The 57671-nt window shown below is 68.6% G+C and carries 44 protein-coding genes (2 of these 44 cut by a window edge); 22 read left to right on the top strand and 22 right to left on the bottom strand.

The features are described from left to right. The 4 genes from metG to KEG38_RS26750 form a co-directional block, all read right to left on the bottom strand. On the bottom strand, positions 1-134 hold the 5' portion of the coding sequence (metG, locus tag KEG38_RS26765; protein WP_272422753.1) for a methionine--tRNA ligase. 1936 nt of this gene lie to the left of the window's left edge; 134 of the gene's 2070 nt are visible here — the first part of the coding sequence; the start codon lies at positions 132-134; the stop codon falls past the left edge of the window. Positions 135-218: 84 nt separating this feature from the next. Then, a complete protein-coding gene (locus tag KEG38_RS26760; RefSeq protein ID WP_272422752.1) occupies positions 219-1055 on the bottom strand; it encodes a lysophospholipid acyltransferase family protein in 837 nt (278 codons plus the stop codon). A 21-nt stretch (positions 1056-1076) separates the two neighbouring features. Beyond that, entirely contained in the window at positions 1077-2288 is a 1212-nt protein-coding gene (locus KEG38_RS26755) for an acetyltransferase domain-containing protein (protein ID WP_272422751.1), read from the bottom strand. A gap of 36 nt (positions 2289-2324) precedes the next feature. After that, complete coding sequence (locus tag KEG38_RS26750; RefSeq protein ID WP_272422750.1) at positions 2325-2897, bottom strand: hypothetical protein; 573 nt, start codon at positions 2895-2897, stop codon at positions 2325-2327. A gap of 332 nt (positions 2898-3229) precedes the next feature. Between KEG38_RS26750 and KEG38_RS26745 the strand changes: the two genes are divergently transcribed. Together KEG38_RS26745 and KEG38_RS26740 are read left to right on the top strand one after the other, a co-directional pair. After that, a complete protein-coding gene (locus KEG38_RS26745) occupies positions 3230-3571 on the top strand; it encodes a hypothetical protein (RefSeq protein WP_272422749.1) in 342 nt (113 codons plus the stop codon). 380 nt (positions 3572-3951) lie between these two features. Continuing rightward, positions 3952-4464 carry a hypothetical protein gene (locus KEG38_RS26740; RefSeq protein ID WP_272422748.1) on the top strand — a complete coding sequence of 171 codons (513 nt, stop codon included), beginning with the start codon at positions 3952-3954 and terminating at the stop codon, positions 4462-4464. A gap of 111 nt (positions 4465-4575) precedes the next feature. Here KEG38_RS26740 and KEG38_RS26735 read toward each other — a convergent pair whose 3' ends face one another. The 4 genes from KEG38_RS26735 to KEG38_RS26720 form a co-directional block, all read right to left on the bottom strand. Further along, positions 4576-7104 (bottom strand): DUF2169 family type VI secretion system accessory protein, encoded by a 2529-nt coding sequence (locus tag KEG38_RS26735; RefSeq protein ID WP_272422747.1) that lies wholly within the window; start codon positions 7102-7104, stop codon positions 4576-4578. Positions 7105-7158: 54 nt separating this feature from the next. Beyond that, positions 7159-10308: a serine/threonine-protein kinase gene (locus KEG38_RS26730; protein ID WP_272422746.1), complete on the bottom strand. Its 3150-nt coding sequence runs from the start codon at positions 10306-10308 to the stop codon at positions 7159-7161. Between the two features lie 16 nt (positions 10309-10324). Next, complete coding sequence (locus KEG38_RS26725) at positions 10325-11155, bottom strand: hypothetical protein (protein ID WP_272422744.1); 831 nt, start codon at positions 11153-11155, stop codon at positions 10325-10327. Between the two features lie 345 nt (positions 11156-11500). Further along, on the bottom strand, positions 11501-13156 hold the full coding sequence (locus KEG38_RS26720) for a sigma 54-interacting transcriptional regulator (RefSeq protein WP_272422742.1): 1656 nt from the start codon (positions 13154-13156) through the stop codon (positions 11501-11503). Between the two features lie 298 nt (positions 13157-13454). Here KEG38_RS26720 and KEG38_RS26715 point away from each other — a divergent pair, with 298 nt between their 5' ends. Together KEG38_RS26715 and KEG38_RS26710 are read left to right on the top strand one after the other, a co-directional pair. After that, positions 13455-14072: a hypothetical protein gene (locus KEG38_RS26715; RefSeq protein WP_272422741.1), complete on the top strand. Its 618-nt coding sequence runs from the start codon at positions 13455-13457 to the stop codon at positions 14070-14072. A gap of 81 nt (positions 14073-14153) precedes the next feature. Beyond that, positions 14154-16919 carry an nSTAND1 domain-containing NTPase gene (locus KEG38_RS26710; RefSeq protein ID WP_272422740.1) on the top strand — a complete coding sequence of 922 codons (2766 nt, stop codon included), beginning with the start codon at positions 14154-14156 and terminating at the stop codon, positions 16917-16919. A 25-nt stretch (positions 16920-16944) separates the two neighbouring features. Here KEG38_RS26710 and KEG38_RS26705 read toward each other — a convergent pair whose 3' ends face one another. Next, the gene (locus tag KEG38_RS26705; protein ID WP_272422739.1) at positions 16945-18240 is read right to left on the bottom strand and encodes a PEGA domain-containing protein; all 1296 of its coding nucleotides are present in this window, start codon (positions 18238-18240) and stop codon (positions 16945-16947) included. Beyond that, positions 18237-19637 carry a sigma 54-interacting transcriptional regulator gene (locus KEG38_RS26700; protein WP_272422738.1) on the bottom strand — a complete coding sequence of 467 codons (1401 nt, stop codon included), beginning with the start codon at positions 19635-19637 and terminating at the stop codon, positions 18237-18239. Before KEG38_RS26700 ends, KEG38_RS26705 begins: the two co-directional genes overlap by 4 nt. 425 nt (positions 19638-20062) lie before the next feature. Here KEG38_RS26700 and KEG38_RS26695 point away from each other — a divergent pair, with 425 nt between their 5' ends. From KEG38_RS26695 to KEG38_RS26680, 4 genes are all read left to right on the top strand, one after another. Beyond that, positions 20063-22183, top strand: a complete 2121-nt coding sequence (locus KEG38_RS26695) for an RICIN domain-containing protein (protein WP_272422737.1) — start codon at positions 20063-20065, stop codon at positions 22181-22183. A 169-nt stretch (positions 22184-22352) separates the two neighbouring features. Beyond that, on the top strand, positions 22353-23066 hold the full coding sequence (locus tag KEG38_RS26690) for a hypothetical protein (protein ID WP_272422736.1): 714 nt from the start codon (positions 22353-22355) through the stop codon (positions 23064-23066). Between the two features lie 600 nt (positions 23067-23666). Then, positions 23667-24917, top strand: coding sequence for a hypothetical protein (locus KEG38_RS26685; protein ID WP_272422735.1), 1251 nt, complete (start codon positions 23667-23669; stop codon positions 24915-24917). 107 nt (positions 24918-25024) lie between these two features. Next, the gene (locus tag KEG38_RS26680; protein WP_272422734.1) at positions 25025-25819 is read left to right on the top strand and encodes a hypothetical protein; all 795 of its coding nucleotides are present in this window, start codon (positions 25025-25027) and stop codon (positions 25817-25819) included. Between the two features lie 33 nt (positions 25820-25852). Here the strand turns inward: KEG38_RS26680 and KEG38_RS26675 are convergent, their stop codons facing one another. Genes KEG38_RS26675 through KEG38_RS26660 form a run of 4 tightly spaced genes read right to left on the bottom strand, consistent with a single transcriptional unit; the run spans position 25853 to position 28506 of the window. Then, positions 25853-26278, bottom strand: a complete 426-nt coding sequence (locus KEG38_RS26675) for a DUF1801 domain-containing protein (protein ID WP_272422733.1) — start codon at positions 26276-26278, stop codon at positions 25853-25855. 13 nt (positions 26279-26291) lie between these two features. Beyond that, complete coding sequence (locus KEG38_RS26670; RefSeq protein ID WP_272422732.1) at positions 26292-26924, bottom strand: glutathione S-transferase family protein; 633 nt, start codon at positions 26922-26924, stop codon at positions 26292-26294. An 11-nt stretch (positions 26925-26935) separates the two neighbouring features. After that, a complete protein-coding gene (locus tag KEG38_RS26665; protein WP_272422731.1) occupies positions 26936-27892 on the bottom strand; it encodes a hypothetical protein in 957 nt (318 codons plus the stop codon). Beyond that, positions 27892-28506, bottom strand: coding sequence for a hypothetical protein (locus KEG38_RS26660; RefSeq protein WP_272422730.1), 615 nt, complete (start codon positions 28504-28506; stop codon positions 27892-27894). Before KEG38_RS26660 ends, KEG38_RS26665 begins: the two co-directional genes overlap by 1 nt. A gap of 8 nt (positions 28507-28514) precedes the next feature. On the opposite strand from KEG38_RS26660, the gene tssI reads away from it, so the two are divergent. The 4 genes from tssI to KEG38_RS26640 all read left to right on the top strand — a co-directional run bounded on the left by tssI (position 28515) and on the right by KEG38_RS26640 (position 34747). Beyond that, positions 28515-32339: a type VI secretion system tip protein TssI/VgrG gene (tssI, locus tag KEG38_RS26655; RefSeq protein ID WP_272422729.1), complete on the top strand. Its 3825-nt coding sequence runs from the start codon at positions 28515-28517 to the stop codon at positions 32337-32339. A gap of 16 nt (positions 32340-32355) precedes the next feature. Beyond that, positions 32356-32802 (top strand): DcrB-related protein, encoded by a 447-nt coding sequence (locus tag KEG38_RS26650; protein ID WP_272422728.1) that lies wholly within the window; start codon positions 32356-32358, stop codon positions 32800-32802. Between the two features lie 8 nt (positions 32803-32810). Further along, entirely contained in the window at positions 32811-33887 is a 1077-nt protein-coding gene (locus KEG38_RS26645) for a PAAR domain-containing protein (RefSeq protein WP_272422727.1), read from the top strand. A gap of 68 nt (positions 33888-33955) precedes the next feature. After that, a complete protein-coding gene (locus KEG38_RS26640) occupies positions 33956-34747 on the top strand; it encodes an alpha/beta hydrolase (protein ID WP_372518196.1) in 792 nt (263 codons plus the stop codon). Between the two features lie 9 nt (positions 34748-34756). Here the strand turns inward: KEG38_RS26640 and KEG38_RS26635 are convergent, their stop codons facing one another. Then, positions 34757-35089, bottom strand: a complete 333-nt coding sequence (locus KEG38_RS26635; protein WP_272422725.1) for an ATP-dependent Clp protease adaptor ClpS — start codon at positions 35087-35089, stop codon at positions 34757-34759. 71 nt (positions 35090-35160) lie between these two features. On the opposite strand from KEG38_RS26635, the gene KEG38_RS26630 reads away from it, so the two are divergent. The 3 genes from KEG38_RS26630 to KEG38_RS26620 all read left to right on the top strand — a co-directional run bounded on the left by KEG38_RS26630 (position 35161) and on the right by KEG38_RS26620 (position 40684). Next, on the top strand, positions 35161-36027 hold the full coding sequence (locus KEG38_RS26630; protein WP_308216888.1) for an NAD-dependent protein deacetylase: 867 nt from the start codon (positions 35161-35163) through the stop codon (positions 36025-36027). A gap of 188 nt (positions 36028-36215) precedes the next feature. After that, positions 36216-39536: a vWA domain-containing protein gene (locus KEG38_RS26625; RefSeq protein ID WP_272422724.1), complete on the top strand. Its 3321-nt coding sequence runs from the start codon at positions 36216-36218 to the stop codon at positions 39534-39536. Then, entirely contained in the window at positions 39533-40684 is a 1152-nt protein-coding gene (locus tag KEG38_RS26620; protein WP_272422723.1) for a myxococcus cysteine-rich repeat containing protein, read from the top strand. Before KEG38_RS26625 ends, KEG38_RS26620 begins: the two co-directional genes overlap by 4 nt. Positions 40685-40702: 18 nt before the next feature. Here the strand turns inward: KEG38_RS26620 and KEG38_RS26615 are convergent, their stop codons facing one another. Further along, on the bottom strand, positions 40703-42280 hold the full coding sequence (locus KEG38_RS26615) for a thioredoxin family protein (RefSeq protein WP_272422722.1): 1578 nt from the start codon (positions 42278-42280) through the stop codon (positions 40703-40705). A gap of 101 nt (positions 42281-42381) precedes the next feature. On the opposite strand from KEG38_RS26615, the gene KEG38_RS26610 reads away from it, so the two are divergent. Further along, positions 42382-43452 carry an alpha/beta hydrolase gene (locus KEG38_RS26610; RefSeq protein WP_272422721.1) on the top strand — a complete coding sequence of 357 codons (1071 nt, stop codon included), beginning with the start codon at positions 42382-42384 and terminating at the stop codon, positions 43450-43452. Here KEG38_RS26610 and KEG38_RS26605 read toward each other — a convergent pair. Next, positions 43432-44214: a YkgJ family cysteine cluster protein gene (locus tag KEG38_RS26605; protein WP_272422720.1), complete on the bottom strand. Its 783-nt coding sequence runs from the start codon at positions 44212-44214 to the stop codon at positions 43432-43434. The genes KEG38_RS26610 and KEG38_RS26605 overlap by 21 nt on opposite strands. 109 nt (positions 44215-44323) lie before the next feature. Between KEG38_RS26605 and KEG38_RS26600 the strand changes: the two genes are divergently transcribed. The 4 genes from KEG38_RS26600 (at position 44324) to KEG38_RS26585 (ending at position 48111) form a co-directional block, all read left to right on the top strand. Then, the gene (locus KEG38_RS26600; protein WP_272422719.1) at positions 44324-44662 is read left to right on the top strand and encodes a hypothetical protein; all 339 of its coding nucleotides are present in this window, start codon (positions 44324-44326) and stop codon (positions 44660-44662) included. 62 nt (positions 44663-44724) lie between these two features. After that, positions 44725-45672: a bestrophin family protein gene (locus KEG38_RS26595; RefSeq protein WP_272422718.1), complete on the top strand. Its 948-nt coding sequence runs from the start codon at positions 44725-44727 to the stop codon at positions 45670-45672. A 46-nt stretch (positions 45673-45718) separates the two neighbouring features. Continuing rightward, positions 45719-47095, top strand: coding sequence for an aspartate aminotransferase family protein (locus tag KEG38_RS26590; RefSeq protein WP_272422717.1), 1377 nt, complete (start codon positions 45719-45721; stop codon positions 47093-47095). Then, complete coding sequence (locus KEG38_RS26585; protein ID WP_272422716.1) at positions 47092-48111, top strand: radical SAM/SPASM domain-containing protein; 1020 nt, start codon at positions 47092-47094, stop codon at positions 48109-48111. Before KEG38_RS26590 ends, KEG38_RS26585 begins: the two co-directional genes overlap by 4 nt. Here the strand turns inward: KEG38_RS26585 and KEG38_RS26580 are convergent. Continuing rightward, positions 48092-49222, bottom strand: a complete 1131-nt coding sequence (locus tag KEG38_RS26580) for a sterol desaturase family protein (protein ID WP_272422715.1) — start codon at positions 49220-49222, stop codon at positions 48092-48094. The two genes, KEG38_RS26585 and KEG38_RS26580, sit on opposite strands and share 20 nt — an antisense overlap. 145 nt (positions 49223-49367) lie before the next feature. Here KEG38_RS26580 and KEG38_RS26575 point away from each other — a divergent pair, with 145 nt between their 5' ends. Further along, positions 49368-50573, top strand: coding sequence for a cytochrome P450 family protein (locus tag KEG38_RS26575; RefSeq protein WP_272422714.1), 1206 nt, complete (start codon positions 49368-49370; stop codon positions 50571-50573). A gap of 728 nt (positions 50574-51301) precedes the next feature. Here the strand turns inward: KEG38_RS26575 and KEG38_RS55640 are convergent. Both KEG38_RS55640 and KEG38_RS26565 read right to left on the bottom strand, forming a co-directional pair. Next, positions 51302-53182, bottom strand: coding sequence for a sensor histidine kinase (locus KEG38_RS55640; RefSeq protein WP_272422713.1), 1881 nt, complete (start codon positions 53180-53182; stop codon positions 51302-51304). A gap of 142 nt (positions 53183-53324) precedes the next feature. Continuing rightward, a complete protein-coding gene (locus KEG38_RS26565; RefSeq protein WP_272422712.1) occupies positions 53325-54299 on the bottom strand; it encodes a PAS domain-containing protein in 975 nt (324 codons plus the stop codon). A 112-nt stretch (positions 54300-54411) separates the two neighbouring features. Here KEG38_RS26565 and KEG38_RS26560 point away from each other — a divergent pair, with 112 nt between their 5' ends. Then, positions 54412-55308: a bile acid:sodium symporter family protein gene (locus tag KEG38_RS26560; RefSeq protein ID WP_272422711.1), complete on the top strand. Its 897-nt coding sequence runs from the start codon at positions 54412-54414 to the stop codon at positions 55306-55308. A 10-nt stretch (positions 55309-55318) separates the two neighbouring features. On the opposite strand, the gene KEG38_RS26555 is transcribed toward KEG38_RS26560, so the two are convergent. Then, positions 55319-57451: an ABC transporter permease subunit/CPBP intramembrane protease gene (locus tag KEG38_RS26555; RefSeq protein WP_272422710.1), complete on the bottom strand. Its 2133-nt coding sequence runs from the start codon at positions 57449-57451 to the stop codon at positions 55319-55321. Beyond that, on the bottom strand, positions 57448-57671 hold the final stretch of the coding sequence (locus KEG38_RS26550) for an ABC transporter ATP-binding protein (protein WP_272422709.1). 568 nt of this gene lie beyond the right edge of the window; the window shows 224 of its 792 coding nt (coding positions 569-792); its start codon lies off the right edge, out of view — the gene reads right to left on this strand; it ends in the stop codon at positions 57448-57450. Before KEG38_RS26550 ends, KEG38_RS26555 begins: the two co-directional genes overlap by 4 nt.

Here is a 57671-nt window from a genome sequence, read left to right as displayed (position 1 = left end):
ATGTAGATGGCGCGGCGCCCGGTCATGCGCTGGTACCGCGCGAAGATGTCCGTCTGCGTGTACTCGAGCAGGTGGCCGAGGTGAATGTGGCCGTTGGCGTAAGGGAGCGCGCTGGTGATCAGCAAGGGCTTCATGGCGGGCGCAATGTGCACCATCGCGGCGGCAAATGCCAAGCCCCGACCCGCGAACGTGCGAGTTCGTCCGTCCGCGTCAGAGGTTCAGAGGTACAGGCTCGTGCGCGCGGCTCGCCCCTCGTCGAGTAGCTCCGCGATCCGCGCCTTCACGGCTTCCACCTTCGGGATCACCTCGGCGTCCTCCTCGTTGCCCGTGCCCTCGAACCACATCGGCTCGCCGAACCAGATCGAGCAGCGCGCCGGCAAAGGCAGGGGCAGGACCGTCGGCGTGATCGGGAAGTACGGTATGTTGAGGGCACGAGCGAGCGGCTTGATGTCGAAGAACGCCGGGCACGCTTCCTCGCCGCCGACGAACGCGAACGGCGTGATGGGAGAGCGCGTCTTCATCGCCAGGCGCACGAAGCCCGTGCCGAAGTCGACGAGCTTGTACCGATCCTTCCAGAGCTTGCCGCTGCCACGCACGCCCTCCGGGAAGACCATGATGAGCTCGTCGTCTTCGAGCAGGCGCTCGCAATTCTCGGGCAGGCCTGTGACCTGGCCGGCCCGCGTCAGCCACACGTTCACGAGCGGCAAGCGCTGGAAGACCTTCTCGATCATCGCCTTCACCGCCCGCGGCGGGCGCGCGTCGAGCATCATCGCGGTCGCCACCATCATGCCGTCGTAAGCGAGCTGCGACGAGTGGTTGCCGATGAGCAGGCCCCGTCCCTCGGGCACGTGATCGATTCCGTGGACCTCGACCCGGAAATAATGCCGGTAAAACCAGGCCGCGACGTAGAGCGTGCGCTTCGCCGCCGCCGTGGAGAAGCCCCATTTGTCGTACCCGAGCGCGTTCACGGCAGGCGAGACCGCGTCCACGATCTCCGAAAGCTCCCGGGGAATCCGTCGATCCAGCTCCTCGAACAGGCCATCCAGTGCGGTCATCGTGCGTGCCACCTTCCGACGTCAAAGATAACTGAGAAATGCGAGATCCCGCCGCCTTCGCTTGAGCTCCGCGAACCAGCGGCAGAGCGGGTAGAGCGCCGCCACCACGACGAGCGTGGTTCCGTAGACGAAGGGCAAACCATGCTGGGCCTTCGCGGGCAAACCCATGTGTTGCCAGGTGAAGACCTCGTCGCCGTGGATCGCGTAGTGCAGGATCGCGGCGGAGGCATGGGCCAGGAAGAGGTGGAGGATGTAATAAAACAGCGGCGCCCGGCCGAACACGAGCAGGATCCTCTTGCCCGGGAGCTCGCGGCCCTCGAGCGCGCCGAGCGCGACGAGCGCGGGCCCGAGCGTCATGAGCAGGTACGAGAGCGACGGCGGGTACTTGCGGCAATTGAGGAACGAGAGCGTCGTTGCGAGGGCGCTGCCCTGCGAGGTCCAGGGCAAAGGATCGCCGTAGACGTTGAGCCCCCGGACAACCACGAACGAAAGCGTGAGCGCCGCGCCGAGCTTGTAGAGCCACGCGCGGCGCTCGCCCGGCGCCGCCTCGAAGAGCGCGCCGAGGCCATATCCCGCGGCCATGACGCCGATCCACGGCACGAGCGGGTACGCGATGAACACGTAGTGACCCGGTAAGGGCTCGAAAGGTTTGGACGTGTGGAGGATCGACCAGACGACGTCGAGCGCGCTGCCTTTGGCGAAGGAGACGCCGTCGAGGAGGTTGTGCCCGGCGATCATGGCGACGCCGATCGCCGCGACCACACGCACGGGCAGGTGCACGAGGCCGGCGAGCGCGATCATGCTCCAGCCGATCGCCCAGATCACCTGGAGCGGCGTGACGTGGTAGCCGAGGTCGAAGGTCCAGCCGATCCGGATCACCGTGATTTCCAGGAGAACGAGCCAAGCGCCCCGCGTGAGGAGAAACCAGGAGAGCTCGCTCCGGCTCTTGCCACGCGCGGCCTGCAAGTACGCGCTCGTGCCCGCGAGCAGGACGAAGACGGGGGCACAAAAGTGCGTGATCCACCGCGTGAAGAAGAGCGCAGCGCTGGTCTTCGTGAGGTCGATGCGAAAGTCGACCTGCGGGCCCACGAAGTCCCGCACGTGGTCGATCGCCATCAGGATCATGACGAGGCCCCGGAGGACGTCGACCGCGTCGTTCCGCGCCTTTTCAACGGGTTTTGTGGGGTTTTCGGCCGCGCTCGCGCCGTCTACTTCAAGAGACAGGGACGTCACTGGCGCGAGCTTACCAGGGATCCGCGCGAAGGCGGATCACTGGATGCGGAACCGATCGCCGTGGCGGCCGTTGTCGTCGCGCCGGTCGAACACGGTGAACGGGTTGAACCGATTGCCGATGCGCTCGCTGTAGCGGCCCTCGAGCCGCACCATCACGCCGTTCGTCGCGTCCCTCAGCGTGACGTCGTCGTACGTGACGCGGACGAGCACCGGGAAACGATCACGGCCGCAGAAGACGGCCGGATCCGGGGCCTCGAGGGCGATCGAGCCAGTGATGCGGCCCTCGCGATCCGCGCGGAGCGAGATCCGCTCGGCGACGTTCTCGCGCAGGATGCGTCGGTCGCCCTGGCCCCCCGTGACGACGCCGGCCCGGGTCGCGCAGCGATACACGGCCCGGACCTCGGCCCGGAGGTGAATCTCGACGGCCTCCCTTCGCGCCAGGCCAAACTCGCGAAAATCGACGTCGAGTTCGCCCTTGCGATTGATGTCGACCGTGAGGTTCCGGAACACGGGATTCCGTTCGCGTCGCTGGGCCTCCGCGGGTGATGCCGCGAGGAGCGGCGCGGCCGCGAGCGCGGCGAGCATGACGATTCGAATCGTTCGTCCCATGGCGCATTCCTCCTTGCACGCGCGACTCCCGCGCGGCGGGTCTCGACGGACGAAAGCAGGCACGCGCCCGCTTCGTCGCCCCCTTCCCATGAGACCGCCCGCGCGGGAGCGGAAGCGCTCGCCCGGCACGGAGCTGTTACGTGGAGGACTTTTTCTCCCGTCCCCACGACAGTTCCCGTGTTCATGAGCGAGCGCGAGCGTGCTCCGCTCGACAAGCCATTGGCTTTGCCGAAGGATAACCGTGGTGGTTGTATGTGCTCCAACGTAATCGAGGCGCCTGTACGGAAGGGGCGGAGAAGACCACCACGGAGCGAAAACCCACGGAGGCCAACATGAATCGGATCTCGAAGTTTTTCGCGCTGCTCGGGCTCGCGGCGTCGATCGCGTTTGTCGGGACGGGTTGTGTCGCCGGCATCGAGGATCCCGAGGCCGAGCTGGCGATCGCCGACGAGAGCGCGGATCTCGAGACGCTTGGTGCCGACGACGTGAACGAGGCGACGGCGGAGAACCAAGCGGCGCTTTCGTCGCAATCGACCGGCGGCTTCTTCATGTCCATCCTCGGCGCAAGCAGCGGGCGGGGTTCCGGCCCTTCTCGCCGCGGGGGCAGTTCCGCAAGCTTCGCCGGCGTCAGCGGACGCTTCGACGTCGGCGGCGCGCGCGATGGTCGCCCGTAACGACGCACGTCTTCGCGCCATCGGCCCGAGACGGGTGAGACGATGCGGGGCCGATCGACTCCTGGGAGCCCGATCGCGCCCGTACGCACGGGCAGGCAGAGCGCTCACCGAGCCCTGATCACATTCCCATAAAGAAGCCTCGGAGGACGGCCGCAGTATCCGCCCGGCACGGGGGAGGGCCTGCGACGTGGTCGATTTGCCCCGTCCTTGGCAGAACTTCCAATGTTTATCAGCGAGCGCGTGGCCGCCCCGCTCGACGAGGGGTCGCCCGGGCCAAAGAGAAAGCGCGGTGGTCAGATGTGCTCCGGTGAGCGCGGCTCGCCGTGATTGCCGTTGCGTGGACGACCATCGACGAACGGAACCATTTGGGGAGGCCAACAATGAATCAGTTCTCGAAGTTTTTCGCGCTGCTCGGTCTGTCCGCGTCCGTGGCGCTCGTGGGCGCCGGCTGCGCGGCCGAGGTCGAGGATCCCGCGTCCGAGCTGGCCCTCGCGGACGAGGCGAACGACAGCGCGGAGCTCGCCGTGAGCGCGGACGAGACCACGGCCGAGAGCGAAGACGCGCTTTCGGCGGGGGGTCCCGGCTGCGGCTGGGGCGGGGGCGCCTGCGGCGGCGGCGGCGCCATCGTCGGCCCCTACGGCGGCGGCGCCATCGTCGGCCCGGGCGGCGGTGCCGCCATCGTCGGTCCCTACGGCGGCGGCGCCATCGTCGGCCCGGGCGGCGGCGCCATCGTCGGCGGCCCCGGCGCCTGCGGATACGGGCGCGGATTCGACTGTCTCGTCGGCGGCCGTCACTTCATCCGCGGCCCGTACTACGGGCCTTGCGGCGGCTACGGGCGCGGATACTGCGGCTACGGGCACGCAGGCTGGGCGTACGGCCAAGGCCGGTTCTAGGGATGCACGACCGCGCCCCCTCGATTCGAAGCAAAACGTGAACGTGAGCCCGATCGGCCCCCGGGAGCCGGTCGGGTTCGCTTGTTTGTACGAGCGAAGGAAAAACCCCCGTTATCGCCAGCCGTCGATGGACACCACGCGACCGAGCGCGAGGACACGCAGCGCGTTCGGGTGGGATTCGTATTGATCCTGCTGGGCGTGGGCCTCGGCGAGCAGGCGCGCCTTCATCCTGAGCATGAGCGGCAGCTTCATCGCCAGGGTTTGCGGCAGGTACACGGGGACGGTCGTATTTTCGCCTGCGGGGACGCAGAGCGCCCGGATCTGCTCGTCGCCGAAGACGGTGCGCTTCTGGTATTTGCGTTGTTCGAGGAGCACACGCTCGATGTGGGCGTCGAGCTGGCTCACCGTGACGCTGCGCTTCGATTGGCGGAGCGCGTCGCGGAGCTCGCTCGTGACGGCCTCGACATTGGAAGGCGCCTGGAGCAGGGGCGTTTTGAGCACCTCGTTCGCCGCTTCGAGCGCGTCCTTGAGTTTCTTGTTGTCCTCGGTCACGAGCGGGGTGATCGCGGCGACCGCGGCCTTGAGGTGCTCGACCTCGTCGAACGGAAAGCGGAGCTCGCCCGTGAGCATGACGACGGGCGGCGTGAAGCGGCCGGTCTCGCTGATCGATTCGAGCATCGCCCGCTGAATGCCCCGTCCGTCCGTGGGCGTGGCGCGCGTGAGGACGCCGAAGGTGTCGTGCCGATCGCGCGAGGCATTCGGATCGTCGGTGGGGAGGTCGTGCTTGGGATCGAGCGGCTCGAATTCGAGCTCGTCCACGATGGACGGGAACGCGGCGCGAATGCGGGCGACGCCTTGTGGATCGAACCAGAGGAGATCCACGACCTCGGGGCCGAGCCGACGCGAGGGGCGCGCCGGCGGGACGCGGGGGCGCGTGTCGTCCGGGGCGGCGGTGGTGGTGGTGACGGGCGCCGCGACGGGCGTATGCGTGGGCGCGCCAATGACGTTCGTCGAGGCGGAAGCCGCCCAGGGGCTGGTTTCGCGCGGCGGCGACGCGGGAGGCGTCGCGACGTCGAGGGGTTCGCGGCGAGGAACCTCGGCCGGAGGCACGGGCGTCGTCTGCGGGGCCGTGAAGGCCTGCGCGGCCACGACGGCGGCCGGTGGGACCATCGGAGGCGCGACGGGAGGCGCGACAGGCGGCGCGACGGGAGGCGCGACAGGCGGCGCGACGGGCGGCGCGGGCGCCGCGGGGATCGCCGGCACGGGCGGCATCGGGGGGACGACCGGCGCGGCCGCGGGCGGCTGCGAGCCCGGGAAAGGCAGCGGCGCGCGGGGAGGTTGTGTCGGGACGCGGGGCGCCGCGGAGGCGGGCGCGGGCGCGACCGGGGGCGCGACCGGGGGCGGCGCGGACGCACCGCCGCGGGCTCGGCCACGCGCGAGCCACGCCGGGAGCACGCCCTCGGCGCGCGCGAGCTCCTCGGTGGAGAGGACCTCCGTCTCGACGGACTCTTCCTCGAAGATGTGCTGTTCGGCGGGACGAACCGGCTTCGGCGGCGCGGGCTGCGCGGCCTTCGCGGCGGGAGGCGGCGCGGCGGGCACAGGCGGGGCGGGCTGCGCGGCCGGGGTGGGCGCGGACGTCTTTTGCGGGGCGAGCGCGCGGATCAACATCTGCACGTCGTCCCAGCCGAGCTTCTGCCGGGTGTTGCCCATCGCGACGAGGACGCGCCCGCGCTCGTCACGCGAGAGCATCGGCATCTGGCCGCGCCAGGTCACGGTGCAGAGGGCGCGATCCGTATCGATCCAGAGCGCGTCGCCGACGAGATTGAGCTCCTGCGCCCCGCCGCGCGGGCGTTCGACGAATGCCTGCGGGCGCAGGCCCGGCAGGCGTGTCGTGAGGCGCGGATGATCGGGGTGGAGGTGCTCGAGGACGATCTCGAGATCGGGCGTGATCTCGGGGAGGCGCTGATCGGCGGGCGCGGCGTTGAAGTACTCGATCTCGATGTCGTCGGGCAGCGGCCGCGTGTGCCATTCGGCGTGGGAAAAACTCCCGCGGTGGCGGCGGAGGCGGGTTTCGCGTTGCGGCCACCCGGCCGCGATGGGCCCGAAGCCCACGGGCGAGCCGTCGTCTTTCAGCGTGTGTTGCCGGCGCGCCGGGTGCAGGTTCGGCAGGGGTCCGGGCGCGACGGGGATGCCGACCGGGTTCATGGTCCCGGGCCCGCCCTGCGCGCGCTCGTAGCGCAGCGGCATGTGGGTGAACGCGGGGCCGTCGGTGATCTGCGCCTCGCCGGACCAGGTGCGGTCGGCGTGGACCTCGATGGCCTTGTCGAGCGAGCCCACGACCATGCGGGCGAGGAGCGAGCGGCAAGGCTTGTGATGCGCGGCGAACGCGTGCCCGACGAGCGTGACGTCCGCGCCTTTGCGGAAAGGAACGAGGTCGCTCGGCGAGTAAACGCTGCGCCGGGGATCATCGTCCCAGTGGTTGTCGGCGTCGTTGATCGGCTCCTGGCCCGACGAGAGCCGGAGCTCGCCCGGGACCAGCTCGAACGTGGCCTTGCAGACGACGGTGAGCACCCACTCGCGGCTCTGCCTTTGCCAAGGAAGAGAGGCCACGTAGAACGGGCCGAGCGCGACAACCTCCATCCGGCCGACAGTACCACAACGGACGGAAGGGGTGAGGACGAAGGGCGTGGCCGGTCAACGCGCCGCGTTCGGCTTCGCCTCGGCCTCCGCGAGCGCCGCGCCCCGCTCCCGCGCGAGCAGCGGGTTCTCACGGAGCGCGGATTCGAAGAGGGCCCTGGCCTCGCCCCTTCCATGGGTCGCAGCCTCCTCGTCGCCCGACGCACGCGCCTGCGCGAGCCGGAGCGCGCCTTTTGTCGCGAGCGCCGTCGCCATGCGAGGGTTTCGGGCGAGCGCGGCGTCGCAAAGGGCGATTCCGCTCGCGAGATCTCGATCGGCGGGCTGATTTCGCGCGGCGAGCCAGCCCGCGCGTAGCTCGTGAAGCTCGGCGAGCGTCTGGTAGAGGTGCGGATCGGCGCGCTCTTCTGCGAGGAGGCGCCGGAGTGGCTCGATTGCATCCTCGAATGCAGCCGCGTCTGCCCGGCCCTTCGAGACGGCCCAGCGCAGGTCGAGGCGTTTTACGCGCGCCTCGTTCAGGCGAGCGTCCGCGTCCCAAGGCGCCGCCGCGACCAGCGCGCGAAACGACGCGCGTGCCGTTCCGAGCGCCGCCGTCGGATCTTTCCCTTGCCCGACGAGCCACGACGCCTCCGTCATGGCGAGCAATCCCTGGATCTCGCGACTCGCGGACGGAGGCCCGAGCCGCTCCATTTCCCGGACGAACCCCGCCGCGCGCTCGAGCGAAGGGCGCGGATCCCGGCCCGCGCCTTCGGCGTGCGTCGCCTCGATCCAGAGCGCCCACGCCGAGAGGTTCGCCGAGTCGAGGGCGTTCGTCTCGTGGACGGCGGCCGCCGACGCGAGCGCGCTTGCCACGGCGCTCTCCGGCGAACGGCCTTGCCACGCGAGATATTGTGCGCGCCGGAAAAACGCGAGGGCCTTGTTGATGGCCGGGTACGTGAAGCTCGGATCCCGCGCGATGGCCTCGTCACAACGCGCGACGGCGCGCTCGACCGAGGCGCCCGGATCGACGCCGCGTGAGGCCTCGATCCGGGCCCGCTCCGCATAGGAAGAACAAACCTCGTTGTAGGGCCAGAGGAAGCCCGGATCGAGCCGGATGGCCTCCTCGTACGCGGCGACGGCGCGGCCCATGGCTTCCCGCGCGTCGAGCCCTCGACTCATCAGATAAAGAAACTTCGTCCTGTGGGCAGCGCCCACGAGGTAATGCGCCATGGCGTCGTCCGCCCGGACCCGCGCGGCGTCCTCGGCGCGCGTGATCGCCTCCCGGATGATCGGCTCCGGCTCCGTCGTCTCCGGTCCGTGTACGGTGCGGAATGCAAAGATGCTGTGCAGGAGCGCCATCTCGAGCCGCGCCGACGAACGCTGCGCGTCGGCCGCGATGGCCCGATCGCAGGCACGCCTCGCTTTCTCGAAGCTCGGGCGGAGCAATGCGGGCCGCGCGTCCGACGCGAGGACGACCTGGATCCAGAGCTCGCATTCGGCCTCGTGGATGGCCGGATCACTCCGCGCGATCTCGGCCGCCGCCGCGTACGCCGCCGCCGCCGGCTCGAAGGCCAGCATCATCCTGTCGAGATCAAACGCCGCGTCGCGCCGGAATCGACTGCCCTCCGCGAAGAGCGCGTCCCCTTCGAGCTTCTTTGCCTCGTGCAGCCAAGGTGATTGCCGGAACGCCTCGCGCGCCTTTTCGAGCGCGACGTCGTTTTTGCCCTCGTGGAGCGCGATGAGCCCCTCCACGAATGCCGGCGACTCGAACCGCGCCCCGAGCGACGCGCGCAGGTGCGCGAGCGCAGGTTCCTTGTATTCGGCGGCGAGGGACGCAATCCTCGCATCCCTGCGCTCGTGGTCCTGGATCCTCTTCGTCTCCTCGAGCGCCTTTTGATGCAGCTCCACGAGCGCGAGCCCCATCGCATACCAGAGCGCCGGCTGGGTGTATCCCGCGTCGTACGCGTGGCGCAAATGAGAAAGCGCCTCTTCGGGCTCGTGGAGCGCGAGAAACCCTCGCCCGAGCGCATCATGCCCCGGCCCCTCCGCGGCGGGACCGAGCAAGGTCATTCGCCGCTCGATGCCTCGCAGCCGCTGCCGCACGATGTCCCGCTCGCGCTCGATGTCGTGCAGCGGCATCACCTGCGCGTGCCGCAGGAAGAGCTCCATCTCCTTTACGTCCTCGCCGAGCTCCCGCGCGATCGCGGTCCTTTCGGCCGCGGCGCGCCGCTCCCCGAACCAGAGGACGAGAAGGACCGCGGCCGTCACGACGAGCGCCGCCCCGAGCGCGACGCGCGCCTTGTGCCTCCGCGCGGTCTTCCAGAGGACGTACCCAAGTGACGCCCGGCGCGCCTTCACGGGGACGCCGTCGAGGAAACGCGCGAGATCGTCGCCGAACGCCCGCGCGGATTCGTACCTGCGTCCCGGCTCCCGTTCGAGGCATTTCATCACGACGGCCTCGAGGTCCTCCGGCAGCTCGGGGCGGACCTTCCGGAGCGGCGTGGGTTCGTCGAGGAGCAGGCTTTGCAAGACCTCCATCAAGTTGCCCTCGAAGGGCGGCCGCCCCGCGAGCAAATCGTAGAGCGTGGCGCCGAGCGCATACACGTCCGTCCGCCGATCCAGCGCGTGCGGGTCGCCCTCCGCCTGCTCCGGCGCCATGTATCCGGGCGTCCCGGCGAACGAGCAGGTCGTGGATGGGCTCGCCTCGCGTATGTCCCGCGCGATGCCGAAATCGGTGATGTAAGGCTTGCAGGCCCCGTCTTCGCCCCGCTCGACCATGATGTTGTGGGGCTTCACGTCGCGATGGATGATCCCGAGCCGGTGCGCCACGTGGAGGGCCGCCGACACCTGGAGCATGACGCGGACCTTTTCTTCGAGCGTCATCCGGGCGCTCGCGACATCGAGCGGGTCGCCGTCGATGTATTGCATCACGATGTACGGCCTGTCGCCGAGGGCGGCCGCCTCGTACACCTTGCACGCATTCTCGTGCTCGAGCCTCGCCTGCGACCGCGCCTCGCGGAGGAGCTTTCGGTTCGTCTCCGCGTCCGACGCGTGCAGGAACTTGAGCGCCACGTCGCGCCCGAGCTGTTTGTCCCGCGCGCGATACACCGAGCCCATCCCACCACGGCCGAGGAGCACGAGGCCTTCGAATCGCGAGCGCAGCACGACCGGGACGCTCGGCGGCTCCGCGGGCAAAGTGCACGACGTGAGGACGTCCTCGGTCTCCACCATGGCGTTTCTCGCGGCGTTACAGGGGCAGGTGGAGATCGCAGAGCGCCGCCGCTTCGAGCGTCGTCTGGATCGCCGGTTTGCCATTGCAGGTGAAACGTCCGTCCGCCCCCGCGCAGGCGCTCGCCATGTCGTATCGGACCGTCATGCCGCACGTGTTCAGCAAGGAGCCGCAGAGCCGCGTCATCCAGGAGAGCTGGGTGAAGAGCCCGCAGGTCGAGAGCAGGTTGACGCGAGGCCACGCGTGATAGACGGGGGCCTGGTCAGGGCCGGGAATCCGGACTTGCCAGAGCGCCTCCGCAACGGCGAATCCGAGGTCGCCCGCGTTCTCCGTCCCGGCCACGCTGGGGCCCGAGAGAAAAATGGGCACGGAGAAGCCCAGGGGATTCAGGTGCGCGACGATGCACGTGAGCACGTCCTCCTGCGCCGATGTGTCGAGGCCGGCCGTGAGCCACGTGGAGGTGGTGCTCAGAATGCCCTCGCCCTGATAAACCTCATTTTCACGCGTGATTTTCGTCCCCGCGGGCAGGGCGCAGCGCGTCGCATAACGAAACACGTGCCGTCCGCCCCAGGTATCCAGGAGGCCCGTGGCTTCGATCGCGGGATTCACGGCGAATGGATCGGATGGATCGGCTGCGGGGAATGCGAGGGCGGAAAGGAGCTCCATGACATTGGCGTGATAGGCCGCCGGGCTCGCACCGTTGATGCCGCCCGAGCCCGCGGGGCCGCCCTGCAGTTCGAGCGTGGAGCTTTCCGTGAGCGCATCGACGTCGGGAGCCGCTTCGCCGCAGCCGATCGAGAAAAGGAAAGCGCCCAGGGCAAGTGCCCGCGCTCCTCGAACCAAGGACATGACCCCTCCCCTGCCTGGGCGCTCTTGCTGCCCCGGACGTCATGACAACGCAAATGTCTTCACGTTGATTCGTGTTTGCGGTGGCGGGGCGGCGTCGCCCGGCGCACCGCCACGTTATCGGAGCCTAGCTTCGTGACGGGAGGGGGCGCCATGAGAGATTGGTCCCCATGAGGCGTACGGAGCCCCCTTGCGGTCATCGAGGCGCGGCGGAAGCGCAGCGCTACGATGTGTAAAGAAACGCACAACGACTTATCGCGGGAGCGGAAGCGGAGGCAGAGGCGGCAGCGGGATAAGACAGGGCGCTGATATCGCCTCGTACGAGGTCGAGCGTGGACCGCGACGCCTTCAGGGTCGCGCGAGCCCTAGCTCGCGCAGGCGCCGCGCGAGTCCACGCGCGGAGACCTCGAGCCGCTCGGCCATGCGGCGGAGATCCCCGCCGAGCTCCTCCTGACATCGGACGATCTCGTCCATGTCCAGATCCCCAGCGGTGCGGAAGCCGGGAAACCGCTCGATGAGCAAGTACATCGATGCACGCGGGATCCCGAGCTGCTCCGCCGCCGAGGCCAGATCCCATCGGCTCGCGCGGAGCGCCTCCCGGAGCTCCGTCTCCGTCACGTCCGCCGGTTTGCGCCTTCCGCCCATGCGCCCCGCTGGCGCCGCCTCGTTAACCTCGATCCGCTCTCTTGGAAGCGTCGCGTCCCGCATGCTCGCCGGCGCGCAGAGGTCACTCGGCGACGAGAGTTTTCCGAGCGCGCGCTCGATCGCCGGCGTGATCTCGACGCACGGCCGGCCCCGATTGCCGATGACGAGCTGCCGGACCACGTTGCGGAGCTGCCGCACGTTGCCCGGCCAATCGTACTCGGCGAGCCGCACCACGATATTCGGGGGAAGCCACAACTTCTCCCCCGGCGCGGGCGGCGCGAGGCGCTCCGATTCCCCGATCTCTTCAAGCTCTTCGCGGAGAAAATGGACGAAGAGGCGGCCCACGTCGTCGCGGCGCTCGCGCAGCGGCGGGATGCAGATCTCGTAGGCCGCGAGCCGATTGAGCAGCGCCGCGCGGAACGAGCCCGAGGCCACCTTGCCCTCCAGATCTGCATCCGTCGCGGCGATGATGCGGGCGTCCGACTTGCGACTCTGCGCGGCCCCCACGGTCTGCAGCTCGCCGGTCTCGAGCACGCGCAGGAGTGCCACCTGAAGCTCGACGGGCGCTTCGCCAATCTCGTCGAGAAAAAGCGTACCGCCGCGCGCTTGCTCGAAATACCCGACGCGGCGCCCGACCGATCCCGTATAAGCGCCCCGCTCGGCGCCGAACAGCTCGGCAATCGCGAGGGACGGCGCAATGGCGCCCAGGTTGACCGCGACGAAGGGTTTGTCGCGCCTGCGGCTTGCCTGGTGAATGGCGTGCGCGACGAGCTCCTTGCCGGTGCCCGTCTCGCCCCGGAGCAAGATCGGCAGCTCGAGATCGGCCACGCTGCGGATGTCCCAGAACACCCGACGGAGCCCCTCGCTCTCCCCGACGAGCGCGTGCCGCTCCGGATATGCGCTCGTGCCCGGGATGCCGTCGAGCGAGGCCAGTCGATGCAAGAGGAGCACGACGCGATGACCGAGATCGATCACGACGCCCCGTCGCAGGGAGAGATACACGTTGCCCGAGACCCGCTTGCCTCGCAGGGTGACCGAGGTCGTGCTTTCGCCGAGCTCGATCCGCACGCCCCCTTTCCCCACGGGGACGATACGTACGGGTTTTCGGCTCAAGTGTTCGTCGAAGAGCGGCGCGCCGCTCGCCTGCCCGGGAGGGGCGAACACAGGCTCGACGCGCGACACCGCGAAGGAGCCGCCCTCCCCGGTTTCCTCGAGGATCGCGCGCTCACCGACGCGCTCGAGATTCGGGTGGTAGAGGATCGTGAGCGCGAGCCTCGACCCGTCGGCACCGGACTCGGCCGCGGTGCCTTGACCCACGAGTGTGGTCTTCTCGACAGAACGGCTCGGTCCAAGCTGCATGCTCAAGGAATGGTAGGCCGGCACTCACGACATCCGCAAGTCCGACCTCGCTCCCACGCACGCGCCCTGCGTGCGGGTGCGCCGCGACAATCAAGATGGGTGCCAGCGATCCACGCGCTTCGTGGCCCACGAACACGTGGATTGCCACACCGACGCAGGTCTGTCGTCGTCGGCTGACGTCAGCGCGCCGCGGCTGACGTCAGCGCGCCGTGGCTGACGTCAGCCGCCCGGGGCGGAGGCGCAAGGGAGAACTCCTCGGTCGCGGGCGGATCGGCCGGGAGCGTTCTAAGCTCTCGGCATGCACTTCCGTTGCTACCGGATGCGTGTGATCTGCGAAGAATGCGGCTCGAGCTGCTCCGTCGACCAGCCCGCGCTCGGCGTGCGCTGCGTCGCCTGCGGGAGCGATCAGCGGCTCCCCGTCGACTATCTCCGCGAGCACGTCTTCGGACTCACGCTGAAGCAGGTGCTGCCGCTGGCTCCCGGCGAGGAGCGGCCCCTTCTCATGTTCGGCGCCGGCACCCAGTTCTTCGGCATGCTGAGCCTCCGCTCGCCCACCTGCAATGCGTGTGCGACGCCCACCGATCTCTCGCAGCTGCCTCTCGGTAGCACCGGACAGGCGCCCTGCAGGGGATGTGGGGCCATGATGGCCACCTATCCAGCGCCGGCGTGGCTTCGCTCGCTCGGACCACACGCGGAGCAGGTCTTCATCCCCCTGGTCGCCGAGACGCCCCGGTCCCTCCGACCCATCACGCTGGGTTGCCCCGAATGCGGCGCCAAGCTCAAGGTCGGCCCCGGCGATCGACGCATCTTGACGTGCGGCTATTGCGACACCGATGTCTTCCTGCCCGAGGAGGTATGGCGAACGTTTCATCCGGTGAGGAGACGCGCGTCCTTTTTCGTCTGGTTCGAGGAGTAATTTGCGCGAAATCGTTCGATATTGACGGGATAGCATCGATGATGCCATGCATCGAACGCGCTCCCGTCGAGACCCCTGGTCATGGCGCACCTCTCTCCCGCGATTCAGCACCTCCTCGCCCTTCCCGATGCCGAGCGCCGCCTCGGGCCCTTCTTGCTCGTCGAGCAGCTCGGGCGGGGCGGCTTCGCGCCGGTGTGGCTGGCGCGGGAGATCTACGGCGCGACCGAGCTACGCACGGCCGCGGTGAAGCTGTTCGCAATCGGCACCCGCTCGGACGCGAGCGCCTCCGCGGCCGCGCTTCGCCGGCAGATCCTCGAGGAGGCGCGCTCCCTCTGCCAGGTCGAGCACCCGAGCGTCGTGCGCTTCTATTCGCTGCCCATCGACGAAACGCGCGGCGTCATGGGCCTCGCGATGGAGTACGTCGCAGGGTCGCCTCTCGCGCAGCGGATCGCAGCCGAAGGGCGCTTGCCGGTGCCGGAGGTCATCGCCATCGGGATCGCCCTCGCCTCGGCCCTCGCCGCGGTCCACCGCGCCGGGCTGGTCCACCGCGACGTGAAGCCCGCGAACGTGATCGAAGCGGCCGGCGTCCACAAGCTCATCGATTTCGGGATTGCCGCAACCGATGAGCGGAGCGCGCCGCGGACTCGATTCGAGTCGGGTCCCGCAGAGCTCCCCAGCCTGCCGCCGGAGACCACGCGCCTTCGAGGCTCGGCTGAGGACATCACCCGCCCGCTCGAGCTCGGCGATGGCGCGCCCCTCGGCGCGCTCGAGCGATACGGAACGATCGGGTACATCGATCCGGTGGTCTTCGCGACCGGCGCGGGAGCGACGGCGGCGAGTGATCTGTACGCGCTCGGGGCGACGCTCTTCGAGTGCCTCACCGGGCGCCTTCCGGCACGTTCACCGGGTGGCCACGGCTTCTCGGACGCGGTGCTCGACGGCCGCCACCCCGCGCCGCCCGTCGGCGAGCTCGCGCCCGAGGTACCGGAGCCGCTCGCCCGCCTCGTCGACACCCTGCTCGCCCCGGAGCGGGCGGCGCGGCCTCGCTCGGCCGAGCAGACCGCGATCGAGCTTTTGCGGATCCAGGCCGAGCTCGCCGGCCCTTCGCGCGCGCTGCCCCCGGAGGACATCGGCCCGTTCCGCGGCCTCGGGCGCTTCGGAGAGAAGGACCGCGACGTCTATTTCGGCCGATCGAGTGAGATCGCCGCGACGATCGAATCCGTGCGCACGCGCGGACTCGTCGCGCTCGTGGGCCCCTCGGGCAGCGGGAAGAGCAGCCTCGCGCGAGCCGGGGTGCTGCCCCGGGTGGCCGAAGGCGCGCTCGGAGGCTGGCCGCGCGCATGGGACACCGTGATCACCGAGCCTGGCCACGATCCACGCGCGGCGATCGCCGCCGCGCTCAGCAGTTTCGTGCCATGCGCGGGCGCGCTCACGCCCGAGGCGCTCTCTCGGGCGCTCGTCACACGCGCTCGCGAGGCGGAGCGGGGCATCGTGCTCCTCGTCGATCAGCTCGACGAGCTCGTGACGCTCGCCGGAGGCCCGAGCCGAGCGTGGGCGATCGAGCTCCTCGGCCAGCTCGCCGAGCCGGCGCTGCCCGGGGTGCGGGTGATCGTCACCCTGCGGCGCGATTTGCTCGATCCGCTCCTCGCGCTCGCGGGGCTGGGCAAGGCGCTGATCCGCGGCTCGGTCCTGCTCGAACCGATGACGGAGAGTGCCTGGGCAGCGGTGATCGATCAGGGGCTTGGAGCGTACGGCTACGCGCTCGAGGACGAGGCGCTCCGGGAGGAGATCCTCGCCGACGTCCGCCGGATGAGCAGCGCGATGCCGCTCGTGCAGTTCGCGCTCACGGAGCTCTGGGATCGGCGGGATCGGGAGGCGATGCGAATCACGCGGGTAGGGGTCGCGGCGATCGGCGGGATCGCGGGCGCGCTCGAGCGGCATGCCGAGGCGACGCTCGCGGACCTCGGCGCGGAGGTTCGAGGGGCGGAGGCGGGCGCGCGGGCGCTTCTGCTCGCGCTGACGACGCCGCGGGGGACACGGGAGAACCGGAGCCGCCCCGAGCTCGAGCAGGCGGTGGGCCCCGGGGCGACGGAGGTGATCGCCGCCTTCGAGCAGGCGCGGCTCGTGGTCGCCAGCGCCGAAGGGCTGACGCTCGCGCACGAGGCGCTTCTCGCGCAGTGGGGGCGACTCCGGCGCTGGGTGGAGGAGGCGCGCGACGATCGGCTCCTCGCCGAGGAGCTCGAGCAGGACGCGACACGCTGGCGGGAGACCCCGGCGCTCGTTCCGCTGTGGAGCCGGCATCGCCTGGCTTTCGCGGAGGATGTGGTGCGGCGCGAGGCGGCGCGTCCCTCGGCGGACGCGCGGGCTTTCCTCGCTGCCGCGCGGCGGGCCGAACGACGAGCGCGGCTCGTGATCACGGGCGCGGCCCTCGCGGCGCTGGTGATGAGCGCGGGCGCGGGCGCGGCGTACGTGCGCGCCATCCGCGCCAAGGAAGCGGCGACGGAGCTGGCCCTTTCGGAGCAGACGAGAAGCCGGGAGCTGGCCGAGCAGCAAACGCGGGATCTGAGGGCGGCCCAGGACCGGATCGACAAGCTGATGGGCGAGCTCCGGGAGGCGCCGAGCCTGGCCAAACTGCGCGAGCTGGAGCAACGGATGGTGGAGGCCAAGGCGCTGGGGGAGCCGCGCGAGAAGCCGATCGCGGCCGGGAGAGCGAGGCCGGCCGCGAGCGCGGAGACGTCCTTCGCGGCGCCGGCGAGCAGCGCGGCGCCCAGCGCGGCGCCGGCGGACACCGGGGCGGGAGAGGGGCTCACGGTGGAGACGGAGTGGGGCGCGGGCAAGAGCCGCTGATCGATCGAGGGCCGAGGCTCTCCGCTCAAAAGGTGTAGCGAGCCGAAAGGCTCGGCAGCACCACGAACAGCGCCGGGCCGGCCAGGGTCTCGGGTCTGAAGGCGAAAAGGCCGTACCTCGGATCGGAGAACGTTCGATCTTCGGGCCACGCCGGGGGAGCGACGGCGAGCAGCATCATCGCCTCGACGCCCACCGCCAGCGAGAGGTGCTGCCCCACGCGCACGCCCACGCGCACCTCGGGATCGAGGTAGAGGAACCCGCCAAAGCTCGTCGCGCCGAACGGAGCAGCGGCGTTGCTCTCCGCGTCGTTCGCAGTCCACGACCGGACGTCGCTCATCCGTCCGACCATGGCCCCTGCGCCCAAGCGCAGATCGAGGAAAGGCTGCTTTCCGAGCCGTGTCCCCACCCAGATCCCCAGGAGCCCGCCGCTGAGCGTGAGGGTGTCGTCCACGGGCCCCACGGGAGTGCTCGGGGGCGGACGGAGGGGGGTGCGTCGCTCGGTGAGCGTTTGATGCCCAGCGAGGAACCCGGCGGACACGCCGATGTCCAGCGACGCCCCGATCGCGTAGCTGCCGCGCAACACACCGTACCCGCCGAGCGCGGGGGTGGCGTCGCAGCGCTCTGTGCAGCTCTCCATGATCTGGCCGCCGAACGAGGGCGCGATCAGCATCGCCCCCGCGAGCTCGATCCCGAAGCGTCGCGCCGGAGGAGCGGCGGGCAGGGCCGGTCCGGGCGCCGGGGGAGCCTCCGGCACGCGACGCTGCTTGGAAACCGTGATCCGCATAGTCTCCCCCGCGACGACTTCGACGCGCGCCTCGAACGGCAAAAAGCCCTCCTGGAGCACGCGCACCAGGTGGCTGCCCGTCAGCACGCGGAACGGACGTGGAGCGGGGAAGAAGCCCCGGTCGCGCCCATCGATCGCGATCTGCGCCCCTGGCTCGGCCCCCTCGACGGAGATCGCCCCGACCAACTTCGCCAGCTCCGCCGCCTCGCGCTCCGCCGCCTGCCTTTTTTCGGCGGGCAGATCTGGAAAATCGCGGAGCAGCGCCTCGACCTGATCCAGCGCCTCGTCGTAGCGCCCGAGCTTTCGCAGACAGATGGCGGCGTTGTTGATCGCCTGCGGGGTGGGATAGAGCCGCGCCGAGGTCGAGAAGGCCGCGAGCGCATCCGACCACGCGCCCTTCTGGAGCAGCTCGACACCCTGCTCGAACCGGGCGCGGGCCTCGTCCTCCACCCCCTCCCCGGCGGCGTGCGCGCGGGCAGCAAACGTCGTGAGCGAGGCGGCGAGGAAAAGCGCGAGCGATCGCAGGCAGCGCCTCATGTCCGCTTCCGTGGACGCGGCAGCCCGTAGGCCTCGATCTTCGCGATCAGCGTCTGCCGCGAGATGCCGAGCCGCGCCGCCGCCTGCGTCTGGTTCCCCGCGCAGGCCTCCAGCGTCGCGATGATCCGCTCTCGCTCGTCCGCTCGCGCCGCCGCGGGGCGCGACGGAGGAGCGGGCAGGCTCGACGGCGGCGCGGCCTCGCTCGGGATCGCCGCCTGTGCCTTGACACCACTGCCTTGCAACCGGGCGGGCAGGTGCTCCGGCCGCAGCGTCTCCCCCGCACAGAGGACCACCGCGCGCTCGATCGTATTGCGCAGCTCCCGGATGTTCCCCGGCCACGTGTAGCGCTCGAGCTGCGCCAGCGCCTCGCCCGACAGCGCCGGCACCCGGGGTCGATCGAGCTGCGCGCATGCTCGCTCGACGAACGTCCGCGCCAGCGCCGCGATCTCCTCGGCGCGCTCGCGGAGCGGCGGGATCGTGAGCGTGATCCCGTTGAGCCGGAAGAAGAGATCCTGCCGGAACGCCCCGCGCGCCGCTTCGGCCTCCAGATCGCGGTTGGTGGCCGCGATGAAGCGCACGTCGACCGGGCGCGGGTTGCGACCGCCGACGCGGAGCACCTGCCGCTCCTCCAGGACCCGGAGGAGCTTCACCTGCATGGTCATGGGCAGCTCGCCCACTTCGTCCAGGAACACGGTACCGCCGTCGGCCGCCTCGAACAGCCCTGGCTGCGCCTGGAGCGCGCCGGTGAACGCGCCCTTCTCGTGACCGAAAAGCTCGCTCTCGAGGAGCGACTCCGAGAGCGCCGCGCAGTTGAGCCCCACGAAAGGTTTTTTTGCGCGCGGGGAGCGCTGGTGGACGGCCCGGGTGAGCACCTCCTTCCCCACGCCCGTCTCCCCGAGGACGAGCACGCTGAGGTAGCTCCGGGCGGCGAGCGTGGCCTGCGCATAGAGCGCGCGCATCGCGGGGTGGTGAACCACGACCCCGGGCGCGAGCCCGTCGCCCTCCGGGAGCGGCTCGTCCGGCGGGGCCGCGCGGCGAATCACCGTCATCACGGAGCCGAACGTGAGGGTGTCGCCGGGGGTGACTTCCCTCTTCCACGCGGCGATCTGGATCAGCCCCTGGGTCGAGCCGTCCTCCGGCGTCCTTCGTGAGTCGCGCAGGCTGGTGCCGTTGGCGCTGCCGAGATCCTCGACCGAAAGCCCGGGGCCGAGGTGGAGGACCGCGTGCCGGCGCGAGACGGAGGGGTGATCGATGCGAACGTCGTTGCCCTCGGCCCGACCGATGGTGACCCGGCCGCTCGGGGGCAATGGGTGGGCCAGAACGGCGTCGCCGGCGAAGATGACGAGCTCGAGCGCCTCTCCGCGCGGCGCCTTTCCTGCGCTCGGGTCTGGTTGCACGGCGCGATGCTACACCGACCGCGCCGCGTCCCCACCTCGCGGCCGCCCTGGTCGATTCAAAAAGCAAGAGAACGACGCGCCGGCGTGAGATAACACACGCCACCCCAAGACCAGACGCTCGGGTTTACAATCTGCCGGGGAGGTCCCTTTACAAACTGTAAAGGACGACGACTTGTCAAGCCGCCGCGCCTCCCGCCGCCGGCCCACCTGCGCCTGGATACGGTCGGTTCCCCGCGGCAAGCGCGGGGATCCATCGTTGGCCCGCGCCGTGCAATGGCCCTTCGCAGCACACGACGCCACGTCGCGAAGCCTGAAGCTTCGCCCCCGACGCGGCTCGAACAGCGCTTTTCGCCGCCCACTGTCGCGGAGCGACGGTGTCGCGCCTGGTTCAACCCCTCGGCTTACCCGCACACGAGACAACCACCATGAAGCTCTCTCCCTCGACAATCCTCGCCTCCTCGGCTCCTGCCAAGGCCAGCGCGCCTCTCGCGATCGAAATGGCTCTCCCGCGCAGGACGCGGCAAAGAATGCTGGGCAGCCTGGTGGCCCTCGCCAGCGCCTTCGTGCTGACGGGATGCGTGGTCGAGTCCGACCACGACCTCGGCGAAAACGAAGATATCGAGTCCACGGAGCAGGGGCTTTCCGCGAGCACGAGCGCCAGCGCGCCGATCCTCGCCAAGCACAGCAACATGTGCCTGGACGCCTGGAACGCGAACACGAATGACGGCGGAGAGGTCAGGCAGGGAAACTGCAACGGCGGCACCAACCAGAAGCTCCGCCTCGTCCCGGTGGGCGACTCCTATTACAACGTGGTCTTCGAGCACAGCGGCAAGTGCCTGGACGTCCCCCATGGGTACACCTCGGACGGCACCGGGATCCAGCAACATGCCTGCAACGGCGGCGAAAACCAGAAGTTCAAGGTCGTGGACAACTACGACGGGTACCACTGGCTCGTGGCCAAGCACAGCGGCAAGTGCGTCGACGTCGGCGGCGGGAGCATGGATAACGGCGCTGGGATCTACCAATACTCCTGCCATAACGGCGACAACCAGAAGTTCAAGCTGCAAGGCCGCAGGTTCTACAACATCAAGCCCGTCAACAGCGGTCTGTGCTTCGACGTCAACGGCGCGAGCCTGGCGAGCGGCGCGACGATCATGCAGGGCAACTGCCACGGCGGGGACAACCAGCGCTTCGAGCTCTACGCCAAATCGAACGGGTATTACACGATCGTCAACAAGAACAGCGGCAAGTGCGTCGACGTCTACTACGCGAGCACGGCGGACGGCGCCGACGTGAAACAGTCGGAGTGCAACGGCGGCGACAACCAGCTTTTCCAGGCCGTCGACCTCGGCAGCAAGAAATACAACCTCGTGGCCAAGCACAGCGGCAAATGCCTCGACGTCTGGCTGGCGAGCACCGCCAACGCGGCGCCCATCAAGCAGTCGGCTTGCAACGGCGGCGAAAACCAGCAGTTCACGCTGGACGAGCTCGAGGTACCGGAGGGAACCCCCTCCACCCATCCGGTCATCGACAGCTACTCGGGCGAGGAGTACGCGTATGAGGATCTCGCAACGCTCAAGCATGCCGTCGCCCACGATCCGACCATCACCTACAACCTCGCCATGCTGGCGCACATGCTCGGCTTCGCCTGGGCCGGCGGGACGCAGGGCACCGCTGTCGGGCAGGGCTTCGACGTGAGCCCCTCCGGCGACGGCTACGTGCTTCAGGCTCGCTATAACCCGTCCGACCCCTACGCCGGCGGCTACAGGTCGAACGAGCGACTCAAGATCACGCTGTCGGACTTCGGGACCACCCTCAACCCTGCGACCTTCGTCTACGGGCCGGTCGAAATCACGGGTACAGATCAAATCACCAGCGGCAACGTGACCCTTGTCAATGAGACCGATGAGGTGACGAGCATCGGCAAGGAACTCGAATACAAGCTGACGACGACGACCTCGCACTCCGCAGACGTCAGCTTCACCGAAAGCTTCTCTCTCGCGATCGAGAACGAGGCCAAGATCCCGTTCCTCGGCGAGAGCAGCGTGAAGACCGAGTTCGGCTTCGAGTCGTCCCAGGCGTACAACGAGGGGACATCCGAGGAGGAGACGGTGACGCTCACAGATGTGTTCGCGGCACCGGTCCCGCCGCATAGCTCGGTGTTGATCACCTTGATGGTGAACAGGACCAAGTCGCAGATCTCCTACACCGCATCCGCAGGCGTCACGTTCACCGTCTCGTTCACGGGCTTCCTGCGCACCAGCGACAACGCGCGCAGCGACCACCCGACCGATCGGCCGACCATCACGGCGACGTTCGGTAACAAGGCCGCCGGTAAGTCCGGGTTCGAGGACATCCTCGACCAGTACGACCACCGCCAGATTGAGGGCTACTCCTCGTGGGACTGGAACTGGGCCACGACCACCTACGGCGCCGCGATGCGCGATGTGATGCGCTTCAACCGGGGCAGCATCGGCACCACGACGAGCGGGAAGTTCAAACAGGTGAGGGGGATCAGCACCTACATTACCGCCACTCCTCTCTGAGGGTCGCCACCGTCGGGCTCGCACAGGCACAGGCGCCTGCGCGAGCCCGGTCCTCCGCGGGCCAACGGCCCGCCGCACACCTCCCTTGACGCTAGAGCGTGCCCAGCCGTACTGTCCTCCGCAACTCCCCACCCGCTTCCTCGCGCTCTGGGGAGAGAGGACCTACGAAATGCAATTACCCGACGTGAACGCGGCGAGCGACGTATACGAAAAACACACCGACCATTTCCAAGGCGCGGCCGAGGGGTGGGCGGATGCCGAGACGCTGACGGATGCGCAACGCGCGGCCATCGTCGAGGCCGGCGCTGTGGTCAGCTCCGCCGCGGATGTGCTGGCCGGCGCCGTCGTCGTGGAGCGTGCCGCCCGAAGGGCCGCGACCAAGCTCCGCGCGCGTTATGGCATCCGTGATGTCATTCTCGACCTGCGCATCATGGCCGTGAGCGACGCGATCATGAACGGCCCTGCCCTGCGGAGCCGCAACCATCCGATCTACAAGCACGTCTTTCAGGAGGGCAGCGCCGGGGAAATCACCGAGGCCAAGCTCCGCGAGGAGCCCGAGCTCGCCGAGCGGATCCTGGAGCGGTTCGCCGGGGTCGAGGACTTCCCGGCGAAGGCCGCCGCCCAGGCCGGCCTCAAGGAAGCGCTCGAGAAGAGCTTTACGATCCGCGACGCGCTCGACGCCGCCGAAATGGCGCAGAACAAAGCCGGCGATTCCGAGATCCAGGGCCGGCTCGCGGTCCGCGCGGCGCTGGAAAAGGCGTACGGTATGCTCCGCGCCGCGTTCCCGGGGCAACGCAAGCTCGTCGAGTCGTTCTTCGTGCGGCGCGAGCGCGGCGCCAAGAAGGGCTCCGGCGAGAGCGGCGGCGAGGGCGACGAGGGCTGAACGCCGAAACGTCGCTTTTGACGCTGGCAAATTCTGCCCCGAGATCGGGTTCCCGTCTTCGAGCATGCTCGAACGATGCAGAGGAGCCCCAAACCACGCATCGGACATCCCCAACCACGCGCCGAACGCGCCGCCACGACGTTCTGGATGTTCCGAACGTCAGGCCGAGCCCCCGCGGGCGTCCTCGGGCGCGTCCGAACACCCGACCGGGCTTCCTGTGCATCGTTCGGACGTTTCCAAACGTGGGCCAGGCCATTCCTGTGCATCGTTCGTGCATGCTCGAACGATGCACAGGACGACCGCCGCGCGGTTTGCGCACGCCCAAAAGCGAGAACCTGCTTTCAGGCCGTGATTTGCCGGCATCCAGGGTGAAATCGGGCGAGGGCGGGTGCAGGCGGCGGAATTGTTGCGTTCCTTCCGGGGCCTGCGGCAGAGGATCGGCGGGAAGAACGCAGGCGCGCTTGCCGCCGCGGGGGTGGCTTGCGCGCGCGTGTGCTCACCGAGGGGTCCGCCGATGCTTCGTCGCGTCTTCGCCTGGTGCTTGCCGCTGATCTTTGTCGTCTTGTGCGTGCCGACGCTCGCCCGCGCGGAGATCCCCGTTTGTGTCAGGCTTCCGGAGCACCCGAACATGGACCGGTTGCCCTGTCGGGAAGCGCGACCGTCATCACGAAAGACTGGGCGGTCTTCACGGCCAAGACGAATGGCCTCACGGTCTTCGTCTACGACCCTTATGCGCCGCCTGGAAACGTTCGATTTTTACCGCCTCCGTACAACAAGCTGACCTGCCCCGCGCCGCCGCCGCGCCCGAAGCCGGCTCCGCCGAAGGACGCGCCCAAGGACACGGCCAAGGAGAGCAAGGCGGGAGCTTCCACGTCCGCCGAGGCCTCGGAGCCGCAGAAGCCGCCGCCGGCGAAGGACGAACAGGTGGAGGTCGCACCGCCGGGCGTGAAGAAGATGCCGGAGCGTCCGCCGGAGAAGCCTCCGCCCGAGGGCGTGCTGTCGAACGAGCCGCTCTTGCCGTCGACGTCGACCTTGCCGAAGAAGGACGAGGTGCACCCGCCGAAGTGCGTGGACGAGCATTGCACGCTCGTGGATCGGGGCGGCGCGCTGCCGGAGCGCGTGTTTCGACCCGGGGCGCCGGTCTCCAATGTGGCGTCGTGCGAGCAGACGAAGGACGGGTGCCAAGGCAAAGGGAACGGCAAGGGCAAGCCGAAGACGCGGCTCGAAGAGATCACGCTGGAGCTCGCGATCGCGTCTGCCATCGCGAACGGCGAGATGAACGCCGACCTTTCGCGGAAGGACGGCAAGCAATTCGGCGTCATCGGGGGGTCGAACGAGGACGGCGTCGACAACCCCATCGTCCAGGCGGCGGTGGCCACCGCGGCGATCGCCTCGGGCGTGCTCCTCGGGCAGGCCGACAAGTTCGCCAAGAAGCTGGAGGAGGCGTGTGCGAAGAAGGTACCGCTCATCCTCCAGGGGACCGAGGAGCTGTCGAAGGAGACGGCCGAGTTCCTGGCCAAGCGGTACGGGGCGGACATCGCGCATGCGCTGGAGCAGAACGGTGCGATTGGCGCGTACGAGGTGATGAAGAAGTTCACCGACAACCTCGGTGGATCGTACCAGGCGCATCACATTCTGGAGAAGGCCATGGCGGGTGAGTTGGGGCTGAAGAACTTCGACAAGTTGCCTGCGGTGATCTTGACAGAGGCGCACCACAAGAAGATCACTAGATTCCTCAATGCGAACAGACCGAAAAGCTTGAGCCCAGACGCCCTCTGGCAACTCTACGAAGACGCATACAAGGACTTTCCGCAGTGGCTAAATGCCATCAAGCCATATTTCGGAAAGTAATGGATTCGAGGCACGATATGTGGACAGAGGCACGGATTGTCATCATCAACCATCGCATCCCGGGGGGACCGCAAACGGTCCTCGCCCCTGCTGGATGTGGCCCCGATGTGGCAGTCCCCGATGAAGATGCGTTCTCCACGGTCATCACCCTGAACGAGAGGGACGAGCGCCTGCCGCTGCTCCTGAACCTGCTCAAGGAGCGCGGAATCACCTGGCTCGAGCGACGCCGCGATCGCTTCACGGACGCAGAGCTCGAAGAGGCGCGCCTCCTGGTCGCTTGGTATTTTTTCCCGAACGGCAGGATCTTCGCAGGGCCACGGATGGGCACGACCTACGACATGTCCGACGCGTGCCAGCGCTGCGGCGCCGGGGCCCGGCAAACGTCCGCCATGATCATCGAGGCCGAGAACCTCAACGTCCTCGAGGGACAGCGCGCGGTCGCGACCTGCTACGAAGACCTGCTCGTCGACGAGACGTTGGCCGGCGCGCTCGCGCAGAGCGGCGCGACCGGGATCTCGTTCCGGGGCGTCTTCGCGGCGTTCGAGAAGCGGGGCCATTTCCAGCTCCCGTGGCGGCAGCTCTGCGGGACGCACACGTTGCCGCCGATGTCGCCCCGATCGACGGGGGTCGCGCCCTACAAGCCCTGCCCGTGCGGGCGGAGTAGCTTCCACACATTCGAAGAGGTCCCTCCGCGCTTCGCCTACCGCGCGTCGGACGTCGCCAATATCCGCGACGTGAACATGACCTGGGAATGGTTCGGCGAGGTGAACTTCGACGGCGACGTGAGCGACGCCCTCTTCCCGTATCCCTTTTTCCTCGTCACCCCCAAGGTCTGGCGCATCTTCCGCGACGCAGGCGTGACCGGGTTCGATTGGCTCCCGATCCGGGTGGAAGAGGACTGAGCCGACGTCATCATCTCGCCCCTCCGCGCACCGCTACACGTGCTCGATCCACTGGCGAACGACGTTCACGAAGGCCGCCCGTTTCGCCTTGATGTCCTTCGCATCGCGGAACTTCACGGACGCCCGATCCTTGCCGAGCCATTCGAGCAGCGACGCCGGGTCGTCGATGGCAAAGCCGGGGGCCTCTCGCTTCTTCGCGCCGAGGTGCAGGATGACCTGCACGCCGTCCTTCGCGCGCAAATGAAACGTCGCGAAAAACTCCGACGTGCGGAAGCTCGGCGCGTTCCACTTGATCCCTTCGCCGATACGGGCGTCGGCGCCGAGGATCGCCTTGCGAATCTCGCGGATCTCCTTCTCGAAGGGATGACCGAGCGACGCGAGGAACGCCTCCACGTCCTCGGGCGCGGGCGCGGGCGCAGACCGTTTCGTCGTCTTTTTGCTGGTGGCTTTCGTGGTCACGGTGCGCTCCTCGTCACAGCTCGATGGCCTTCCCGCCCGCCGCCGTCCAGGCGTCGCGGGCACGGATTCGATCGCGGTAGGCGGTCACGGCAGGAAATGCTTCCGGCGTATCGAGACGTGTGCCGCGGAGGAGATTCACCATCACGCCGACGCTGCAATCGGCGAGCGTGAAATCCCCGAGCAGATAGTCGCGGGACGTGAGGTGCGTCTCCAGCACGCCGAGGGCCCGGCCGACGTCGGTGGCGACCTGCCCCACGAGCTCCGGCCCGGCGGCGGGCCCGGTGCGCCCGGTTTTCGGGGTGAGCACGTCGGCCCACCAGATGCGCCCCGCGTATCCGAAATTCGCCGCGTCGAAGAAGAGCCATTGCAGCGCCTCGGCCCGCGCGGCCGGGCTCTTCGGCCAGAGCGCGGCTCCGTACGTATCGCCGAGGTAGGCCACGATCGCGTCGGATTCACGGAGCACGAGCGCCCCGTCTTCGAGGACCGGGATCTTGCCGTGGGGGTTCTTGCCGAGGAACGCGGCGTCTCGCTGATCGCCGCGGAGGATATTCACCTCGACGGCCTCGTACGGAAGGCCGAGCTCGGCGAGCGCGAACCGCACTTTGAGGGCGTTGGAAGACGGAGGAAAGGTGTGGAGGCGGAGCATCGAGGCGGAAGTTACCACAAACCGCGGCTGCCGTAATACGGTTCCGGCTTCGGCTTGTCCCAGCGCAAAGGCCCCCTCCACAGCTCGTTTCTCGCCGGGAGTTTGTCCTCCGACGTGTGCGGCACGCCGAGCCCCCATCCGTCCGTCGTCAGGATCATCGTGTAAAAGAGGGACATTCTGCCGACGACACCACGCTCGAGGTCGAAGAGCTCGGGGCCCGAATAGGCAAACCGCTCGACCTGGTCGAAGTGCACGTTGTGCTCGTAAGGACGAAGGACGGAATGAACGCCGAGGCTCCTATCACGCAGCACGAGTTTCTTCTCTGCAGACGCGTACAGCGCATACCTGTCGTAGGCCGAGAGCGCGCGTGCTCCCTCGGGGAAGGGGTAGAGCACGCCGTGGTGTTCCATGTCGACGAGCACGTCCGGCGGGTCCGCTCCGCCCTCCTCGGGGGTCACGGTCCAGAGCAACACCACGCTCCCCGTCCCCACCTTTTTCGTATAAAAGCGCGGATCCTGGACGTACACGCCGAGCGGCAAATGGGAATCCTCGCCGTGAAGCTCGACCCGCGTCCGCTCCGGCTCATGGCTGAAGCGCACGGCGCCGTTCCGGCACGCCACGAGCGCGAGCTTGCGTCCGTGATCCAGGTAAAACAGATCTCCATCACACGCCGCGGAGACGAACGGCCGCGCGATTCCCTCCGCCGACACCAGAAACAGCGCGGCCGGGCTCTTTTCCGGCGCCTCCTCCCGGACGATCCATCGATCCCCGAGCGCAGCCTCGATACGCGGCACGCGCGTCATCCGCCCTGTCGCGAGCGAGACGATCCGCGTCACCAGGGTATCGGTTTTCCCTGGATGAACACTGTACGACCCGCTCGTGCGGCAGCGGCGATGGCCGAGCGAGGTCTTGGGAATCGGCCAGCCGAGGATCCCGTCGCCATTCGTATCGGCGACGACGGCATGCATCACGATCGAGCTACCGTCGCCCGGGCGACGTCGAAGACGGCGGTCCGGTGCGGTTCGAAGGGGTCGTTATCGTCGGTCACGTCGGCGCGCGGCAAGACGGTCTCGGTCCGCGCCTCGACGTCGACGATCACGAGCTTGCCGTCGCGAATCACGGCGACGTGGGACCCCGCATGCGCCACGTACCGGTCGATCCGCTGCCCCGGGCCCGATCCGAAAATCAGATAGGGGTCGACGTCGTCGCCGAACGTCGCGCCGTGCATACCCCGGTGCGCCTCGACCCGGCCATCACCATTCGTGTCCTCGCGCGGCTGGCAAAGGATCACCCACCGGCCCGCGGGATCATGCGCCTCGAGCAAGAAAGGATGCGCGGTGCCGACGTCCCCCTCGCGGCCCGCCGGCGCCTGCAATGGGGTCTCCGGGCCTTCGGCAGGCGCCCTGACGAGCGTGATCCAGCCCGCCGGCGCGAGGCCCTCCACGCGCGTTTCGCCGCACCGCGTGCTGCACGCGGCGAGAAAGAGCGGGAGGAGCCACGGGAGTCCTGGCCTTCGCACGGGGCCATCGCTCGCGTTGCTTCCGTCTTCCCGCCCGCCTTGCGCTCGCGTATCGTTTCGCACGCTGTCCCATGGAAAACCTAGAGCTTCGTTTCGCAGCGAAGGACATCAACCTCTCCGTGCGGAGCTTTTCGGTCGTCGAGGAGATGTCGACGCTCTTCGACGTCTCGCTCGTCGCGCGATCTGCGGACGAGGACATCGACCTCGACGCCCTCGTCGGTAACGGCGCGGGATTCAAGGTCGCGGGCGGCCTCGCATGGACCGGCGTCGTGCAGTATGCCGAGCAGATCGAGGTCGAGCCCGACGGGCTCTCGACGTACTTCCTGCGAATCGTGCCGGCGCTCTGGCGCACCTCGCAGCGCCGCAACCAGCGCATTTTCCAGCACATCTCGATCCCCGACATCACGAAGAAGCTTCTTGCGGACTGGGAGATCGAGCCCGTGCTCGAGCTCGACGCGGGCACGTTCCCGAAGCTCGAGTACCGCGTGCAGTACGGCGAGACCGACTTCGCGTTCCTCTCGCGTCTGCTCGAAGAAGCGGGCATCAGCTACCATTTCCGTCCGCCGGATCCGGGCAGCGAGACGCCCAGCAAGCTCGTCCTCGTCACCGATCCCACGGTGCGCGAAGCCGGCGCGCCGCTGCTCTACGTGAACAACCTCGCTCACGCGAAGTCACGCGACGCGATCACCCACGTAAAGGTTTCGCATCAGGTGCGGCAGGGCCGCATGACGCTGCGCGATCACGATTTCCGCCGGCGGCCCGACTTCCAGCTCATCGCCGAGGCGAAGTCGACGTTCGACCAAGAAGATCGATACGAGAGCTACAGCTACGTCCCCGGCGCGTTCGTCGTGGATCCGGGGCGTGTCGACGAGCGCGAGGCCAAGTCGCTCGCGGCGCGCAGGCTCGACGGCACACGGCAAGGCCGCCGCAAGGTCCTTTTCCAGACGACCGCGCTCGGTCTCTCGCCCGGCGACGTGTTCTGTATGGAAGGGCATCCGCGGGGCGACCTCGCCCAGGAGAAACGCCTGCTCCTCGTGCAACGCACGCTCGAAGGGACGAGCGAGGGCGACTGGTCGAGCACGGGCACGGCGGTGTTCGCCGACGATCCGTACCGGCCCGTTCCGGTCACGCCGAAGCCGCGCATGGGCGGCTTGCAGAGCGCGGTCGTCGTCGGTCCGCCCGGCGAGGAGATCCACGTCGACGAGTACGGCCGCGTGCGCGTGCAGTTCCACTGGGATCGCGAGGGCAAGTATACCGACGAGAGCTCGTGCTGGATGCGCGTGAGCCAGGTGTGGGCCGGGCGCGGATATGGAAACGTCGCGATCCCGCGCGTCGGGCAGGAGGTCCTCGTCGATTTCCTCGAGGGCGACCCTGATCAACCGATCATCGTCGGCCGCGTCTTCAACGGCACCTCGCCACACCCGTACAAGCTGCCCGATCACAAGACGAAGACCTCGTGGAAGAGCGACAGCTCGCCCGGATCCGGCGGCTCGAACGAGATCACCTTCGAGGACGCCAAGGGGCGCGAGAAGGTGTTCATGCACGCGCAGAAGGACCGCGAGGAGGTCGTCCGGGAGAAACACACGCTCCAGGTCGGCACGGATCTCGATGTGCAGGTCGGCGAGCGCGAGAGCCGGAAAATCGGCGCGGATCAGACGCTGCACGTCGTCGGGAGCCGCACGACGCGTATCGAGCAGAGCGACGTGCTCGTCGTCGGCGGCGAGTGCCACATCCAGGTCGGCGAGACGGGCGCATCGCTCTCGAACGATCGGGTCGTGCTCTCGACGGGCAAGGCCTCGCTCACGCTCGCGGGCGGCGACATCTTCCTCGACGCGAGCGGCAGCATCAAGGTGAGCGCCGGCGGGCTCGCGGGGATCGCGGGGCGCGAGGTGCACATCGACGGCGCGCCGAACGTCCTGCTCAACACCGCGGGCGCGAGCTCGCCCGTGCCGATGTCCCTCGGCGCGGCCGAGATCAACCTCGCCGACCTCTCGTTCCCGGAGGCCGTGAACAACGCGGCGAAGGCGCTCCAGGCGAAGGTCTTTAGCGAGATCCCGGGCGGCTTCGACGAACAGGCCGTCGAAGGAGCGCTCCGGCGCTTGCTCGAAGAGCCACCCGCTTCGCTCGCGGACGCGCCGGGGTATTTGATGATGCCCGAGGCCGTCAACGAGCAGCTCCAGGCGGCGATCGACAAGGTCCTCAATGTGCCGGGCGTGATCGTGGACGACATCCTCGATCGCGTGGCGCTCGAACAGAAAAAACTCCAGGAGCGCATCGATCAGATCCGCGCGCGGGCCGGCGAGATCGCGGGCGACGTGCAGGAGAAGATCCGCGGCGCAGTCGAGGATCTGCGCGCGCGGGCCGAAGCCGCGAAGCAGATGGCCATCGCGAAGTTCGAGGAGGTCCGTGCCAAGCTCGAAGCCGCAAAGGCGCAGGTGCAGGCCAAGATCCAGGAACTCCGCGGCAAGCTCGAAGAGGCCAAGGCGCGCGCCGTGGCGATCGTCGAGGAGTTCAAGGGCAAGCTCGAAGCGGCGAAGGCGGCCGTGCTCGGCAAGGTCGCCGAGGTGAAGGAAAAGTTCACCGAGGCGAAGGCGCGGGTGCAGGCCAAGATCGACGAGATCAAGGGCCGCATCGAGGCCGTCAAAGAGCAGGCGAAGGCCAAGATCGACGAGATCAAGGGCCGCATCAACGACCTCAAGGAGCAGGCCAAGGCCAAGGTGCAGGAGATCAAGGAGCGCGTGATCGCGCTCAAGGATCAGGCCGTCGAGCGCTTCCAGGAGATGAAGAAGCAGGCGGGCGAGATCATCGAGATGGCCAAGACGCAGGTCGAGGCCGCGAAGGCTCGCGTGCAGGAGCTCAAGGCGCGGATCGAGGGCGCCAAGGAAGAGGTCAAGCAGAAGGTCCAGGAGTGGAAGGGCAAGGTCGAGGAGTGGAAGGCCCAGGCGAAGGCCAAGGTCGAGGAGATCAAGGGCCAGGCGAAGGCCGTCGTCGATGAAGTGAAGGGCCAGATCGAGAGCGCGAAGGAGACGGTCAAGCAGACCATCGCGGACGCGAAGGAGATGGTCGCCGACATCAAGGCCATCCCGAAGGAGTTCGTCGCCGAGACGAAGGCCGCGTGGAACGACATCAAGACCGACGCGAAGGAGACCTGGAAGCAGGCCAAGGCCGACGCGAAAGACACCTGGAACCAGACCAAGGCCGACGCGAAGCAAACCGTCGAGGACGCCAAGGACGCCTGGAAGCAGACCAAGGTCGAGGCGAAGGAGACCTGGAACCAGACGAAGGACGAGTTCAAGCAGGCGGGCCAGGAGGCAAAGGACGCCTGGAAGGACATCAAGGGCGACGCCAAGGACGCGTGGGGCGACATCAAGAACGACGCCGAGGACTTCTGGGGCGACCTCAAGGGCCAGGGCAAGGACGCCGCCGAGGGCACGAAGGACGCGCTCGGCGCGGCCCAGGGAGAGGGCCAGGGCGCGCTCGGCGACGCGAAGAGCGCGCTGCAAAACGCGTTCGGCGGGAACGGCTCGAATGCGCTTTCGGGCCCGCAGATCAACCTCGGCCAGGGCGCGGCGCCGGACGGCGGATCCCTCGGGCAGATCGTCTCGCGCGGCGGTGGTTTCACGGGCGACGACGTCGCCTCGGCGCTGAGCGGGGGTTCGAAGGGCGCGACGATCCTGCAGAGCCCCGGCGAGGGACAGCTCTTCGTGATGAAGACGCAGGGCGCGGTGCCGGTCTCGGGCGCCGAGCTCGAGGCGAACCTCGTCGAGGCGCAGATGAACGGGTTTTCATCGAGCGACGCGTTCATTCACACCCTCACGAAGAAGGGATACGTGGTCTACGAGCGGCCGTGGGGCGAGCTCGCCGAGGCCTTCGTGAAGCGCGCCGCGGTGATTTGAGGAGAGAATAAAGCGAATGTCGCGATACGAGAGCCGAGACGTCTCCTTCGACGTACCCCGCCACTGGGAGGACCGGACGATGGTGGCGTTCGCCGCCACGCCGCGGCCCGGACAATCCACGGCGCCGAACGTGGTCATGACCCGCGACGTGCTCTCCCCCGAGGAGACACTCGTGTCCTACGCGGACAAGCAGCTCGCCGAGCTCGGCAAGCGCCTCGAAGGGTTCGAGCTCAAGGATCGGAAGGAGCGCACGCTCGGCGGGCAGCCGGGGATCGAGCTGCATTTCACGTGGCGCGCGCAGTCGGGCGAGCTCGAACAGAGGCTCGCGATGGCGCTCGGCCGGCGGCGCACGGTCTTTTGCTTCAATGCGACCGCGGCCAGGGTCGACGCGGATCAGATGAACCCGCTCTTCGATCGGATCCTGTCCACGGTGCGTTTCCCCCGCCCGGGGGAGGAGACGTGAGGGCGTAAATGACGACGGGTCATCTCGCGGCGAAGGTCGGTTCGAGGCTCGCGCACGCGGCGATGCCGCTCGTCACGCCGAGCCAGGCGATGGTCGCGGCGACGCTCGGCAGCGAGGTCGTGGGCCCGGCGGGGCTCGGCGGCGCGGGCGCGGCGAGCCTCGGGGCGGGCATCGGAGCTGCGCCCGCCGGGACGATGATCTCGATCGTGGACATGGTCCCGATCCTCACGACGGGCGTCGTGGCCACGGGCGCAGAGGACGTGATGCTCGGGCCGGGGCAGATGGCCGTGCTCGCCCCTTCCCTGCCCCAGCCGTGCGGGCCGCACGTGGCGCAGCCGATCGTGGCGGGGAGCCCGAGCGTGCTCGTGCACGGCAAGCAGCTCGTGCGGGTCGGCGACAAGACGAGCTGCGGGGCCACGGTCTGCGACGGGGTGAAGACCGTCGTCGTGGGCGGCGCGGCCGCGGCGGCGAAGCCGGTCTCGCTTTCCGATCTCGCGGGCTCGCTCGGCGCTGTCGTGCTCGGCGCGGTGCTCACGAAGACGGGCGCGATCGAGCGGATGAACGAGCTCGGCGCGGCGCTCGTCGAGGGCGCGGAAAAGGTCTCGGCGGCGGCCGACAAGGTCACGGGCGCGGTGTCGAAGACGCTCGATAAGGCGCAGTCGAAGGTCGACAAGGCGCTCGACAAAGCGCAGGGCAAGGCGAACGCGGCGCTCGACAAGGTCGATACGAAGGTCAACGCGGCCATCGACAAGGTGACGGGCGCGATCGACAAGACCCTCGACAAGGCCGAGGCAAAGTACGAAAAGGCGCTCGATAAGACGGCCGGCGCGGTCACGGGCACGATCGACAAGGCCACGGCTACCGTGACGGGCACGATCGACAAGGCCACGGGCGCGGTCGACAAGACGCTCGGAAAGGCCCTCGGCGCCGCGGAGAAGGCGGCCGACAAGGCGGGCGCGGCGGTGGACAAGGTCGCGGGCGCGGCGGGCGCGGCGCTCGGCAAGGTCGGCGATCTCGTGGGCTCCGTGGGCGGCGCGCTCGAATCGATCCTCGGCGGCGCGCTCCTCTTCGGCGGCGGAAAATAGGCGCGTCTTCCGTGGCCGAAAGGACCGATGTCGCTCGTCCCAGCAAAAAAAGCAGAGCGCGCCGCGTGATGGCCATCGTCCTCGGGGCGATCGTCGTCGTGTACCTCGTGATCTGCTGGTTCGTGTACACGGCCCAGCGCCGCATCGTCTTCCCCGCGCCCACGGTGGGTCGCACACCCGCCGGAAACGTTGAGCTCCTACGGATCGAGGGCGGGACGCTCATGCTGTTCCGGCCGCCTCCGGCGCGTGGCCCCGTGGTCGTGTATTTTCACGGAAACGGCGAGCAGATCGCCGACAGCGCGTGGCTCGCGGATCTCTTCACCCGCGCGGGCGCGGGGTTCGCGGCGATCGAGTATCCGGGCTACGGGCTCGCGCGCGGCCTCGGCGAGCCGAGCGAGAAAGCGCTCTTCGACGCGGCCGAGCGCGGGATCGGGCACCTCGTCGAGCACCGGGGGATCCTGCGGAACGAGGTCGTGCTCGCGGGACAATCGCTCGGCACGGGCGTGGCGATGGAGATGGCCGCGCGAGGCCACGGTGTGCGCGTCCTGCTCCTTTGCCCCTTCACGTCGCTCGCCGACGTGGGCGCGCGAATCTTCCCGTTCTTGCCGGTGCGACTCCTCTTGCAGGATCGATTCGACTCCGCCGCGCGGGCCTCGAACGTGAACGTGCCCGTCCTCGTCGTGCATGGCACCGACGACGAGCTCATCCCCGTGGATCACGGCCAAAAGCTCGCCGCGCGCCTCCCGCGCGGCCGGTTCCTGAGCGTCGCGGGCGCGCACCACAACGATCTCTGGCTCTTCGACGAGGTCGAAGCGGAGGCCGTTCCGTTCGTGCTCGGAAAACACGACGACGCGCCCTGAGCGCGCCTTTCAATCGTCGTCCGGTTCGACCGTGAGTCGGAGCGGCATCCCGTACTCACGCGCGTGCTCCTGGACGAGCTTCGCCTTCGTCTCGGCGACGTCTTTCGTGTAGACGCCGGCCACGCCGCGGCCCGTGCTGTGCACGACGAGCATGAAGCTCAGCGCCGACGTCTCATCCATGTGGAAGAAGCGGACGAGCACGTCGACCACGAACCATTTCGTCGTGTAGTTGTCGTTGTGGAAGACGACCTGCCAGCGCTTCGCCTTCTCGACCTTGCGCTTTTGCTCGGTGGCGAGGTCGGAATCCGTGTCGTCGCTCCGTCGCTTCGGGTCGTTCGCCATGCCGAGCGGGGATCTTATCCGCGCGCCCGCCCTCCACAAGCCTCGCCGCGCCGCATGCGCTAGGCTCGGGCGTGGCCTCGTCGCTCTCCGCGTCTTCCAGCCCCGAAGCGAACGACCTCGCCCCCGCCTCGCGCCTCGCTCGTCTGCTCGACGGCCGCCGCGTCGTCGCGCTTGCCGGCGCGGGCATGAGCACGGAGTCGGGCATTCCCGATTATCGAGGCCCCGAGACCGCGCGCCGCGCCCGCAATCCCATGCAAGCGCAACAGTTCCTGCACGAGCCCGCCTCGCGGGCGCGCTACTGGGCGCGCAGCATGAACGGCTGGCCGAGGATCGCCGCGGCCCGGCCGAACCCGGCGCACGCCGCGCTCGCCGCGCTCGAACGGGCGGGCCGACTCGCGGGCACGATCACGCAAAACGTCGACGGGCTGCATCAGGCCGCGGGCAGCGAGCGCGTGGTCGAGCTGCACGGCGCGCTCGCCCGCGTTCGTTGTCTCGACTGCGGGACGATCGAGCCGCGCGCCGCTTTGCAGGAGCGCCTCATCGCGGAAAACCCTTCGTTCTACAGGTGGGGCACGGCCCTCGCGCCCGACGGCGACGCCGACCTCGATCACGACGCCTTCACCGATTTCCACGTCCCGGTTTGTCTCGGCTGTGGCGGCACGCTCAAGCCCGACGTCGTCTTTTTTGGCGAGAACGTGCCGGCGCGCGTCACGGAGGCCGCGTGGGCGCTCTTCGACGAGGCCGAGGCGCTGCTCGTCGTGGGTTCGTCGCTCACGGTGTTCTCGGGGTATCGGTTCGTGCGCCGCGCGAGCGAACGGGGTGTGCCCGTCGCCATCGTGAACCTCGGCCCGACACGCGGCGACGAACACGCTGCCATTCGCGTGGACGCACGCCTCGGCGAGCTCTTGCCGCACCTCGCGGCGACGCTCGGCGCGTGAGGTCCCGCGCGTCGGGTCTCCCTGGTAACGCCAAGAACCAGCCCCGGTAAGTCGAGTGACCAAACCGCCTTGATTCCAGACAGCCTTCATGCATCATGGAAGGTTGGCACTGGAGGCGCTCACTCATGGCTTATGGTTCCGGACCGGCGAGAACCCCGTTATCCTGGGGGTTGCTCCCCCTTTTCGTGGTGCCTTTTTTCTTTCTGCTCCTGGCCTGCAGCCAGGGATCTGAAGATCTTCCTCCGCGCGACTCGGACCCCTCGATGGGCGGCAACAATGGCGTGGGGGGCACGGGGGAAGGCGGTTCCGGGGGCGAAGGCGGATCGGGCGGCGCGCCGGCGCTTTGCCAGGAGGGCCAGAAGAAGGCGTGCACCGTGGTGCTCGGCGAGCACAATGGCGTGAAATCGTGCTTCAAGGGCGTCAACGTCTGCACGAATGGCAAATGGGGGCCGTGTCAGGAGGACAAATCTTCCCTCGCCCCGGGCAGCGCTCCCAGTGAAAAACCCGCCCCTCCGGGCAGCAGCGTCCTCGCCGATTGCGCGAACAACCCCTGTGATCCCTCGTGCCAGGTCTTCGACGAGGATCCGCCCGGCGGGCTGAAGCCGTTCGCGCAGACGCCCATTTTCTCCTGGCAGACGGGTGATCTCGGCAATTATCCGCCGGACCTCGTCGCGCAGGGCGTGGGCCAGCCTTGTGACGAGGGCGTCGATTGCCAGTTCAATCAATACTGCTCGGCGCCGGTGTTCGGCACGTGCAACCACAACAAGTGCGCCGTCGGCGATCCGCTTGGGTATGGCTGCGATCCCTGCGTGGACGAGATCTGCGCCATCGACCCGACGTGCTGCGAGACGTCGTACGGCGGGACGTGCGCCCACGATTACTGCGAGGCCGGCGCGAAGCTCACGGACGGCTGCGATCCGTGCGTCAGCGCGATCTGCGACGTCGATCCCAAGTGTTGCGGCCTGCCGACGTGGGGCACGTGCAGCCACGACTATTGCAAGACGGGCGGCTCGCTCACGACGGCGTGTGATCCGTGCGCGGCGACCGTCTGCGCCGACGATCCGAAATGCTGCAACCTGGGCACGACCGGCACGTGCTCGCACGGGTATTGCTCGGCGGGCACCGCGCTCGTCCCGGGCTGCCATTCGTGCGTGGCCGACATCTGCGCCGCCGAGCCGAAGTGTTGCGACTTCACGCCCGGCACGGTCGCCTGCGCGCACGACTACTGCATCACGGGCTCGAAGCTCAATACGGCCTGTGATCCGTGCGTCGCCGCGGTGTGCGCCGCGCAGCCGAGCTGCTGCAGCGGAAGCTGGACGTCGGCCTGCGTGAACCTCGTCGCGTCGGTTTGCCAGCAGAACGACAAGTGCCCTTCGCCGAAATGGACCTCGTCCTGCGTCGACAAGGTCACGACCGTCTGCGGCAACTCGTGCACCGCGGGCTGGGCGCAGCGGTGCGTCGACAAGGTCCCTGCCTTGTGCGGCAAATCCTGCGATCCGGCGAGCTGGACCGCGGACTGCGTGGACAAGGTCGGCAGCGTGTGCGGCAAATCGTGCGGGCCGTTCGCGTGGGACTCGGCCTGCGTGGGCATGGTCGACACCGTCTGCGGCGCGAAGTGTCATCAAGATCCGCCTTGCTCCCACAACAAGTGCGACTCGGGCGGGAAGCTCGATCCAGCGTGCGATTCGTGCGTCGCCACGATCTGCCAGGAGCTGCCCGATTGCTGCAACGTCGCCTGGACGAACCTCTGCGTCGACCGTGTGAAGACGCTGTGCGGCCAGGGTTGTCCGGTCAAGGGTGACTGCGTGCCGTGGTTGCCCGGCCAAACCGATCCGGAGTGCGCCGGCTACGACCTGTCGATCGGCGTCCCCTGCAGCGGGTCGGTGCCGGTGTGCAACCACGGAAACACCGCGGTCCCGGCGGGCGTGAAGCTCATCCATTACGCCGCGGGCTCCGGCCAGTTTGGCCAATGCAACCCGAACCAGGCGCTCGCCGGCATCCAGAGCTGCACGACGCCGAGCGCCATCCCGCCCGGGAAATGCATCAACGTCCCGGCCGCGAGCTGCGGCCTGGGCGCCTCGAAGCGCGAGATCATGGTGAACCCGCCGAGCTACGGCGGCTACACGCAGCTCGACGAATGCCAGTGCCTCGACAACTGGGCGTCGTTCGCGCCGAACGTCGCCTGCGGCGCGCCGAGCTGCTCGAATACGACGACCGCGACGGTCAAGCGCGTGAACATGTTTGTCGCCCTCGACCGCTCGGGCTCGATGACCACGGACATCGGCGGCGGCGAGACGCGCTGGTCGGCGACCGTGAAGGCGCTGAAGAAATTCTTCCAGGACCCCGGCTCCGCCGGCCTCGGCGTCGCGCTCCGGTTCTGGCCCGACAACGCGCCGGTCTCGGGCTGCAACGATACGACCTGCAGCGCCACGGCCTGCCGGTCGCCGCTCGTCGACGTCGGCATTCTGACGCTGCAATCGGCGCCGGCCGACGCCCAGGAGAAGAAGCTCGTCGACGCCCTGAACGCGAAATCGCCGAACGGCAACACGCCCATGTACCCCGCGCTCTCGGGCGCGACGCAATGGGCCGTCAATTACAAGAACGCGAACCCGAACGAGGACGCCATCGTGGTCTTCGCGACCGACGGCGATCCGGTCGGCTGCAACGAGGACGAGACGGCGATCTCCGACCTCGCGGCCAATGCGTTCTCGACGAAGGGGGTCAAGACGTACGCGATCGGCATCCAGGGCGCGAACCAGACGTTCATGAACCTGATCGCGTCGAAGGGCGGCACGAAAAAAGGCTTTTTCGTCGCGCCGGGCGGGAACGTCGAGAACGAGCTGCTCTCGGCGCTGATCCAGATCAAGGGTGATACGCTCTCCTGCGATTTCGTGGTCCCGAGCGGCGGCGTTTACGATCCGAGCGCCGCGAAGGTCACCTTCCAGCCGACCTCGGGCGCGCCGGTGGTCCTCGGCAATGTCGCCTCCGGGGCGGCCTGCGGGGCGGGCTGGTATTACGACGACCCGGCAAACCCGGCACAGCTCAAGCTCTGCCCCTCGACCTGCCAGACGGTCTTGAACGACGCGGGCACCAAGCTCTCCGTCGATCTCGGCTGCCCCGGCGGATACGATCCCGCGACGTACACGTACAAATACGAGGCAGAGTGCCCGCAGGGAACCAAGGTGCAATGGGGCTTCCTCGCGTACGACACGCTCACGGCCGCCGATACGAACGTCGTCTGGAAGGCGCGCACGGCGAACGCGGAGCCGGCCCTCGCTGCCGCGATGTACAAGGCCCTCGCGACCGCGAAGGCCTCGCCCGACACGCAGGTTTGTCCGATGGGCGGTCCGGCGCCGTGCCCGATCTCCCTCTACGACAAACTGGGCCAGGCCGACGCGCGGCAGAGCCACCTCGAGCTCTCGATCACCTTGAATCCCGCGTCGAACAAGAGCGCGGCGGCCATCGTGAAGAGCTGGGACCTCAGCTACTCCTGCCTGGACTCCGAATGAAACGAACGATTCTCGTGCTTGGTCTTTTCGTGACGGCCCTCGCCGCGTGCGGCGAGGGCGCGGGCCTCCCGCCGCGCAGCAATGCAGCTTCGAGCGGCACGTCCGGCGCGGGCCCGGGGGGCGCGGGCGGGCAAGGCGGAGCGGGCGGCATCGGCGGCGCCGGCGGTGTCGGTGGCGCGGGTGGACAAGGCGGCGCGGGTGGCAAACCCGCGCCCGTCTGCGGCGATGACGCGCTCGATCCCGACGAGGAATGCGACGACGGGAACGGCGACGCCGGTGACGGTTGCTCGCCGGAATGCACCGTGGAGCTCGGTGAAATCGAGCCGAACGACACGCCCGGCCAGGCGAGCCCCTACAAGGACCCCTTCCCGGCGAAAATAAATCCTGAAGGCGACGTCGATTTCGTCTCCTTCACGGTCGCGGCCGCGAATACGAGCGTGATCGCGCGTATCCTCGACGTCGGCGATGGCGGCTGTGCCACGGGCGCGATCGACACGGTCCTCGAAATCCGCGCGGCAGACGGGACCACCATCCTCGCGAGCGACGACGACGCCGGGGAAGGAGCCTGCTCGCGCGCGGTCCTGCCGAGCCTCACGCCCGGGGCTTATCTCGCGCGCATCGTGGCCTCGGCGTCCGCGTCGAGCCCCACGTTCGTGTATCGATTGCGCATCGACCAGGTCGTCGACGTCTGCGGCGACGGGCAGAAGACGCCCGCCGAGGCCTGCGACGACGGCAATACGGCGCCGGGCGACGGGTGCAGCCCGACCTGCTCGATCGAGATCACGGAGACCGAGCCCAACGGCACCGCCGCGACGGCCGACGCCTTTTTGGAGCCGTGGAACGGGGTGCTCACGCCGCTCGGCGATGTCGACGTGGTGTCCGTGGTCCTGAGCGCGCCCGCGGCGAGCCTGACGGCGACCACGACCGATCAAGGCACGAATGCCTGCGCCGCGAAGACGCTCGACACGATCGTCGACATCCTCGCGCCCAACGGCACGACCGTGCTCGCCACGGGCGACGACATCGTGGGCAACTGCGGATCCGCGCTTGCGATGAACCTCGCGGCGGGCACGTATTTCGTGCGCATGCGCGGCGGCTCCCTCGCCAAAAACCCGAGCCCGTACGGCCTTCAGATCGTCATCCAGTAGGTTTTCCTCGCGAACGCGTCAGCGCGGCAGGCAATCCCGGCAGCGCTCGGCGCCGTTCGCGGGGAGCGACGAGCAACGATCGCGGAGACGCATCACGAGCTTCGCGAATTCGGGATCGTCCTTCAGCGCGGCGAGCGCGGCTTTCACTTGCTCGGCGCGCGTCCGGTTTCTCCCCTGGAACCCGTCCGGGAGCGAGAACGCGAGCTCGTAGAACGCCTCGGCCTGGGCGAGGAGGTAGGCGCGCGGCGGCGGGCCTTCGAGCGCTGCGTGGAAGAGGATGTCGTTCGTGATCCACTGCAGCCGCGTCGCGCGCCCGCCCGCGCCCTCGCGGGCTTTTTGCGAATAGGCCCGCGCCTCCTCGATGCGCCCGAGCTCCTTCTCGACCGCCGAGAGCATCGAGTACCAGTAATGCGGCGTGCCCGAGCGCTCGGCCTCCGCCTTCAGCATCTTCCTCGCTTCGTCATGCGCGCCCACGCGCCGCAGGAGGTACGATGCCGTCGAGACGACCGAATACCGCTCGTCGGGGGTCTTCGCCTCGTGATCGGCGCGCGTCACGGCGGCGAGGACGTCGGCCCGGAGTGGATCGGGCACGGGGCCCGCGGGGTTTTCGTGCCGGAAGAAATCGATCGAGGGAGCGACGGCCGCGAGCCGGACGTCGACGGAGGCGCCCTCGCGTGATCGCAGCGAAGCCGCGGCCGCGAGCCATTTCGTTTTCCACGCGAGATAGGCCGCGTCCTTGGGATCCGCGGCGAGCCAGGCCGCGAGGGCTTCGGCGCGGTGATTGACGAGCGCGCGCGCGGCCCACGTGGTCTCGGCGTTCGAGAAAATGAGATCGAGGTACGAAGGGGCGCTCGCAGAGGCGACGCGTATCGCCTCGGCGAGCGTCGGATCCCGTCGATACGACGAGGCGAGCCCGAGGAGCGTACCCGCGAGCAGGGCACGCTCGCGGTTCATGGTGGAGGGACAAACTTCGATCGCCTTGCGCAAAGCCGCGAGGATCCGCGTCGGGCTCCACGTCTCCTCGGGCAAGAGCTCCCACGCCGCGTGGGCGAGCGTGCTGCAATCCTCCGCGCTCGGCTTGCCCTCGTCGAGGCGTGCGGCCGCCGCCCGGAAGCTCTGCGCCTTGCCGCGCACGGCGCCGAGCGCGCGATCGAGCTCGTCGATGTCGATGCTCCCGTTCAAGCGCAAGAGCTCCTCGCGCTCGGGGCTCAGCACCAGGATCGTCGGATAACTCGACACGGAGAGCGCCTCGCCGACGCGTTGCGCGTCCTCCGTGTCGCCGTCGAGGTGGACGGGCACGAAATCACGCATCATCTCGGCGAAACGAGGCTTCGAAAAGACCTCCGATTTCAGATCGTTGCACGGCGGGCACCAAGCCGCGCCCCAGTACAGAAAGACGAGCTTGCCCTCGGCGCGCGCCCGGACGAATGCGCGGTCGGGGGTGAGGTCGGCCCAGGGACCCTGAAGAGAATGCGCGGACGCCGTCGTCGTGGCCGCGGGACGCTCCTCCCGCGCAGGTTCGCGCTTGCTGCACGCGGCGGCGAGCGCGAACCCGACGAACAGAGCACCTCGAAGCGCAGCGCGGCCGTCTCCCATGACGTTCGTTCGATCCCGAGCGGAGCCTATCGCGGGCCCGAGAGCGCGTCCACGCGTTGCCCGGATGACAGCCGCCGCGACCGCCGCTACCATCGGCCGCGATGCTCCTCTCTCCGCTGGCCCGCGCCCGCATCAAGGTCGCCCGTTCCCTCGCGGACGCCATTCGCAGCTCGAAAGGGATCTCCGCGCGCCTCCTCGGCTTCCGCGCGCGGCCGGTCGAGGGCTGCACCGTCGATTTGGACCTCGCGCTGATGCTCGCGCTCGACGACGTCCTGAAATCGAGCGATCTGCGCGGCTTCGCGCCGCCCGTGGCCCGCGCGCGCATGGCCGAGTCCGTGTGCATGGTGGAGATCCCGCGCCTCGACAGCGTCTCCGTGGTGGACGAGCGCCTGCGCGGCGATGCCGGTCCGATCCCGGCCCGGAGGTACGTGCCCGAGGGCCTCGCCGCGCCTTCGCCGTGCGTGGTCTTCTACCATGGCGGCGGGTTCGTCACGGGCGACCTCGACACGCACGACTCGTTTTGCCGGCAGCTCGCGATCGAGGGCCGCGTGCGCGTCATCGCCGTCGACTACCGCCTCGCGCCCGAGCACCGCTTCCCCGCGGCCGCGACCGACGCGGTCGCCGCCTTCCGCGACGTCGCCGCGCGCGCGGCCGATTTCGGCGTCGATCCGGCGCGGATCGCGGTCATGGGCGACAGCGCGGGCGGCAACCTCTCCGCGGTCGTCTCGCTGAAGACGCGCGGCGAGGCCCATCGGCCCGCGCTGCAGGTGCTCCTCTATCCCGGGCTCGACGCGACCTGCGCGCACCGCTCGCACGCGGTGTATGCAAACGGCTGGATGCTCACGAAGGGGATGATCGACTGGTATTACGAGCATTATTTCGGCCCCGATCCGGCCGTGCGCCGCCACCCCGACGGCTCGCCGCTCCTCGCGCCGAGCGTCGAGGGCGCGCCGCCGGCGCTCGTGTTCACGGCGGGTTTCGATCCCCTGCGGGACGAGGGCGCCGCGTACGTCGAGCGCCTCACGGCCGCAGGCGTCCCCGTGCGGCTCGTCTGCCACGAATCGATGATCCACGGCTTCGTGCTCATGGGAGGCGTCGCGCCCGCTTGCCGCGAGGAGACCTCGCGCATCATCCGCGAAGCTTCCGCGGCCCTACGGAACGGTTTTTCCTGAGGAACCCGGGCGCACGTTCGCCTCGACCCATTCGGCGTCCTTCGCCGCCGAGAACACGGGCAGCCGCTTGTGCCAGCGCTCGCCCGCCGTGGGCCTTTCGAGCGTGATCCTGAGCGCCGCGATGAGCTCCAGCGGCGTCCCGTCCCGGCCCGCGTCGAAGCACGCCTTGCCGAGCCCCGCGAGCACGGCCTGCGCGAGCTCGTAGCCGATCGCCCATTGCGGCGGCGTTTGCTTTCCAGCCGGCGCTTCCCAGTAGCGCTCGCAAGCGCCTGCATCGTAGGACGTCCAGCTCCGGCACACGAGCGGCCGCACCGCATGCACGCCGCAGCCGCCGTCCGCGTCGAGCAGCGGGCAAGACACGTGCACCTCGGCCCGCGCAGCGCGGGAGAGCCCACGCGTCCGGGCGTCGGCCGCCTGCACGCGGGCGAGCAGATCCGCGAGCTCCTCGGGCGAACGTGTGGCCCGGAGGTGCGCGGCGATGCGGAGAACCTCGGGCGCCACGGCGAGCACCTTGGCCTGGCAACACGTCGAGCAGCCGCGACGACACGCCATCGGCGCGTCGGGCGGCTCGTGCGCGTGCGCGGTCGCCGTGAGCGCCGAGGCGCGCTCGCTCGCGATCCGGGCGGCTTCCATCGCGCGCTCCGGGCTCTCCGCGACGAGCGGCGCGAGCGCCAGGCTCTCGCCCTGCGCGATGCCGACGTAGATCTCGGGCGAATACTGGCTCGGGCGCGCGAGCGGCAAGGAGCGCCGTTCGTCCGTCATGGACCAGGGGATACCAGCCGCACGCGGGCCCCGCCAAGTCAGGCTGATCCCGCAGCGGGCAAGCGCGGCCCTCACTTCCCGTGTAGACTGCGCCCGAGGTGCTGCTGCCATGACCCATTACCTCGACGCGATCATCTCGGCGATCCGGGACGCCGGGCAGCACCTCGACGCCGCCAAGGTCTGGCTCGGCCGCGCGGAGAAGGCGGCCGGATCGACGTGGCAGATGCCGCTCTTCGGGGCCGCGGAAGAGGCGCACGCCGCGACGCGGGCGCGGCTCGACGCGGCGGAGGCCTCCCTGCGCGAGCTCGGCCCCGCGGACAAGCTCCCGCCTGTCCTCGACGAGCTCCCGAGCCGCGTCTCGGCCTTGCGCCGCGCCCTCCAGGCTTCCGAGAAGCGGCTCATCGACGCCGCGCTCCTCGCGGCCGCCCGTCCGCTCGGGCACGCCTGATTGCCGTTGGTGCACCAACGGCATCGTGCTAAGGCCCGCCGCCTCTCGCGGGATCGTGCCCCATGATGGTTGCGGAAAAGCGTTACTCCTGGCTGCGCCTGCTCCTCAAGTACCGCGGGACGGCGCTGGCGCGGATCCGTGGCCGCATGGCCATCACCATCCTGCTCGCCGTCGGGGTGACCGTGACCGATCTGAAGTACGGGTTTTTCCACCCGGACCTCACGACGATCCCGTTCACGCTCATCGGCCTCGCGCTCAGCATCTTCCTCGGCTTCCGGAACAACACGAGCTACGACCGCTTCTGGGAGGGCCGGAAGCTCTGGGGCGGCCTCGTCAACACGACCCGCACGATCACGCGCCAGATCCTCACGCTCGTGAACGAGCCGGCCGATCGCCCCACCGACAGCGAGGCCGTCGCGGCGTTTCGACAGGAGATGGTCTATCGGATCATCGGCTACACGCACGCGCTCCGGCTGCACCTTCGTGATCAGGATCGGCTGGAGGAGCTCGCGCCGTTCCTCGCGGCGACCGAGATCGACGGATTGCGGCCCGAACTCAATCGGCCCACGGCGATCCTCCAATCGGCCGCCTTCCGCCTGCGCGACGCCTGGAAGCGCGGCTGGATTCACCCCTACCACCTGTCCGTGCTGGAGCAGAGTCTCACCACCCTCACGGACCTCCAGGGCGGCTGCGAGCGCATCAAGAGCACGCCGATCCCGCTCTCGTACACCTCGCTCATTCACCAGCTCGTGGCCATTTATTGCTTCGCGCTTCCGTTCGGGATCGCGAAGACGGTCGGGGTGTTCACGCCGGTGGTGGTGGGGATCGTGGCGTATGCGTTCTACGGCCTCGACGCGATCGGCGACGAGATCGAAAATCCCTTCGGCACGGATGCGAACGATCTGCCGCTCTCGGGCCTCTCGCGCATGATCGAGGTGAACCTCCGGCAGCGTCTCGGCGAGACGGATCTGCCGCCCCTGCTCAAGCCGAAGGGCGGCCTTTTGACCTGATCGGCGCTTGCATCTCCGCGCGTCCGGGGGCGACAATCGCCCGCGGATGCCCCCCTCGCCCTCCTCCCACCCTGCCGTCGCGAAGTACGCGGAGCACATCAATCCCGCCTTCGTAAAACTCCTCGGCGCCTTCGGGTACGGCCGCGTCTTCGTCCGCGCGAGCGGCACGACGCTCTGGGACCACGAGGGGCGCGAATATCTCGATTTCCTTTCGGGCTTCGGCGCGCAGAGCCTCGGGCACAACCACCCGAAGCTCCGGGCGAACATGGCCGCGTTCCTCGCGGACGACGTGCCGAACCTGGTGCACGTGGGCCCGCCGGTGCACGCGGCCGAGCTCGCTTCCGCGCTCGCGCGCCGCGCCGGGCCGCTCACGATGTGCCTCTTCTCGTGCACCGGCGCCGAGGCCGTGGAGGCCGCGCTGAAGCTCGCGCGCGCCGCGACCGGGAAGAAAACGCTCCTCTATTGCAAGAATGGTTATCACGGACTGAACCTCGGCACGCTGTCGACGTCCGGCATCCCGCGCATGCGTGAGCTCTTCGAGCCGCTCTTGCCGGCCTGCCAGGAGGTCCCGTTCGGGGATCTCGACGCGCTCGACGAGGCCCTCGGAAAGACCCGTGCCGCCGCGTTCCTCGTCGAGCCGATCCAGGCCGAGGGCGGCATGCTCGTCCCGCCGAAAGGGTACCTGCGCGCCGCGCAGGAGCTCTGCAAAAAGCGCGGCGCGCTGCTCGTCCTCGACGAGGTGCAGACCGGCATCGGCCGCACGGGCTCGCTCTTCGCTTGCGAGGCCGAAGGGTTTTTCCCGGACGTCCTCGTGCTCGGCAAGGCCCTCGGCGGCGGAATGGTGCCGATCTCCGCGACGCTGACGACGCCCGATCTGTGCAAACGCGCGTTCGGCACGGCCGAGCGCTTCGATCTGCACGGCTCGACATACGCGGGCAATGCCTTCGCTTGCCGCACGGCCGGGGCGATCCTCGACATCCTCGACGAGGAGGGGCTCGTGCAAGCTAGCCGGGAGAAAGGCGAGCGGATGCTCGGCGCGCTCCGCGACCGCATCGGCAAGCACCCGCTCGTGCGCGAGGTGCGGGGCCGCGGGCTCTTCGTGGGGATCGAGCTCGGACCGACCGAAAAGGGCGGGCTCTTGCATCGGGCCTTGCCGGGCCTCGTGGAGGCGGTCTCGCGGCGTATCTTCGGGCAATGGCTGAGCGTGCGCCTGCTCGAGCACGGGATCGTGGCGCAACCCGCGAGCCAGCAATGGAACGTGCTCAAGCTCGAACCGCCGCTCACGGTGACGGACGCCGAGATCGACCGCGTCGTGGATCGGATTGGCGCGCTGCTCGACGAATACCGCGAGGTGGCCCCGATCGTGCGCGATGCGACGGCGCGGCTCGGGCAGCAGTTCGCCGGCGGATGGAGGTTCGGATGAGCTTCGCCACGTGGAAAAAAGAGGCCACGTTCGCCGCGACGCTCCTCCGCAGGCGCCCGTTTTCGTGCCTGATCCAGGTCACGAACCGCTGCAACATGGAATGCAGCTTCTGCGATTTCTGGCCGAACCCCGCGCCGCCCAAGCAGGAGCTTTCGCTCGCCGAATACCGCCGCGTCGCGGACGAGCTCGCCGAGCTCGGCACGTTCGTGATCTCGGTCGAGGGCGGCGAGCCGCTCGCGCGGCCCGACATCGTGGAGATCGTGCGGATTCTCTCGGAGAAACACATCACCGCGCTGTTCACGAACGGCTGGTTCGTGACGGAGGACAAGGCCAAAGCGCTCTGGGACGCGGGGCTCGTGCACGGCAACGTGAGCATCGATTACCCCGAGGCGAGCCGGCACGACGGGAAACGCCGGCTCGCGGGGACCACGGATCGCGCCTGGAAGGCGGTCGAACTCCTCCGCGACACGGCGCCGCGCGGGGGCAAACAGGTGCACGTGATGACGGTGCTGATGGAGGACAACTGGCGTGATCTGGAGGCGCTGCTCCGGCAGAGCGAGGCGCGCGGGGTCGGCCATCAGCTCACGCTCCTCAGCATTGCGGGCTATCGCCGCGGCAAGGAGGGGCCCGACAAGATGCCGCCCGTGGGCGTGTCCAAGCATGTGCTCGCGCTCTGGGAGAAGTATCCACACCTCCGGTACTTCCGCGATTATTTCGCGCGCATCGACGCCTTCCTCGCGCAGGAGAAGATGCCCACGTGCAGCGCGGGCAAGACGGGGTTCAACATCGATCACGTGGGCAACGTCTCGCCCTGCATCGAGCGGATCGACGAGAGCGTGGGCAACGTGCGGGAGGCGAGCCTCGGGGAGCTCCATCGGCGGTTGCAGGAGAAGCAGGCCGAGATTGCGAGGTGCCAGCAATGCTGGACCGCTTGCCGCGGAATCAACCAGGCCCTCGGCAATGGCGGGTCGGCGCAGAGCCTCCTCGATCTGGGCACTAGGATGCGGACGAGCTGAACGCGATCGCGAGGCCGAGCGCGGCCGTCGCGGCGACCCGCACGCCCTCCCGCTTGGCCGCGCCGTCGCGCCCGTCGAGGAGCCCGCCCATCGTCGACAACCCCCACAAGACGACGAGCGCCCCGGCCGCGAGTTGCCAGAACGGATGCCGATCGCGCAGCCAGAGGAGGTGCAGCGCGAACGCGAGCGTCGCGGCGAACGCGAGCGCGGCATAAACCTTTGTGCGTGTAGGAATGTCCGTGTCGGGCCGCGCGGGCGCGTGGCGCGGGAAGACAATGCCCTCGGGGGTCCAGCCGGGGTGACGGACGAAGGTCCGGACCTTGTCGCCGAACGTCTTCGCCTGGCGCGCGACGGCGATGAGGTCGCGGAAGAACACCCATTGTGCCCGCGCGCCGTCGTGCGTCTGGTAGCCGAACGGCGTGCCGAGGACCGGCGGATCGGCGGGATCGACCTCCACGTGCGTACCGAACATGCGGTCCCACACCGTGAACATCGCGCCGAAGTTCTTGTTCAAATACCGCCGGTTTCTCGAATGATGCACGATGTGCGTCGCCGGCGTGACCAGGAACCAGAGCCCCGGGCGGTGGAAGACGCGCGAATGGACGCTGAGCGCGTAAAAGGAGATGATCGAGATCGCCACGAAGAAATGCAGCGGCGGGACGCCGAGCATGGGGATGGGCGCGTAGAAGAGGAAGGCGTACGTGTCCGAAAACCAGGGGTGACGCGTGGCAACCGAGACGTTGAAATGCTCGGACTGGTGATGGACGCCGTGGATCGCCCAGAGCGCGGCCACGGAATGGCCGGCGCGGTGATACCAGTAATACCCGAGGTCGCCGAGCGCGAACGCGAGGATCCAGGGGACGATCGAGCCCTCGGGCCAGCGCACGAGCGCGAGCCTGTCGTAGGCGAAATCGTAGAGGCCGAGGAGCAACGGGCCGAGGAAGAGGCCAAGGACGATCTCGCCGAGCCCCGCCGAGAAGCTCCCGAGCGTGTCGGCAAACCCGTAGACGCGCTGCCCTTTGCGGCGCGAAAGCGCGATCTCCAGGGCGATGATGGCAAGGTAGAACGGAACCCCGAGCGCGTAGTACCCATTCGTCTCGAGGCGGCTCATGCGCCAAGACTACGGAATCGCGCCCGGGGCGTAAAGGGCGGGGCTCATGACCATGGGAGCACCTTTTTCAAGCCATCCGGTACGCTCGTGAGCACACAACACGCCCTTGCCGGGCCCTTCCACGGGCCCCTACCATGCTTCCCCCATGCACCCCTTGTTCACGCTGGCGGGCCGCAAGGACCCTCATCCGATCTACAAACGCCTCCGCGCCGAAGAGCCCATCTCGCAGGTCATCGAGCCCTACCGGAAAGTGCCTTTCTGGCTACTCACGCGGTACACCGATTGCTCCGAGATGCTGCGAGATCCCCGCTTCGGCAAGGATTTCACCAAATGGCCCCCCGAGGAGCGTGCGCGCCTGCGCGTATCGGGCGAATTCGACGTGCTCGGCAAGCACATGCTGAGCGCCGATCCGCCAGACCACACGCGGCTTCGCTCCCTCGTGGCCAAAGCCTTCACGCCGCAAATCGTCGAGGGCCTGCGCGGCCGCATCTCCACGATTGCGGAGAACCTCGTCTCGGCCGCCCTCGCGCGTGATGCAAGCGGGATGGACCTCGTCTCGCAATTCTCGTATCCCCTGCCCGTCACGGTCATCGCCGAGCTGCTCGGCGTGCCCTCCGCAGACCAGGACGATTTCCGTCGCTGGACCACGACGCTCTTCACGCCCGCGGACACCGAGGAGCAACTCGCGCACCTGCGCGCCACCGGATTCGAGTTCTTCCAGTACTTCATGGCGCTCATCGAGCGCCGCAGGGCCGAGCCAAGAGACGACCTCGTGAGCGGGCTCGTGGCCGCCGAGGAAGGCGGCGATCGTCTGAGCACCCAAGAGCTCGTAGGAATGCTCTTCCTCCTGCTCGTCGCAGGCCACGAGACCACAGTCAATCTGATCACGAACGGCATGCTCGCGCTGATGGACCACCCCGAAGAGCGCGAGCGTCTCGTCGCCGATCCGTCGCTCCTCGAATCAGCCGTGGAGGAGATGCTGCGCTATTGCGGGCCGGTGGAGACGACGACATACCGCTTCGCACTGGAGGACGTGGAGATCGGCGGGGTGACGATCCGAAAAAACGAGCTCGTGCTGGCATCGCTGCTCTCCGCCGATCACGACGAATCACGATTCCCAAACGCAGCCCGCTTCGACGTGGGGCGAAAACCAAACAAGCACATCGCATTCGGCTACGGGATCCATTTCTGTCTCGGCGCGCCGCTCGCGCGGCTCGAAGCCGTCATCGCCGTGGAGACGCTGCTCCGGCGCCTGCCAAGGATGAAGCTGGCCGTCCCGCGCGAGGACCTCGAGCCAAGCTCGATGCTCCTGCTGCTGCACGCAAAGAAGCGATTGCCTGTTCAGTTCTAGGTTAGGTTGGAGGCCGCCGCGCTGGGGCGTTGCCCCAGGCCCCAGCAGGGGCTGTCCGCCCCTGCACCCGGACCAGCCAGGGGCTGGACCCGGGACGATGAACTGCGCGATGCGCAGTTCATCGCAGCGTCTTTCACCCCCTCTCCGCCGCGCGTGCAGGTCCCTCGGCCTCCGTCATCGGTCTTCGACCCCGTTCCCGCAGGTCCCGGGACCTCCCGGATCGACGTCGCGCTCCGTTCCCGCAGGTCCCGGGACCTCCCGGATCGACGTCGCGCTCCGTTCCCGCAGATCCCGGAACCTCCCGGATCGATGTTGCGCTCCTTGCGCGAAGGTCCCGGGACCTCCCGGTCGATGTAGCGCTCCGTTCGCGAAGGTCCCTCGGGTCGACGCCGCTGCGCTGGGGCGTTGCCCCAGGCCCCAGCAGGGGCTGTCCGCCCCTGCACCCGGACCAGCCAGGGGCTGGACCCAGGACGATGAACTGCGCGATGCGCAGTTCATCGCACAGGCCCGGTCGAGACCGGCGACGACCTCGCCAACCAAGACAGCTGCGCTGACATCTCGACGGGCGGGGCGATCCCACCGGCCCGCTGGAAGAACTGCGCATCGCGCAGTTCTTCCACCCCGAGTCCAGGGCTTGCCCTGGTCCGGGTCGAGGGGCGGACAGCCCCCGCGGGGCCCGGGGCGGCGCCCCGGCGCGGCGGCTCCAGCTGAGACCCCTGTGCTCGGGTCTAGACCTGATCGCTCCCGGGTGGCAGCGGGAGCTTCACGCAGAAGGTTGCGCCTTCTCCCTTCTCGCTCGAGACGGAGATCGTGCCCTTGTGTGCTTCGACGATTGCGCGGCAAACGAAGAGCCCTGCGCCGAGCCCGGCGTGTGCGTCCTGCCTCCGCCGGAATGGCTCGAAGATCCTCTCCAGCTCCTCTGGCGTGATGCCCACGCCGCGATCTCGCACCGAGACGACCGCGAAGCCTGGCTCCTTGCTGACCGATATCGTGATCGGCTGTTTGGCGCCGAATCGCGCTGCGTTCGACAGAAGGTTCACGAAAACCTGCTCGAGGTGCGTCCGATCCCAGTGGCCGTATACGGGGCCCTCGCTCTGGATCTCCACGGTGCACCCCTCGGCTGCGACCTCCGTTTGCATCTTCCGTGCGACGTTCCGTACGAGCTCCTCGATCTCCACGCGCTCGAGGTTCAGCACCGCGTTGCCCGCGGCGACGTTCGACAGCACGAACATGTTGTTGATGACCTGCGTCATCCGGCGAAGCTCGCGCGTGGAGACCTTCAAGAATCGGCTCACGTCCGCCGGGCTCATCACGGGCGTTGCGTCCTCGGGGCGGGCTCGAAGCATGTATTCGTAAAGCAGCCGCAGACTCGTCAGCGGCGTGCGCAGCTCGTGCGATGCGAATCGCAAGAACTCTTCGCGCGCATGAACCGCGCTCTCGAGCTCGCCTTCCACGCGCTGGAGACGGTCGACCCGCTCCTCGAGCTCGGTCCGGAGCTCCCGCTCTCGACCCAGGCTGTGGGCGAGGGCCTTCGCGCGCTGCTGCAAAATGAGGGTCAGCACGAGCGTGATGCCGAGACCGACGATGAACGTCCGCAGGACGACCTTGCGCGTTGCGGTGAGGGCGCTGTACGCCTCGGCTTTGTCGACCTCGGTTGCGATCCCGAGCTGGAGCTCTGGATCCCATACCCAGGCCCCGATCACCGTAACGCCTCGGTAATCGCGGTAGCCGTCGGTGTCGAGCCCGGATTTCCCGGAGACGGCGCTCATGGCCATTCTCGTCAAGGGCTGCTCCGACCGGGGCAGCCGGGAGCGGAAGCCGCGGAGCATGTTACCGCCTGGATCACGCAGCTCGATCACTTGGCTCGAATGTTGGCCGGCGGCGAGCAAGCCGATGTCGCGGAGCAGCGGCTCGAACCGGCTCTCCGTCGCGAGACGCGCGTAACGGTCGAATGCGTACGTCTCGCCCGTCTCGCCGACCCGGCCCGACTGTGTGATGCGCGAGAATTCTCCGGTGGGATCGATGCGGAAGACGAGCGCTGCCACGATCGCCCCGTCCTCGTCGCGCACGGGTGTCGCGACGAGCATCGTCGGAACGTCGACCTCGAGGTTTTGGTCGCGCATGAGGAAGGGCGCTCCGGTGACGGTCGAGCCACGAAGCGCCGCGGTGATGGTGTCCGGATCCAGGCGGCTCAGCGTGTTCGTCGCGACGACATCGCCGTGGTCGGAGGCGATGTCGATGCCGTCCGGGGCGATGATGTCGAAGCCCATGTATTGCTTCTGCTGGACGACGTCCCGCAGCAGGCGCCGCAGCTCGCCGAGGTACGGGCCCTCGTGGAGCGCCCCGCCGCTGCTCCGGAGCTTCAACTGCGCGAGGACCACGCGCCGCACGCCGGCCTCGCCCGCCCAGCTCTTCGCGGTGGCCTCCATGTGCCGCTCCCAGGTCACCAGACCCTCGCGGGTCGTCGCGAGCACGGTCTGTACGGTCGCCGCGGCCTGGCGGCGGTGAATCGCGTCGATCAGGGACAAGCCAAACCACGTGCTCAGACCGATCGGCACGAGCATGACCAGGAAGAGCAGCCAGTCCGCACGTTGGGTCCTGATTTTCACTTGATTGCCGCGGCGCGGGCGGGAAGCAACCAAGAAGGGTGCCATTGCCGTCCTGTGTGGTTCCTGCCCGCCGAGGGAGCACGACAGGAGCCGAGCCGCCGGCCGGTCGCGTCGGGCGGGCGGCTGCGAGCGGCTCTACGCTTTAACGGCGGAGGGCGAATGCAATGCCGCTCTGCAGATTGCTCCGCATGACGATTCCCTCGAGATCGGTGCCGATCTCGAGGAGCGTCCGCGCGACCTCGGGCCGCACGCCCGTCACGACCACACGCGCGCCGAGGAGCCGCGCGGCGCGGGCCGCCGAGACGATCGCGCTCGCGACGTTCGTGTCCACGGTGCGCACGCCCGTGACGTCGAGGATCACCGAGTGCGCGCCGTGGTGGCCGATGCCGTCGAGGAGCGTGCTCATGATGCGCTCGGCGCGCGCCTGATCGACGCGGCCGACGATCGGCATGGCCACGACACCGTCGGCGATCGGGACCAAGGGCGTGGAGAGCTCGCGGAGCGTCTCTTCCTGCGCGGCGATCACCTGCTCGCGCAGGAGCAAGCGCTCCTCCTCCTGCCGCTTCTGCTCGGTGATGTCCGTGGCGATGCCGCAGACGCCCATGAGCGCGCCGTAGCTGTTCAGGATGGGGAATTTGATCGTGACGTAATGGTGGGTCCCATCCGCGAATTCGACGGCCTCCTCGAATTGAATGGGCTCGTCCCGGCGCACCGCCTCCTCGTCCCTCTCCCGCATGGCGCGGACGGCCTCCGGCGGGAAAAAATCGGCGTCGGTCCGGCCGAGCAACTCCTTGCGTGGCTTGCGGTAAAGCCGCTCGGCGTGACGGTTCAGGAGGAGGTACCGGCCCTCGGGGTCCTTGACGAAGACGACGCTCGGCGAATGGTCGATGATCGCGTGGAGGAGGCGCCTCCGCTCGTTGTCGGCGCGCTCGGCCACGGCGGCGCGCATCGTCGTCATCCGAGACGGCGTCGCCTCGACGCGCTGGTCCATGAGCGCGCCCTCGAGCGCGACGATCTGCGCGCGCAGCGAGCCGTTTTCGCGCCGCAGCGCCGCGATCTCCGCCTCGAGCGCGGCGACGTCGACCCCCGCGCCCTCCGCCGTTCGTTCAGATCCCATGGTTCCCCTTCCGAGTATTTCTACAACCGGAGCCGAAACGCAAGCAAGCGCGTTCGCGCCGCACTCCCTTGTTGAGTCGGTGGTGGTGTTCGTGACACCCTCTCCATTCACCATGCAATCGAATGTCTTCACGGCCGTGTTCATGCCGCTCGCGCTCGGCGTCATCATGCTCGGCCTCGGACTCGGGCTCGGGCTCGAGGATTTCCGCCGCGTCGTGGTGTATCCGCGGGCCGTCTTCGTGGGGCTCGTCTGCCAGACGGTGCTCCTCCCGCTCGCGTGTTACGGCATCGCGAAGGGCTTCGGGCTCCCGCCCGAGCTCGCCGTGGGGCTCATGTTGCTCGCCGCCTCGCCGGGCGGCGCGACGGCGAACCTCTTCAGCCACCTCGCGAAAGGCGACGTCGCGCTGAACATCACGCTGACCGCGACGAACTCCATCCTCAGCCTGTTCACGCTGCCGTTCATCGTGAACATGTCGCTCACGGCGTTCCTCGGGACCGAAAAGAGCATTCCGCTCCAGTTCGACAAGGTGATCCAGGTCTTCGCCGTGGTGCTCGTGCCCGTGGGGATCGGGATGCTCATCCGGGCCAAGCGGCCGGCCGCCTCGGATCGGCTGCAGAAGCCGGTGAAGATCATCTCGGCCGTGTTCCTCGTGCTCATCATCGTCGCGGCCGTGCTCAAGGAGCGGGCGAGCCTCTTGACGTCGTTCCGGCAGGTGGGCCTGGCCGCGCTCGTGTTCAACCTCGTCAGCATGGGGATCGGGTATCTGGTGCCCCTGCTCGTGCGGCTGCCGAAGCGGCAAGCGACCGCGATCGGGATGGAGATCGGCATTCACAACGGGACTCTGGCGATCGCCATCGCCTCGGCGCCCACGCTGCTCAACAATTCGACGATGGCCATTCCGCCGGCCATTTACAGCTTGATCATGTTCTTCACGGCCGCCGCCTTCGGGAGTATTGTCGCGCGCGGGAACGAGGAGAGCGCCCCCGCCGAGCAGCCGAAGGCGGCGTGAGGAGCATCTTTCAGCCGCGCGCTTTGGCCACGCGCGGCTCGCGCATCAGATAGACGCCGAGCGCGAGCACGAGCGCCGCGGCGGCCCCGAGCCCGACGGGCTGCTCATCCCCGAAGAACCTTTCCAGCCATGCAGGCCGCACGACGAGGATCGTCATGGCGAGGGCATTGTTGATCCCGTGCACGAGGATGCCGGGCAGGAGCGACCGCGTGGTGTGGCGGGCATACCCGAGCAAGAGGCCGAGCGAGAAGGTGGGGATCAATCGGTAAATCGAGCCGTGCGCGAGGCCGAAGAGCAAGGACGAGGTGATGAGCGCGACGGCGACCCCGGCGCGCGACAGGCCCGTGAAAAGGAACCCGCGGAAGAGCGTCTCCTCGCAGAGCGCGGGCAGGACGGCGATGACGAGGATCAGCACCCCGAGGGGCTGGCCGTCGAGCAGGAGCGCGTCGCCGAGCTTGTCCGAGAATTCGCGTGGGACGGGCACGAGGCGGAGCGCGATCGCGCTGACGACGACGCCCCCGGAGAGGCCGGCGAGGACAGCGCCGACGAGGGCGCGCGGGCGCGGCCAGCGCAGGCCGAGCGTCTCGCGCATCGAGGCGCCCGACGCGGCAATGGCGGCGAGGGCGGGCAGGAACATCAGGCCGAGCTGGGTGCCGGCGATCTGCACGGTCTTGTTCGTGGTCTTCTCGAGGAGGAAGCTCGCGTAAAACGTCACGACGAGGATCACGGAGAAGGCGCCGAGGGAAAAGCCGAGGCTCGGGATCCCGCCTTTTTGCCGCTCGAACGTGAAGACGGCGCGGAACGAGCCGCGGCCGCCGAGCAGGACGTCCTCGCGCTCGAAGACACGCGCGGCGAAGACGAGCGCGAGCGCGGCGAACAGCGTGGACGAGCCGAGCGTGAAGAGGACGAGATCGGGCGCGACGTCGCCGAGGTAAATCGCCTTGATGAGGAGGGCGACATTGAGGAGCGGCACGAAAGACGTGGTGACGGAGAGCTCCATCCCGGGCAAGGACGTGAGCATCGAGAGGAGCATGACGGGCAGATACACGGGCGTGAGCAGGTTCTGCGCGTCCTTGAAATCGCGGGCGAAGGCCGCGACGGCCAGAAAGAGCGCCGAAAAGAGGAGCGTGACCGGGATGAGGAGCGCGAAGGTGAACGCGTGGGCCGAAAAGGGCACGTCCATTTCGCCGGGGAGGATGCGGCGGAGCGTGAGGCCGAGGCTCGCGACGTTGACGAGGGCCGTGACGAGGGAGACGACGAAGACGGCGAGGAATTTGCCGGTGATGATCTCGAGGGGCAAGAGCGGTGCGCAGAGCAAGGTCTGCATGGTGCCGCGTTCCTTTTCGCCGGCGGTCATGTCGGCCGCGCGGAGAAAGCCGCCGAGGAGGGACATGAGGATCAGCATCATCGGCATGAGCGTGCCGAGGACCTTGCCGACCCGCCGTTCGTCGGGCGCGATGTTGCGCGAGACGACCTCGAGCCCCGACGTGAACCCCTTGGGCAAACCTTTTTCGCCCTCGCGCGAGACGAGGAGGCCGTCGCGGGCCCGGGCGAGCGCGTAATCGAGGCGATCGGCCGCGAAATCGGAGTCGCCCCAGACCGAGTCGTAATAAATGGTGACGCGGGCGGCCTTGCCGGCGCGGACGTCCTCGGAGAAACCCCGCCAGGGGACGAGCACGGCGTGCGCCTCGCGGGCGCCGACGAGCGTGCGGGCGGCGAGCGCAACCGCGGCGTCGGGCCTTTCCGCGTCGCGTTGTTTCGTGCCCGTGCTCGGCTCGGCGCCCGGGTCTTTGCGGGGTGGCCCGGGCGGGCGCGGGGGCGCGGGCGTGGGCGGCGGAATGGATCCGGCTTCGAGGTCCCGGCGGAGCGCCTCGGGGGCGCCGTGCCAGGGCACGATTTCGAGTTTGTTTTCGCCTGCCGCGAGCGCCGCGGAGACGTCGGGCGAGAGCTCGCCCCAGACGGCAATCTTCGACGGGCGCGCTTCGAGCGCATCCATCTCCGCGCCCGCCATCCGGCTCATGAGGAGCGCGAAGAGCGGATAGAGCATCATCGGCAGGAGGACGAGGCTCACGAACGTGCGGCGATCCCGCAACGTCTCGACGAGCTCCTTGCGCAGAATGACGAGGACGATGGAGAGCCTCACGCCGCACCTCCGGAAGCCGCGCCGTCCGCGCGGGGGGCGCCACGCTCGACATGGTAAAGGAATGCATCCGTGAGGTTTTTCGCGCCGCCGGCGCGCGCGCAGAGGGCCGGGACCTCGCCCTCGTCGACGATGCGGCCCTCGTGGATGAGGGAGATCCGATCGCAGAGATATTCGGCTTCGCTCATGATGTGCGTGGAGAAGAGAATGGCACGGCCCTTCG

Source organism: Polyangium jinanense (assembly GCF_028435265.1).
In the GTDB taxonomy this organism is placed as follows: Bacteria; Myxococcota_A; Polyangia; order Polyangiales; family Polyangiaceae; genus Polyangium; species Polyangium jinanense.
This window is presented reverse-complemented; position numbering and strand designations above follow the sequence as displayed.

What these genes read in the sequence shown, in the direction of transcription:
- KEG38_RS26600 (WP_272422719.1), top strand. Translation starts at nt 44,324, where the DNA reads ATGACCCATTACCTCGACGCGATCATCTCGGCGATCCGGGACGCCGGG.
- KEG38_RS26715 (WP_272422741.1), top strand. Translation starts at nt 13,455, where the DNA reads ATGCACTTCCGTTGCTACCGGATGCGTGTGATCTGCGAAGAATGCGGC.
- KEG38_RS26610 (WP_272422721.1), top strand. Translation starts at nt 42,382, where the DNA reads ATGCTCCTCTCTCCGCTGGCCCGCGCCCGCATCAAGGTCGCCCGTTCC.
- KEG38_RS26740 (WP_272422748.1), top strand. Translation starts at nt 3,952, where the DNA reads ATGAATCAGTTCTCGAAGTTTTTCGCGCTGCTCGGTCTGTCCGCGTCC.
- KEG38_RS26760 (WP_272422752.1), bottom strand. Translation starts at nt 1,055, where the DNA reads ATGACCGCACTGGATGGCCTGTTCGAGGAGCTGGATCGACGGATTCCC.
- KEG38_RS26620 (WP_272422723.1), top strand. Translation starts at nt 39,533, where the DNA reads ATGAAACGAACGATTCTCGTGCTTGGTCTTTTCGTGACGGCCCTCGCC.
- KEG38_RS26745 (WP_272422749.1), top strand. Translation starts at nt 3,230, where the DNA reads ATGAATCGGATCTCGAAGTTTTTCGCGCTGCTCGGGCTCGCGGCGTCG.
- KEG38_RS26730 (WP_272422746.1), bottom strand. Translation starts at nt 10,308, where the DNA reads ATGGTGGAGACCGAGGACGTCCTCACGTCGTGCACTTTGCCCGCGGAG.
- KEG38_RS26615 (WP_272422722.1), bottom strand. Translation starts at nt 42,280, where the DNA reads ATGGGAGACGGCCGCGCTGCGCTTCGAGGTGCTCTGTTCGTCGGGTTC.
- KEG38_RS26595 (WP_272422718.1), top strand. Translation starts at nt 44,725, where the DNA reads ATGATGGTTGCGGAAAAGCGTTACTCCTGGCTGCGCCTGCTCCTCAAG.
- KEG38_RS26695 (WP_272422737.1), top strand. Translation starts at nt 20,063, where the DNA reads ATGAAGCTCTCTCCCTCGACAATCCTCGCCTCCTCGGCTCCTGCCAAG.
- KEG38_RS26720 (WP_272422742.1), bottom strand. Translation starts at nt 13,156, where the DNA reads ATGCAGCTTGGACCGAGCCGTTCTGTCGAGAAGACCACACTCGTGGGT.
- KEG38_RS26670 (WP_272422732.1), bottom strand. Translation starts at nt 26,924, where the DNA reads ATGCTCCGCCTCCACACCTTTCCTCCGTCTTCCAACGCCCTCAAAGTG.
- KEG38_RS26705 (WP_272422739.1), bottom strand. Translation starts at nt 18,240, where the DNA reads ATGAGGCGCTGCCTGCGATCGCTCGCGCTTTTCCTCGCCGCCTCGCTC.
- KEG38_RS26565 (WP_272422712.1), bottom strand. Translation starts at nt 54,299, where the DNA reads ATGGGATCTGAACGAACGGCGGAGGGCGCGGGGGTCGACGTCGCCGCG.
- KEG38_RS26725 (WP_272422744.1), bottom strand. Translation starts at nt 11,155, where the DNA reads ATGTCCTTGGTTCGAGGAGCGCGGGCACTTGCCCTGGGCGCTTTCCTT.
- KEG38_RS26650 (WP_272422728.1), top strand. Translation starts at nt 32,356, where the DNA reads ATGTCGCGATACGAGAGCCGAGACGTCTCCTTCGACGTACCCCGCCAC.
- KEG38_RS26690 (WP_272422736.1), top strand. Translation starts at nt 22,353, where the DNA reads ATGCAATTACCCGACGTGAACGCGGCGAGCGACGTATACGAAAAACAC.
- KEG38_RS26605 (WP_272422720.1), bottom strand. Translation starts at nt 44,214, where the DNA reads ATGACGGACGAACGGCGCTCCTTGCCGCTCGCGCGCCCGAGCCAGTAT.
- KEG38_RS26640 (WP_372518196.1), top strand. Translation starts at nt 33,956, where the DNA reads ATGGCCATCGTCCTCGGGGCGATCGTCGTCGTGTACCTCGTGATCTGC.
- KEG38_RS26585 (WP_272422716.1), top strand. Translation starts at nt 47,092, where the DNA reads ATGAGCTTCGCCACGTGGAAAAAAGAGGCCACGTTCGCCGCGACGCTC.
- KEG38_RS26635 (WP_272422725.1), bottom strand. Translation starts at nt 35,089, where the DNA reads ATGGCGAACGACCCGAAGCGACGGAGCGACGACACGGATTCCGACCTC.
- KEG38_RS26750 (WP_272422750.1), bottom strand. Translation starts at nt 2,897, where the DNA reads ATGGGACGAACGATTCGAATCGTCATGCTCGCCGCGCTCGCGGCCGCG.
- KEG38_RS26580 (WP_272422715.1), bottom strand. Translation starts at nt 49,222, where the DNA reads ATGAGCCGCCTCGAGACGAATGGGTACTACGCGCTCGGGGTTCCGTTC.
- KEG38_RS26665 (WP_272422731.1), bottom strand. Translation starts at nt 27,892, where the DNA reads ATGCATGCCGTCGTCGCCGATACGAATGGCGACGGGATCCTCGGCTGG.
- KEG38_RS26560 (WP_272422711.1), top strand. Translation starts at nt 54,412, where the DNA reads ATGCAATCGAATGTCTTCACGGCCGTGTTCATGCCGCTCGCGCTCGGC.
- KEG38_RS26735 (WP_272422747.1), bottom strand. Translation starts at nt 7,104, where the DNA reads ATGGAGGTTGTCGCGCTCGGCCCGTTCTACGTGGCCTCTCTTCCTTGG.
- tssI (WP_272422729.1), top strand. Translation starts at nt 28,515, where the DNA reads ATGGAAAACCTAGAGCTTCGTTTCGCAGCGAAGGACATCAACCTCTCC.
- KEG38_RS26710 (WP_272422740.1), top strand. Translation starts at nt 14,154, where the DNA reads ATGGCGCACCTCTCTCCCGCGATTCAGCACCTCCTCGCCCTTCCCGAT.
- KEG38_RS26645 (WP_272422727.1), top strand. Translation starts at nt 32,811, where the DNA reads ATGACGACGGGTCATCTCGCGGCGAAGGTCGGTTCGAGGCTCGCGCAC.
- KEG38_RS26590 (WP_272422717.1), top strand. Translation starts at nt 45,719, where the DNA reads ATGCCCCCCTCGCCCTCCTCCCACCCTGCCGTCGCGAAGTACGCGGAG.
- KEG38_RS26575 (WP_272422714.1), top strand. Translation starts at nt 49,368, where the DNA reads ATGCACCCCTTGTTCACGCTGGCGGGCCGCAAGGACCCTCATCCGATC.